Annotated in this window: 41 protein-coding genes, 1 tRNA gene and 1 riboswitch (1 of these 43 running past the window's edge); of the genes, 15 read left to right on the top strand and 27 right to left on the bottom strand. The window is 55.6% G+C overall.

Translation table 11 applies throughout. The annotated features are described in order from the left end of the window. The 9 genes from nrdA to hisB all read right to left on the bottom strand — a co-directional run. Positions 1–1279: the 5' portion of a class 1a ribonucleoside-diphosphate reductase subunit alpha gene (gene nrdA / locus G565_RS0108340; protein ID WP_028670516.1), read on the bottom strand. The gene continues 989 nt to the left of window position 1, outside the view; only the first 1279 of its 2268 coding nucleotides appear in the window; the start codon lies at positions 1277–1279; its stop codon lies off the left edge, out of view. Between the two features lie 438 nt (positions 1280–1717). Beyond that, on the bottom strand, positions 1718–2275 hold the full coding sequence (locus G565_RS0108335; protein WP_028670515.1) for a TMEM165/GDT1 family protein: 558 nt from the start codon (positions 2273–2275) through the stop codon (positions 1718–1720). A gap of 204 nt (positions 2276–2479) precedes the next feature. Next, entirely contained in the window at positions 2480–4498 is a 2019-nt protein-coding gene (locus G565_RS0108330; protein WP_037338351.1) for a TRAP transporter permease, read from the bottom strand. Continuing rightward, positions 4495–5040, bottom strand: a complete 546-nt coding sequence (locus tag G565_RS23485; RefSeq protein ID WP_084649290.1) for a DUF1850 domain-containing protein — start codon at positions 5038–5040, stop codon at positions 4495–4497. Before G565_RS23485 ends, G565_RS0108330 begins: the two co-directional genes overlap by 4 nt. Positions 5041–5046: 6 nt before the next feature. Continuing rightward, positions 5047–6003 (bottom strand): TAXI family TRAP transporter solute-binding subunit, encoded by a 957-nt coding sequence (locus G565_RS0108320; RefSeq protein ID WP_028670513.1) that lies wholly within the window; start codon positions 6001–6003, stop codon positions 5047–5049. A gap of 389 nt (positions 6004–6392) precedes the next feature. Then, positions 6393–7151, bottom strand: a complete 759-nt coding sequence (hisF, locus tag G565_RS0108315; RefSeq protein ID WP_028670512.1) for an imidazole glycerol phosphate synthase subunit HisF — start codon at positions 7149–7151, stop codon at positions 6393–6395. Between the two features lie 490 nt (positions 7152–7641). Continuing rightward, positions 7642–8376 (bottom strand): 1-(5-phosphoribosyl)-5-[(5-phosphoribosylamino)methylideneamino]imidazole-4-carboxamide isomerase, encoded by a 735-nt coding sequence (hisA, locus tag G565_RS0108310; protein WP_028670511.1) that lies wholly within the window; start codon positions 8374–8376, stop codon positions 7642–7644. 33 nt (positions 8377–8409) lie between these two features. Beyond that, on the bottom strand, positions 8410–9060 hold the full coding sequence (gene hisH, locus G565_RS0108305; protein ID WP_281168920.1) for an imidazole glycerol phosphate synthase subunit HisH: 651 nt from the start codon (positions 9058–9060) through the stop codon (positions 8410–8412). A 96-nt stretch (positions 9061–9156) separates the two neighbouring features. Continuing rightward, the gene (gene hisB, locus G565_RS0108300) at positions 9157–9747 is read right to left on the bottom strand and encodes an imidazoleglycerol-phosphate dehydratase HisB (protein ID WP_028670509.1); all 591 of its coding nucleotides are present in this window, start codon (positions 9745–9747) and stop codon (positions 9157–9159) included. Between the two features lie 140 nt (positions 9748–9887). Between hisB and G565_RS26340 the strand changes: the two genes are divergently transcribed. Then, positions 9888–10262, top strand: coding sequence for an acetyl-CoA sensor PanZ family protein (locus G565_RS26340; RefSeq protein ID WP_169579625.1), 375 nt, complete (start codon positions 9888–9890; stop codon positions 10260–10262). Here the strand turns inward: G565_RS26340 and G565_RS25935 are convergent. Next, a complete protein-coding gene (locus G565_RS25935; RefSeq protein WP_028670508.1) occupies positions 10225–13368 on the bottom strand; it encodes a tetratricopeptide repeat-containing diguanylate cyclase in 3144 nt (1047 codons plus the stop codon). The genes G565_RS26340 and G565_RS25935 overlap by 38 nt on opposite strands. A 348-nt stretch (positions 13369–13716) precedes the next feature. On the opposite strand from G565_RS25935, the gene glnL reads away from it, so the two are divergent. The 3 genes from glnL to G565_RS0108280 all read left to right on the top strand — a co-directional run bounded on the left by glnL (position 13717) and on the right by G565_RS0108280 (position 17925). Then, positions 13717–14796, top strand: a complete 1080-nt coding sequence (glnL, locus tag G565_RS0108290) for a nitrogen regulation protein NR(II) (RefSeq protein WP_028670507.1) — start codon at positions 13717–13719, stop codon at positions 14794–14796. Next, positions 14783–16210: a nitrogen regulation protein NR(I) gene (glnG, locus tag G565_RS0108285; protein WP_028670506.1), complete on the top strand. Its 1428-nt coding sequence runs from the start codon at positions 14783–14785 to the stop codon at positions 16208–16210. Before glnL ends, glnG begins: the two co-directional genes overlap by 14 nt. Positions 16211–16701: 491 nt before the next feature. Then, on the top strand, positions 16702–17925 hold the full coding sequence (locus G565_RS0108280) for an argininosuccinate synthase (RefSeq protein ID WP_028670505.1): 1224 nt from the start codon (positions 16702–16704) through the stop codon (positions 17923–17925). A gap of 66 nt (positions 17926–17991) precedes the next feature. Here G565_RS0108280 and G565_RS0108275 read toward each other — a convergent pair whose 3' ends face one another. After that, positions 17992–19152 carry a hypothetical protein gene (locus tag G565_RS0108275; protein ID WP_028670504.1) on the bottom strand — a complete coding sequence of 387 codons (1161 nt, stop codon included), beginning with the start codon at positions 19150–19152 and terminating at the stop codon, positions 17992–17994. 72 nt (positions 19153–19224) lie between these two features. Next, positions 19225–21870 (bottom strand): ATP-binding protein, encoded by a 2646-nt coding sequence (locus G565_RS25930; RefSeq protein WP_157600030.1) that lies wholly within the window; start codon positions 21868–21870, stop codon positions 19225–19227. Positions 21871–22118: 248 nt separating this feature from the next. On the opposite strand from G565_RS25930, the gene G565_RS0108265 reads away from it, so the two are divergent. Next, positions 22119–22826, top strand: coding sequence for a class I SAM-dependent methyltransferase (locus tag G565_RS0108265; protein WP_245584151.1), 708 nt, complete (start codon positions 22119–22121; stop codon positions 22824–22826). A 68-nt stretch (positions 22827–22894) separates the two neighbouring features. Here the strand turns inward: G565_RS0108265 and G565_RS23470 are convergent, their stop codons facing one another. After that, entirely contained in the window at positions 22895–23896 is a 1002-nt protein-coding gene (locus G565_RS23470; RefSeq protein ID WP_037338342.1) for a D-cysteine desulfhydrase family protein, read from the bottom strand. 279 nt (positions 23897–24175) lie between these two features. Here G565_RS23470 and leuS point away from each other — a divergent pair, with 279 nt between their 5' ends. The 3 genes from leuS to holA are packed head-to-tail and all read left to right on the top strand — an operon-like array spanning position 24176 to position 28264. Next, entirely contained in the window at positions 24176–26755 is a 2580-nt protein-coding gene (gene leuS / locus G565_RS0108255) for a leucine--tRNA ligase (protein WP_028670502.1), read from the top strand. Then, complete coding sequence (locus tag G565_RS0108250) at positions 26745–27251, top strand: LPS-assembly lipoprotein LptE (protein ID WP_028670501.1); 507 nt, start codon at positions 26745–26747, stop codon at positions 27249–27251. The genes leuS and G565_RS0108250 overlap by 11 nt, the downstream gene beginning before the upstream one ends. Then, positions 27248–28264, top strand: coding sequence for a DNA polymerase III subunit delta (gene holA, locus G565_RS0108245; RefSeq protein ID WP_028670500.1), 1017 nt, complete (start codon positions 27248–27250; stop codon positions 28262–28264). Before G565_RS0108250 ends, holA begins: the two co-directional genes overlap by 4 nt. A 226-nt stretch (positions 28265–28490) precedes the next feature. Here holA and G565_RS0108240 read toward each other — a convergent pair whose 3' ends face one another. The 7 genes from G565_RS0108240 to G565_RS0108210 all read right to left on the bottom strand — a co-directional run bounded on the left by G565_RS0108240 (position 28491) and on the right by G565_RS0108210 (position 38291). Further along, positions 28491–29291 carry a TonB family protein gene (locus G565_RS0108240; protein ID WP_028670499.1) on the bottom strand — a complete coding sequence of 267 codons (801 nt, stop codon included), beginning with the start codon at positions 29289–29291 and terminating at the stop codon, positions 28491–28493. A gap of 24 nt (positions 29292–29315) precedes the next feature. Continuing rightward, on the bottom strand, positions 29316–31139 hold the full coding sequence (locus G565_RS0108235) for a TonB-dependent receptor domain-containing protein (RefSeq protein ID WP_028670498.1): 1824 nt from the start codon (positions 31137–31139) through the stop codon (positions 29316–29318). Positions 31140–31273: 134 nt separating this feature from the next. Then, positions 31274–31456: riboswitch (cobalamin riboswitch) on the bottom strand. A 92-nt stretch (positions 31457–31548) separates the two neighbouring features. Beyond that, positions 31549–32676 (bottom strand): acyltransferase family protein, encoded by a 1128-nt coding sequence (locus G565_RS0108230; RefSeq protein ID WP_028670497.1) that lies wholly within the window; start codon positions 32674–32676, stop codon positions 31549–31551. A 285-nt stretch (positions 32677–32961) separates the two neighbouring features. Beyond that, complete coding sequence (locus G565_RS0108225; RefSeq protein ID WP_028670496.1) at positions 32962–33435, bottom strand: Dps family protein; 474 nt, start codon at positions 33433–33435, stop codon at positions 32962–32964. A gap of 158 nt (positions 33436–33593) precedes the next feature. Continuing rightward, positions 33594–33857: a hypothetical protein gene (locus G565_RS0108220; RefSeq protein ID WP_028670495.1), complete on the bottom strand. Its 264-nt coding sequence runs from the start codon at positions 33855–33857 to the stop codon at positions 33594–33596. Positions 33858–34146: 289 nt separating this feature from the next. Next, on the bottom strand, positions 34147–36882 hold the full coding sequence (gene acnA / locus G565_RS0108215) for an aconitate hydratase AcnA (protein ID WP_028670494.1): 2736 nt from the start codon (positions 36880–36882) through the stop codon (positions 34147–34149). Positions 36883–37013: 131 nt separating this feature from the next. After that, positions 37014–38291 (bottom strand): glycosyltransferase, encoded by a 1278-nt coding sequence (locus G565_RS0108210; RefSeq protein ID WP_028670493.1) that lies wholly within the window; start codon positions 38289–38291, stop codon positions 37014–37016. A 93-nt stretch (positions 38292–38384) separates the two neighbouring features. Between G565_RS0108210 and G565_RS0108205 the strand changes: the two genes are divergently transcribed. Then, on the top strand, positions 38385–38915 hold the full coding sequence (locus G565_RS0108205) for a hypothetical protein (protein ID WP_028670492.1): 531 nt from the start codon (positions 38385–38387) through the stop codon (positions 38913–38915). A gap of 35 nt (positions 38916–38950) precedes the next feature. Here the strand turns inward: G565_RS0108205 and G565_RS0108200 are convergent, their stop codons facing one another. From G565_RS0108200 to queA, 6 genes are all read right to left on the bottom strand, one after another. After that, positions 38951–39964: a tryptophan--tRNA ligase gene (locus G565_RS0108200; RefSeq protein WP_028670491.1), complete on the bottom strand. Its 1014-nt coding sequence runs from the start codon at positions 39962–39964 to the stop codon at positions 38951–38953. 143 nt (positions 39965–40107) lie between these two features. Next, positions 40108–41076: a protein translocase subunit SecF gene (gene secF / locus G565_RS0108195; protein WP_028670490.1), complete on the bottom strand. Its 969-nt coding sequence runs from the start codon at positions 41074–41076 to the stop codon at positions 40108–40110. A 10-nt stretch (positions 41077–41086) separates the two neighbouring features. Continuing rightward, positions 41087–42928, bottom strand: a complete 1842-nt coding sequence (gene secD, locus G565_RS0108190; protein WP_028670489.1) for a protein translocase subunit SecD — start codon at positions 42926–42928, stop codon at positions 41087–41089. Between the two features lie 101 nt (positions 42929–43029). Further along, entirely contained in the window at positions 43030–43380 is a 351-nt protein-coding gene (yajC, locus tag G565_RS0108185) for a preprotein translocase subunit YajC (protein ID WP_037338338.1), read from the bottom strand. Between the two features lie 154 nt (positions 43381–43534). Further along, entirely contained in the window at positions 43535–44653 is a 1119-nt protein-coding gene (tgt, locus tag G565_RS0108180) for a tRNA guanosine(34) transglycosylase Tgt (protein ID WP_028670487.1), read from the bottom strand. Between the two features lie 14 nt (positions 44654–44667). Beyond that, a complete protein-coding gene (queA, locus tag G565_RS0108175) occupies positions 44668–45729 on the bottom strand; it encodes a tRNA preQ1(34) S-adenosylmethionine ribosyltransferase-isomerase QueA (RefSeq protein ID WP_028670486.1) in 1062 nt (353 codons plus the stop codon). A 161-nt stretch (positions 45730–45890) separates the two neighbouring features. Between queA and pyrC the strand changes: the two genes are divergently transcribed. The 6 genes from pyrC to G565_RS0108145 all read left to right on the top strand — a co-directional run bounded on the left by pyrC (position 45891) and on the right by G565_RS0108145 (position 57272). Then, positions 45891–46928 (top strand): dihydroorotase, encoded by a 1038-nt coding sequence (gene pyrC, locus G565_RS0108170; protein WP_028670485.1) that lies wholly within the window; start codon positions 45891–45893, stop codon positions 46926–46928. Between the two features lie 99 nt (positions 46929–47027). Continuing rightward, positions 47028–47114 (top strand) — tRNA-Leu (locus tag G565_RS0108165). 291 nt (positions 47115–47405) lie between these two features. Next, positions 47406–49943: a contractile injection system protein, VgrG/Pvc8 family gene (locus G565_RS0108160; protein WP_169579624.1), complete on the top strand. Its 2538-nt coding sequence runs from the start codon at positions 47406–47408 to the stop codon at positions 49941–49943. A 124-nt stretch (positions 49944–50067) separates the two neighbouring features. After that, complete coding sequence (locus G565_RS0108155; RefSeq protein ID WP_157600028.1) at positions 50068–51396, top strand: leucine-rich repeat domain-containing protein; 1329 nt, start codon at positions 50068–50070, stop codon at positions 51394–51396. Positions 51397–51419: 23 nt separating this feature from the next. Beyond that, positions 51420–55772, top strand: a complete 4353-nt coding sequence (locus G565_RS0108150) for a hypothetical protein (protein ID WP_028670482.1) — start codon at positions 51420–51422, stop codon at positions 55770–55772. A 69-nt stretch (positions 55773–55841) separates the two neighbouring features. After that, on the top strand, positions 55842–57272 hold the full coding sequence (locus G565_RS0108145; RefSeq protein ID WP_028670481.1) for a leucine-rich repeat domain-containing protein: 1431 nt from the start codon (positions 55842–55844) through the stop codon (positions 57270–57272). Positions 57273–57486: 214 nt separating this feature from the next. Here G565_RS0108145 and G565_RS0108140 read toward each other — a convergent pair. Continuing rightward, positions 57487–57671 (bottom strand): transposase (locus G565_RS0108140; RefSeq protein WP_028670480.1); only part of this gene is annotated, 185 nt, incomplete at its 5' end.

Here is a 57671-nt window from a genome sequence, read left to right as displayed (position 1 = left end):
AGGCACCGTGGGTGTTGCAATGGTCCACGTTCTGAATGTAGATCCGACCGGTGGATGCCCGCTCCTGAAGCAAAGTTGAGAACAGCTCAACAGCGGGGATCTGCTGCTTGCGAATGTCGTCGCGTTGCTCGTACTCGGCGTACAGCTGCTCGAACTTTTCCTGATCTTCAAAGAAGGCGTCATACAGACCGGGAACGTCCGACGGGCTGAACAGGGTAATGGGCTGGTTTTTGATCAGACGGGTGTACATCAGCCGGTTGATTTGAACCCCGTAGTCCAACTGGCGTACCCGGTTTTCCTCGACACCGCGGTTGTTTTTCAACACCAGCAGGCTTTCTACTTCCAGGTGCCACAAAGGGTAGAACAAGGTCGCGGCACCGCCGCGTACGCCGCCCTGTGAACAGCATTTAACCGCAGTCTGAAAGTGCTTGTAGAACGGAATGCAACCCGTATGGAAGGCGGCGCCGCTGCGAATGGGGGAACCGATAGCCCGAATGCGGCCGGCGTTGATACCGATACCAGCGCGTTGGCTGACGTAACGGACGACGGCCGCAGAGGTGGCATTAATGGAGTCGAGGCTGTCATCGCTTTCGATCAGTACACAGGAGCTGAACTGACGGGTCGGTGTGCGCACGCCAGACATGACCGGCGTCGGCAGGGATAACTTGAACATCGATACCGCTTCATAGAATTTCTGAATGGTGTCGAGTCGGGTCGCGTTCGGGTAGCTGGCAAACAGGCTGGCCGCGATCAGGATGTAGAGAAACTGAGGCGATTCATAAATGTCACCCGTCACCCGGTTTTGCACCAGGTATTTGCCTTCCAACTGCTTGACTGCCGCATAAGAGAAGTTCAGATCGCGTTCGTGGCGCAGAAAGCCTTCCATTGCCTCGTAGTCGGCTTCGCTGTAGTCAGTAAAGAGGTGCGAATCGTACCGGCCATCTTCGACCATCTTTTCCACGTGCTGGCGCAGTGACGGGGGTTCAAACTGGCCGTAGGCACGTTTACGCAGGTGGAAAATGGCCAGGCGCGCGGCCAGGTACTGGTAGTCGGGGTACTCTTCGCTGATCAGGTCGGCGGCTGCCTTGATCAGGGTCTCGTGAATATCAGAGGTGGTGATGCCATCGTGCAACTGCAACTGGGCTTTCAGCTCAACCTGGGAAACGGATACCGAGTCCAGCCCCTCTGCGGCCCAATTCAGTACTTTGTGGATTTTGTCGAGATCGAGGGGTTCGCTTCGTCCACCGCGTTTTTTCACTGAAATGGTTGCTGTACTCACCTGCGCTTCCTCCGCTGTTGGGGCTGCATCGGCAAAAGGCTGGCAAAACCAACTGAGTGACGGCCCGAGTTGGTTTTGCCAGTGTCGTTTACTTCGCCTGACGCGTTATATGTTGGGGTGCACTGGGCGGGGGGTCTGTAACGGGCTGAATCGCTGTAGCGACCCTGCCGGGAAGGCTGAATGAAACACACAAAAACCGGTGTTTGACAGTCGCCGGATTGCGGCGCTGTTTGGCCTGAATTCCCTGTAAAGACCCGGTTGAGCGGGGTATCGAAGATCACCCGCTCAAATCACCGAATGCCTATATATGGTGTTGTTTTGGTGGCTCTCTGTCAATATGTAGATGTTTGGAAAAATAGAGTGCAAGTAATCACTTGCCCTCGAAGCCCCTGATAGAGGGCTTGGGTGCGGTAAAATTTTGTTCGTAAATGTGACCGGCTAACCCGCAGTGATTGTCCAGAGTCCAAAGCCGATAAACAGCAAGCAGGCAACGATGTGCGCGGCGCGAACCGGCAGGCGCTGCATTAACCAGTTACCCGCCAGAATGACTGGCACATTGGCAATCAGCATACCCAGAGTGGTGCCCAGTGTGACCCAGAGTGTCGATTGATACTGGGCAGCCAACAAGACCGTGGCGATCTGGGTTTTATCACCAATTTCCGCGATGAAAAACAGGATCAGGGTGGCAGCGAATGCTCCCATTGAATCGAAGCGGCTGGGACCGCTGTCGTCTTTGTCTGGTATCAGCATCCACAGGCCAACGGCGATAAAACTGCCGCCGATTGCCCAGCGGGCCCAACTGCCGGGGGTCCACTGACCAAGCAGGGTACCCAGCCAGGCTGACAGACCATGATTGACAAGCGTAGCTACCAAAATGCCAGCCACAATGGCCCAGCGGTTACGAAACCGGGTAACCAGAAACAGGGAAAGCAGTTGGGTTTTATCGCCAATTTCCGCCAGGGAAACTGCCAGGGTCGAGCTGAGAAATGCGTCCATTACTGTAATCCGGGGCGGGGAGCAATACCAAAGGCAAATGCCACAGCCCCACCCGGTTCTGTGTCATTTGCCTCAGGTCTCATCAGTCCAGCAGGCTGTGGTTCGTACAGCGCTGGATGCGACCACCATGAACCTTCGGTTCAATTATGTTGATGGCCGCGCCGGTGGGGACCGGCCGATTACTCCCCCAAGACGGCGCGAAGTTTACCCGGCTACGGGAGCCGGGGCAACCTTGGGTCGGTTCATGAAGTTGATGGTGAGCAGCACCAGCATCAACACCACACCGGTGACTTCTGCGATGAAACTTGGGTAGAAGATGGCAATAACCCCGAGTGACAGCAATAGTCGCATCCAGTTGCGCATCGGGCCAAACAAATAGCCTTCCAACGCCGCTGCAAATGCCGCCAGAGCCAGAATGGCGATCGCACCATTCCACATAACCAGGGGTACCGGGCCTCCCATGATGATGGATGGATTAAACACCATGAACAGGGGAATCAGGTAGAGACCCTTGGCAAACTTCCAGGCCTGGACGCTGGTTTCCATGGTTTTGCTGCCCGCAATTGCTGCCCCGGCGAATGCCGCCAGGGCAACAGGGGGCGTCACGTTGGAGTCCTGTGAATACCAGAAGACGACCAGGTGGGCGATCAGCAACGGAATACCGAACTCGTTGGTCAGTGCCGGACCGACCAGAACAATCAACACAATGTAACTGGCGGTCACGGGTAACCCGAGACCCAGTATCAGGCTGGCAACCAGAACCAGCAACAAGGCCAGCAGAATGTTGCCACCGGAAAAGGCGATCATCATCGATGAAAATTTAAGACCCAGACCGGTTAAGCCCACGACACCCACCACAATACCAGCGACAGCGCAGGCAATGCTCACCGATACGGCGTTTCGGGCACCCAGTTCCAGCCCCTGAAGCAATTTAACGCCGCCATTGCGCACGGTCCCCCGAACTTCTGTAACGAGTTGGCCGTTCTTCGACCCTCGAGCTATGGCCAGCCAGAGACCATTCAGTCCGGCCACTGCAAGAATGCTGATGATGGCGTAAAAGCCAACCCGCATCGGTGATATACCCAGCACAAGTAGCCAGACAAGGAGTAACAGCGGCACCAGGAAAAACCAGCCGCGGGCCAGAACGTCGCGAATCTTCGGCAGTTCACTTTTGGCCTGGGGTTGCAGGCCCTGTTTGACCGCTATGATGTGGACGAACAGATATACCGTTGAAAAATACAGCAGCGCCGGAAACACGCTGACTTTGACGATCTCCAGGTAGGGCAGGCGAGTGTATTCGGCCATCAGGAAGGCGCCGGCTCCCATCAGCGGCGGCATGATTTGCCCGCCGGTACTGGCAGCCGCTTCAATGCCACCGGCCTGGGCGGGCTTGTAGCCGAGTTTTTTCATCAGTGGAATTGTGAACGCACCGGTGGTTACCACGTTTGCAATGGCGCTGCCGGAAATGGAGCCCATGCTGGCTGACGCAAGAACCGCTGCCTTGGCAGGTCCGCCGCGTTGGGTGCCCGTTGCGGAATAGGCAAGGTCGATGAAGAACTTACCTGCGCCTGTGACTTCAAGCAATGCACCGAATAACACAAAGATAAAGACAAAGGTCGCTGCTACCCCGAGTGGCAGACCGAAAATGCCTTCCTGGCCGAGATACAGCTGAGCGGCTACCCGGTCGAGGGAGTAGCCCCGGTGGTTGAGAATGCCGGGCAAAAATTCACCCAACCAGGGCAAGTCACCGCGTGCTCCGGCCAGTGCATAGGCGATAGCCAGGGTGCCGATGATGGTCAGGCCGGTGCCCACGGCACGACGGCTGGCCTCAAGTACGGTTACGATGCAGATGATGGCGAAAAGGATGTCGGTATCCGACCAGAAGCCGGCCCGGTTGATGATGTCATCGAGAAACCAGACCAGATAGAAACCGGAGGCCGTCGAAGCGACAAAGAAAATACAGTCAACGCCCATCGCGATCGGGCCCCTGGGCTTGCCTGGTTTTGGGCCAAACAAGACAAAGGTCAGCATCAGAATCAGCATCAGGTGGATGCCACGCTGATAGAACAGGCCCAGCGGTTCAATACCGGCGCCATAGAGATGAAACAGCGATAGGCTGATGCCAAGAACGATGACCAGCCAGCGCCATACGGCGGGACCGGGCATCAAATCGGCCTGCCAGTCGCTCTCAACCTTAAAGGGTATCGGGGTATATTGTTTCATGGAGTCATACTTCCAGTGGGTTCGTCAGCGGCGAGGCGAATGATGACACGTTGGTCGAATGCCAGCTCACTGAGACTGATCAAATTGTGCTCAACTGCAATGCGGTGATTGACCCGCATTGATCCAACCCGCAGCACGAGCTGATTGCCCGGCAGCGGCTGGTTAAAATTGGTAATGCGATAACCATGCTGGTCATCTGATCCCAACGTCCCGCGTCCGGGAATGTGCCCCAGGCCCGCGGCAAAATCGGGGGTGTGCGTGCTGTCGAGAATCAGCGTCTGACCATCTACCCGAAAGCAGTCCTCCACCTGAAACCCCTGCACAGAGTGATTCCAGAGCAGGCACCATCGGCCTTCATCGTCAGGCAAGTCGGCCCGGGCCAGAATGTGACTATCACTATCGACAACTTCCAGTTGCCAGGCAATAACGGGTGTAGCAGCGGCCAATAGTCCGGCGAATAAACCCAATCTGGCCCTTCTGACAACTTTAAAAAAACCGCGGGTCTTGCGACCCACGGTTTCCAGGCTGGTTAGCCGCGTCATTGTGAATTACTGACGCAAGCGAGCCGGGATATCGGCACCGATTTCTTCATAGTAACGAATGGCGCCCGGGTGCAGCGGAATTGGCGTTGACGTCAGCGCGAACTCAACGGTGGTGTCGTTCGCAGCCGGGTGAATGTCCTGCAGGTATTCAACTTCTTCGAACAACAACTTGGTGATCTGGTAGGCCAGATCGTCAGACATGGCGGTGTTGACAGTCAGGACGTTGGGGATACCAACCGAAGAGACCGGCTCATCCATACCTTCGTACAGACCAGCGCGCAGTGTGTAGGGCGCGAAGACAGGCTCCAGTTCCAGGGCATTGGCGACTTCTTCATCAGACATGGACAGCAGCTTGATGTCCCGGGTCGTGGCCAGGCTCAGTATCGAGCTGGTCGGCGGACCAACACTCCAGAAGCCGGCATCGATGTCGCCATCGCGAATTGCATCAGCCGTTTCGTTGAAGTTCAGACGCAGGGCAGTAAAGTCGTCGTAGCTGATGCCGTTGCCTTCGAGAATGGCATTGGCGTTCACTTCAGTACCACTGCCCGGCGCACCGACAGACACGCGCTTGCCGCGCAGGTCAGCCAGGGAATTAATGTTGGAATCAGCCAGCGTTACGATCTGGACGGCGTTCGGGTAAAGAGAGGCGAGTGCGACAACGTCCAGTTTGTTGCCATTGAAACGGTCACCACCGTTGTATGCCTGGTACACGGTATCCGCCAGTGCGATAGCCAGGTCTGAATCCTGGCGATGCACCAGGCCCATGTTTTCAACAGAAGCGCCGGTTACTTCAGCGACGGCGTCGTAGCCATCAATGTTATTGGTGATCAGTTCAGCCAGACCACCACCCAGTGGGTAGTAGGTGCCGCCGGTGCCGCCGGTAGCAATGGACAGAGATTCAGCCTGGGCAGCAGAGAAGCCCAGGGCTGCGGTTGCACACAGTGCCAGTGAAAGCTTACGCATGAGATAGTTACCTCGATTGTTGTTGGTTTTGTACGTCTATTATCGTCGTTCAAAATCCCGTGGCTCAGGCGGTCAGTCTGCTGTAAGACATGACCGGTCAAGTTCCACAAGAATTCAGGCTCAGGGCCCGTTAATGACCTGATTGTAGTCGTGAAGATGCAGCAAGCGCGGGTTGGTTCGAGTTTTTTGTAGCCCGGCTGCCACAGGGTCAGTCAGGGTATTGCAACCCCTGTGCCAGGAGCGGCCCGCCCGCTAACCCTCATGGTTCGTGGGCTTTTGCTAGAAAACTGGCAAGTATAGGCAGGATTTTGCTTATTGGTGGGGGGTAGTAAGCAAAAAATGGCTGGGTCGCGTCTGATGAGACGCGACCCAGCCATCAGAGAGGATAATCAGCGGCGCATTTCAATACCGCGACCCGCCATCACGTCTTTCGCCTCGGCGATGCTGTATTCACCAAAATGAAAGATGCTTGCGGCCAATACGGCGTCGGCGTGGCCTTCAAGAACGCCGTCGGCCAGGTGGTCGAGGTTACCGACACCGCCACTGGCGATCACAGGAATACGAATGGCATCGGCAATGGCTTTGGTCAGTCCGAGATCAAACCCGGACTTAACCCCATCCCGGTCCATGCTGGTCAGCAAAATCTCGCCGGCTCCCAGGGCTTCCATTTTCTGTGCCCATTCGACAGCATCAATACCGGTCGGCTTGCGGCCACCGTGTGTGAAGATTTCCCAGTGGTCATCCACCCGTTTGGCATCAATGGCAACCACAATGCATTGGGCGCCAAACCGGTCGGAGGCTTGTTTGACAAACTCAGGGTTAAACACCGCGGCGCTGTTAATGGAGACTTTATCAGCACCGGCATTCAACATGGTGCGAATGTCTTCCAGGGTGCGAATACCACCACCAACCGTCAGCGGAATAAACACCTGACCGGCAATGGCACTGACCGTATCGACCATGGTGTCGCGGCCTTCATGGGTGGCGGTAATGTCGAGCATGGTAATCTCATCGGCACCCTGTTCGTTGTACCGGCGCGCCACTTCCACCGGATCCCCGGCGTCCCGAATATTGACGAAATTCACACCCTTAACCACGCGACCCTTGTCGACGTCGAGGCAGGGAATAATACGTTTTGCCAGTGCCATAGTTGTGTCTCTCGGTTGTGTTCTGTAGCTGTCGATTGGTTCTCAGGCTTGCCGGGTTGACTTTACTCCGCGCCAGGAAGTCGTGTCAGGCACCGGGTTGGCCTATCCGGGGCCGGGCGGGATGCCGCCCACTCAACCCGTCCATGGGGCCTAGGCTTCGGCATCCATGCCTCAGACTACCCCGGATAGGCCTACCCGGCACCTGACACTCAGTTCAGCGTCAATTCCGTAAAAAAAGGTGATGCCGAGTCATATCGTGTTCTGAGTTTGAGATTCGCATGCGAGGTAACCACTAGTCTGTCCCAAGGGCTATCGGGTGCCCTCATCGGAGGCCGTGAGATCGCATGGATGCAATCTTCGAGCCCCCATGGACGGGTTTACGGCGTGCCTCCGATGAGGGTACCCGATGGCCCGCCTTGGCTGATCAGTAGAAAGAACCTCTGTTTCGATTATACCTGGCGAATCTTGAACTCAGGACACAGCCACAGACTCAACCCCGCCCGTCGCAGTAAGCCTGTGCCTCTTTCAAGTCGATGGCGCCGTCGTAGATGGCGCGGCCGGTGATGGCGCCCAGAATGCCCTGGCTGGCGACATCGCACAGGCGTTCTATGTCGGTCATGTTGGTGACGCCGCCGCTGGCGATGACCGGAATGCCGCCGGCTTTGGCGACTTCGACGGTGGCGTCGACGTTGACGCCCTGCATCATGCCATCGCGGCTGATGTCGGTATAGACGATGGCGCTGACGCCGTCGTTGGCGAAATCTCGGGCCAGGTCGGTGGCCAGTACGTCGCTGACGTCGGCCCAGCCTTCAGTGGCTACGCGGCCGTCTTTGGCGTCGATGCCGACGATGATGTGGCCGGGAAAGGCCTGGCAGGCCTCGCGCACGAAGCCCGAGTTCTTGAGTGCTGCCGTGCCGATGATGCACCAGGTGACACCGGCTTTTATGTAGGCCTCAATGGTCTCCAGCGAGCGAATGCCGCCACCGATCTGGATCGGCAGATCCGGGTATTTTTTGGAAATGGCGGTGACCGCTTCAGCGTGAATCGGGGTGCCTTCAAAGGCACCGTTCAAATCGACCAGGTGCAAGCGGCGACAACCGGCTTCGACCCAGCGAGTGGACATTTCAACCGGATCGGAACCAAACACGGTGGCGTCTTCCATGCGGCCCTGTAGCAAGCGGACGCACTGGCCGTCTTTCAGGTCGATGGCGGGGATGATCAGCATTGAGAGTGTCTCCAGGTGCACTGGGGAAACCGCTTATCGGCGGCCGTCCCAGTCGACAAAGTTTTTCAGCAGGGTCAGTCCCGCCGGGAAGCTTTTCTCCGGGTGGAACTGGGTGGCAAAGAGGTTGTCCCGGTAAATCATGGCAGCAAAGGTGGCATCGTAGGTGCAGTTGGCTGCGGTGTATTCCGGGTGAGCTTCCACGTAGTAACTGTGTACGAAATAGAAGCGGTCGCCACTGTGAATGCCGTGCAGCAGCGGGTGATCGATTTGCAGGTCTACCGTATTCCAGCCCATGTGTGGCACCTTCAGGGCCAGGCCACGTTCGTCGGTGGCGGTGGTGCTGAACCGGCGAACCTCGCCATCGAAGTAACCCAGGCAGTCGACGCCATCGTTCTCATGGCTGTGTGCCATCAGCGCTTGCATGCCGACGCAAATGCCGAGGAAGGGCTTGCCGCTGTTGACCGCATCGGCGACCACGGTATCAACGCCCTGGCGACGAATTTCAGCCATGCAATCGCGGATCGCACCGACGCCCGGCAATAGAATGTGGTCGGCTTCGGCGATGCGGTCTTTGTCGGACGTGACTTCGATTTGGGTGTTCGGGGCCACGTGCTCCAGCGCCTTGGCGACGGAGTGCAGGTTGCCCATGCCGTAATCAATGATGGTCAGCAGTGTGCGACTCACGGAAGTATCCTGTTCTGGCGGAGGTTTGCCTCAGGCGCCCGTTGTGGGCACCGATGGAGCGACCTTTATGTCGGTATCAGAGCACGTATGTCGGTATCAGAGTACACCCTTGGTGGACGGGGTGATGCCGGCCATGCGCTCGTCGGGTGTCAACGCCATGCGCAGTGCGCGGCCAAAGGCTTTGAACACCGTCTCGATCTGATGGTGAGAATTATGCCCTTTCAGATTGTCGATGTGCAGGGTAACCCAGGCGTGATTGACGAAGCCCTGAAAGAATTCGTAAAACAGGTCAACATCAAAACCGCCGACGCTGCCGCGAGTAAACGGCAGGTTGTATTCGAGCCCCGGGCGACCGGAGAAGTCGATCACGACCCGTGACAGGGCTTCATCCAGCGGGACATAGCTGTGACCGTAGCGAGTGATGCCTTTCTTGTCGCCGACGGCTTTTGCGAACGCCTGGCCCAGGGTGATGCCAATGTCTTCAACGCTGTGGTGGTCGTCGATGTGGTTGTCGCCGCGACAGACGATGTCGAGATCGATCAGGCCATGCCGGGCGATCTGGTCCATCATGTGGTCCAGAAAAGGCATGCCCGTGTCGAATTGGGCCTTGCCGGTACCGTCCAGATTGATGCTGGCCTTGATCTGGGTTTCGGTGGTGTTGCGCTCAACCGTCGCTTGGCGACTCATAGTACGACTCTCTGTATTTGATGATTTTGGACAAGGCGTGCGTGATCCGGGCGCCTGGGCCGAAGTAAGCGGCCTGAAGTCCTGTTGCGAAGGCGCATTATATCGGTATGCTGCGCCTCAAACCACCCGGACAGACACCGATGCCTGTAACGCTGGATTTGCTGGCAAGCACGCCAACCCCCGATGGCACTGATATGCAGGACCTTACCCGGCTGACGCAGGACATGAATGCTTGCGCCTGCTTTCAAGCCGCCTGGGCAGCATGGCAGATAAATCGTTCAGAGGTGAGTTTGTATGCGGCCCGCTTTAACGGACGTATCGTCGGTGTTGCCTTAGTGCAGAGCGGTTGCTTACTCAGCTTGGGCGTCAGAGGGCTCACCCGCGGTCGGGGTGTCGGGCGACGTATGGTCTCGGTACTGGCACAACAGCAGGGTTTGACGCTCTCGGCGCATATGGATCCCGGGCTGGCTGCGTTTGTCAGTGCCTGTTTGGCGTCGACGGCAGGTCAGAGATAACCGCCTGGTTTTTGCCGCGGGATTTGGCTTCATACATGGCGTGGTCGGCCAGATTGAGCAGTTGATCGACCAGTCTTGGAGCCTGTTCTCCGGTTACTTCGATAATACCGACCGAACAACCCAGTTGCTGGCCTTCCGGCCAGGTGAACTCCTGCCCGGTAAAGCGCCGCAAGAACGCCTGGCAACGGGCTGGGGTGGCAAAGTCCTCCAGGATGCGCTGGGCCAGTTGCTGCACGGCCTGACCGCGCTCATTGGGAAACAGGATGACGAATTCATCCCCGCCCAGGCGAGCGGCCAGGTCTTCGGTGCGGGTGTGTTCTTTTAGCAACTGAGCAAACCCCCGCAAGACCTGGTCCCCCAGAATGTGGCCATAGTTGTCATTCAGGTATTTGAAGTTATCCAGATCCAAAAACGCCAGTGAAAACCGATAGTCGGCATTGCGACGTCCACGGGCAAGCTCTTCTTCGAGGCGCGGATAGAGTGCCTGACGGTTCATTAGGCCGGTGAGCATGTCGGTAGACGACAGGTGATGCAGTTCCTTTTCATGAATCAGCCGCTGAATGGCCGCTGCCAATTGACCGGCCAGCATGGAGGCCGTGCGCAGCACCGACTCCTCAAAGCCCGAGGGGTTTCGGGTCATCAGAATCATATCGCCAAAATCATGGTGGGGCAGGGCTATGCGGAAAATACAGACGTAACCGCTGTCGAGGCCCTCGATATCCAGGTTGCGCATTCGCACTAACAGTCGCCCGCGGGTCAGGCGCTGCAGGGACAACGCCTGATGCAGCCGCTCCACTACCAGGTCAGGTAAGCCCCGGGTGATCAGCGTGGCGTTCATGAAAGGTTGCTGGGTCAGCTCAATGGCGACGTAGTCGCAATCCAGGTGTGCTTTGAGTTGCTGACACAGGGTTTCGACCAGGGCCAGGGTGTCGGTGGCGGCATTGGTTTGAGCACTTAGGTGTGACAACAAACGGGTGTCGCGTACCCGTTGTTGAATGTGTTCCAGTTCACTTTCAAGATCGGCAGCTCGCAGCACCGACATCAGATCAACATTGCTGGCGGGCATTGGCTCGGTTTCTGGCGCCTGGGTGTGCATCCATTGAATCCGGTAAGCGGGCGTCAGATGGCTCGGTAAACTGTCGGAACCGGCTGCGTACCAGGCCAGGTTCAGCAAGGTATCCGGTAAGTCCTGATGCGTCTCCAACGACGTCCGCAACTCGCTCACCAGCGTGGTTATTCGTTTGTAATCCGCTTCTGCCCGGGCGAAGTGCAGCTTCAGGCAGGTGAGCAATATTTTGCCCCGAACCGACTGCTGCTCGGGCTGTTTGCTGAAATCCTGCAGCGTATGCTGGGCGAGCACGCTGTGCCCCAGGTAAAAACGGTACAACGCCTGTTGCAGCAGGAGGTCATCAAGCGTGTAAAACGGAATGGTGACAAAGCCGCGGATGCGGCATAGCCGGATAGCGGTACTGAGCAGCCGCAAACTCTCCTGAACGTTGCCACTGATCAGATATGCCCAGGACAGGTTGTGCAGCGTGACCGCGATTTCGTTGTAATGGGCCACGGTTTGCAGTTTGTGCAAGGTGTACAGAAAGGTGTCACGGGCTTCGCTGATTCGGCCCAGGCGCATCTGAATGATGCCCAGCCCGTTATAAATCGGCGCTTCATGGCGCGGGGAGGCCATTCGCTGGCAACGGTCCAGGGCCAGCTCAAGCAGTCTGTGCGCGCGCTGAAGCCGATGGGCTTTGGTTTGCAATAAGGCCATCGCTTCAGTCAGTTTGACGGTCGCGATGTCGTTTCTTTCTGCCCGGGCCTGGCTGAGGCCGGTCAGAATGGCTCGCCGCAGGAAATACCGCTCCCGGTCAGTCATGCTGCTTTCCCAGGCAATCTGGGCGGTGCGCAGAGCATAACCGTAGTCGTCCTGGTCAAGCATCGGCAGCAGAGCTTCCAGCCGGTGCAGCATATTCGCCGGTGGGCGCTCATGGAACATGCTGCTGATCATCACCTGCAACAGTAGCCATTCCCGCTCGCGCAATAGCCAGGGTGCATCCTTGATGGTGATTTGTTCCAGCGCTGTCTGGGCGTGGGTGGCCATTTGCCGGGCGGTGCTCAGCCGGTGTTTGGTCAGGGCACACCAGCCAAGGCGCACGTAAGCATCGAACATCTGATCGTAGAGGTGATCATGACGCGCTTCTTCCAGCAATTCGGTCAGCAGGGTGATGGCGCCGTTATGCTGGTCTTTGTAGTACAAGGCCTCGGCTTCGATCAGTCGCAACGTGCTGCGGTGCTCGGATAACAACAATATTTGCCGTTCATCGAGCATCAACCCAATTCTGTCGCACAGCAAATGGGTTTCTGTATGGCACTGCAGGGCGTGGTTTCTCAGCGCATCCTGGATCAGCTTGGGAATGCTCTGAGCGCTGAGCGACTCGGGCTCTGGCCAGGGCGATGCGTCGTCGATCAGATCGGGTGAAAGATCAATCAGCCAGTGGGGCGGATCGATGTCGTCGTCCGCGCCATGCTGGGTGCTTTGCCAGTCCAGCTCATGGGATGCCATCAGGTCGGTATCGGTTGACGTGAGCAGCAAAACCCGGCCACTCAGTTGCTGTTGAACGGTTCTGACCAGACGCTGAAGACTGATGCTGGCGAAATGAAAGTGTGAGAGTGCGACCACGATAGGTCGCGTCTGCGCCAAAGCGATCAGCAAGCAAATGATGTCGTCCTGGAAGGCGATGGCTTTCTGGATAACGTGATCTTTCAATTGCAGCGGTTGCCGCTGAATAAAATGGTCGTCCAGAATTTGCTGCCAGGTAGTCAGGTTGGGTCCATAGACACCCTGCTCCCTGAGCCAGCTGCAGCAATCGGTAATGCCCAGCCGGCCATAGCCATCCTGAATGATGTCAACCAGTGGGTAATAGCCATTCAGCTGACTGTCGGCCGTCAGTTGATAGCGAATGCATTCAGCGGGCAGGTCTGCCATAAACGCATCCACCAGGCTGCTGAATCGGCGGCCATCGGCATCGGCGAAAAGCAGGCACTGTCCCTGGCCTTTTAAGGTTTGCTGCCAGGCATTGTCTAGCAGCCTAAGCGGATAGGTCTGGTTCATAATCCTTCACGATATTGCTGCGTTCATTGAGTATAAACCAAAACTTCCCATCACCGTGCAGACGAATAAGCAAGTTTGCGTATTTAGAGGCAAAACGGGAGGACTTGAATCACAAACCCAGCAATGCACCATAATGGTGCTAGAATTGCTCTTTAGGGTTTATATTGGTGCATTACGATCAAAACAAGCCCCGTAATCGTGCATATTCAGCACCAAATGACTGGCCTGCTTCTTGCGTATGCCATTTAAAGAACCACACAGCAGGCCCCGGTATTACCGCCGCACAGTTTTTGGGGGCTGTTTGCTGGCCCTGACGTTCACAGCAACCCGGTGCACAGGAAACCTCATGTGACTGACACGCATTTTTTTCGCCAGTTGGTCGATCACCAATTTACGGCTGTCATACAGCTGGACGACACTCTGGTTGTCGAACACGTCAATCCGTCTGCCGAATTGTTACTGGTGCGCTCAGGCAAGCAAATTATCGGTCAGGCGTTTTACAGCTTGTTTGTTAACCCGGCAGAGATCAGGGAGATGATGATGTCGGCCATTTCCGGCGGTACAACTCTGTCTGTGCGTTCTGCACAGTGGCAGTTGGCCCATCGGGATACGCTGACGCTGGATTACATGGTTACCCCATACATGGACGATGGCGAACTGCACCTGATCGTTGAAATGCTGCCCGCTGACCGGGCGATGCGCATCAGCCGAGATGAAGGGCTGATTCAGCAAACAGAGACCACCCGGCATCTGGTGCGTGGTGTGGCGCATGAGATCAAAAATCCGTTGGGTGGTATTCGGGGTGCAGCACAACTGCTGGCCAGCGAATTGCCTAACGCCGATCTGAAAGAATACACCCAGGTGATCATTGAAGAGGCCGACCGCCTGCGTGATCTGGTAGACCGCATGTTGGGCAGCCATAAGGTGCCTACGCTGTCGGATGTCAATATTCATCAGATTGTTGAGCGAGTTTACGCCCTGTTGCGCGTCGAATGTGGAGACCGGATTCAGCTAAGCAGGGATTACGACCCCAGCCTTCCCGATTTTCAAGCCGATGAAGCACAGCTTATTCAGGCCGTATTGAACATTGCTCGCAACGCCGTGCAGGCACTGATTGAAAACGATGTGCAATCGCCGTCCATAGAATTCAAAACCCGGGCGGTGCGCCAGTTTACCATTCGTCAGAACCGGTATCGCCTGCTGGTCAAACTCGAGATCATTGATAACGGGCCGGGTATTGCCCCGGAAATGATGGAAAAGATTTTCTATCCCATGATATCAGGCCGGCCCTCTGGCACGGGCTTGGGTCTGTCGATCGCTCAGCAAATCATTAATTTTCACAACGGTGTCATCGAGTGTGACAGCAGTCCCGGTGCCACCGTTTTTAGTGTCTATTTACCGTTGGAGGGGCTCAATGGCCAATCATAATTGCGTCTGGATCGTCGACGATGACCGCTCCATACGCTGGGTACTGGAACGTGCCTTTGACAAGGAAGGCATCGAGTGCCGCAGCTTTGAATCCGGCGAGGCCCTGTTGCGCAAGCTGGATCAGGACCCGCCCGATGCCATCGTCAGTGACGTTCGCATGGAAGGCATCGACGGGCTGGAGTTGCTCAGTCGAATTCACGACAAGCATCCGCATTTGCCGGTCATCATCATGACCGCGCATTCGGACCTGGAAAGTGCCGTTGCCTCCTTTCAGGGCGGTGCTTTCGAGTATCTGCCCAAGCCATTTGATGTTGATGATGCGGTCTCGCTGGCTTTGCGTGCGATAGAGCATACCCGCCAAAAGCAAAAGACCACGGAACCTGCGGTTGCTCCGGCCAATACCGAAATCATTGGCGAGGCGCCGGCCATGCAGGAGGTGTTCCGGGCTATTGGCCGATTGTCTCAGTCGAACATCACGGTGCTGATCAATGGTGAGTCCGGTACCGGCAAGGAGCTGGTGGCACATGCCCTGCACCGCCACAGTCCGCGTCGGGAGAATCCGTTCATTGCACTGAACATGGCGGCTATCCCCCGTGACCTGATGGAGTCGGAACTCTTTGGTCACGAAAAGGGTTCGTTTACCGGGGCGCAGGGTCAGCGCCGGGGCCGATTTGAACAGGCCGATGGCGGAACGCTGTTTCTCGACGAAATTGGCGATATGCCGTCCGAGACTCAGACCCGGTTGTTGCGGGTACTGGCCGACGGCGAATTTTATCGCGTTGGCGGGCATACCTCGGTGCGGGTGGATGTGCGCATCATTGCCGCGACCCACCAGAATCTGGAAACCCTGGTGAAAGAGGGTCGCTTTCGTGAAGACCTGTTTCACCGGCTGAACGTCATTCGTATCCATTTGCCGCGCCTGGCTGACCGGCGTGAAGACATTCCCCGGCTGCTTGAGTTTTTTCTGCACAAGGCAGCCGACGAATTGGGCGTGGAAACCAAGACGTTGCGACCGGAAACCGAAACCTATTTGTCGCGCCTGGCCTGGCCTGGCAACGTGCGTCAACTGGAGAACATCTGTCGCTGGATCACGGTAATGGCATCGGGCCGGGAAGTGCTGGTGTCGGATCTGCCCCCAGAGCTGATGGACGAAGCCCAGACACCGGTGACCAGCGAAAACTGGGAGCAAGCGCTACGCAACTGGGCCGACCGGGAGCTGGCCCGGGGCGAGCACCGGTTACTGGACATTGCCGTTCCGAATTTCGAGCGCATCATGATCGAAACGGCGCTGAAGCATACCGCCGGCCGGCGCCGGGATGCGGCGGAATTGCTGGGCTGGGGCCGTAACACCCTGACCCGCAAGATCAAGGAACTGGGCATGGAGCTCGAGTCGGTGGCCGAGGACGAAGAGTAATTTAACTCAAGTTTCGGAGTTCAAATAGGCGACATAGCCTTGAGCCCGCGCCAGATGGCAGGGATGCTCCAGCGGGGTCGCCGGGGATACATCCATGTAGGCTTAACTTCGGCATCCATGCCTCAGATATCCCCGCAAAAGCAGCCCTGCCACCCGGCGCTAATCTATAGTGAACTTCGAAAGCTGAGATACACATATTGAAGTTCGCCCGAAAGATTAGCAGCGGGTGCCGGGTATGCCCCTGTGGGGAAGTCCGCAGTATGGATCGGTCCGACGCCTCGGCTGCAGTCTAGGCTCCATGGATGGATTAACGCCGACCCCACAGGGGCTCACCCGTTAGCCGCTGCGGGCCAGTGCCACCCAAGCGATCCGAACTCCGAAACTTGAAGAGTGAGCAAGGGATAACGCTAGCCCACTACCATGGCATCTCCCGGGTCAAAGGCGTAAAATTCCGGCCAGCCTAAAAACCCGCCAACTCGTTGGGAGTCAAGATGTCTGATATTAAGAAAGTGGTGCTGGCCTATTCCGGTGGCCTGGACACCTCGGTCATTGCCAAATGGATCACCGAAACCTACAACTGTGAAGTGGTGACCTTCACCGCCGATCTCGGCCAGGGTGAGGAAGTCGAGCCAGCCCGTGCCAAGGCCAAGGCCCTCGGTATCCAGGAAATCTACATCGAAGATCTGCGCGAAGAATTTGTGCGCGACTTTGTGTTCCCGATGTTCCGGGCCAATACGGTCTACGAGGGTGAATACTTGCTGGGTACGTCCATTGCGCGCCCACTGATCGCCAAGCGACTGATCGAAATCGCCAATGAAACCGGGGCCGACGCCATTGCCCACGGGGCGACCGGAAAAGGCAATGATCAGGTGCGGTTTGAACTCGGTGCCTATGCACTCAAGCCCGGCGTCAAAGTCATTGCGCCCTGGCGTGAATGGGATCTTACCTCGCGTGAAAAGCTGATGGCCTATTGCGAAGAGCACAATATCCCGGTCGATTTCAACAAGAAGGGCACGAAGTCGCCTTATTCCATGGACGCCAACTTGCTCCACATTTCCTACGAAGGCGGCATCCTGGAAGATCCCTGGGCCGAGGCCGAGGAAGAGATGTGGCGCTGGTCGGTCAGCCCTGAATCCGCACCAGACACCCCGACCTATATTGAACTGACCTATGACAAGGGCGACATTGTCGCCATTGATGGAAAACCGACCTCACCAGCCGATGTTCTGGCTTACCTGAACAAAGTAGGCGGCGACAATGGCATTGGCCGTCTGGATCTGGTCGAAAACCGGTACGTGGGCATGAAATCCCGCGGCTGTTACGAAACGCCGGGGGGCACCATCATGCTCAAGGCGCACCGCGCCATCGAGTCTATTACTCTGGATCGTGAAGTCGCGCACTTGAAAGACGAACTGATGCCGAAGTACGCCGAAGTGATCTACAACGGTTACTGGTGGAGCCCGGAGCGACTGATGATGCAGAAAATGATCGATGCGTCTCAGGAGCGGGTTAACGGCAAGGTTCGCCTGAAACTGTACAAGGGCAATGTCATTGTCGCAGGTCGTCAGTCAGACGACAGCTTGTTTGATGAGAGCATAGCGACGTTTGAAGATGATGCCGGTGCTTATGATCAGAAAGACGCCGAAGGCTTTATCAAGTTAAACGCCTTGCGCATGCGCATTGCGGCCAGCAAAGGTCGCAGCCCGTTGAAATAAATACGGGTCGCCATAAAAAAACCGGGCTGTCAGCCCGGTTTTTTTATGGGTTACACAAACACACTCTCAGTTCGGATTGCCATCCAGGTAAATATCCGTATCTCGCCCGAACAGGGCGCCGATCCAGATAAAGAACACCCACACCAATGCGCCAAAGGGCAGATAGCCGAAGTAGCCGAGCAATGGCATTTCCGAAAAGATATGAATGACATTGACGAAGGGAATGTCGTAGATCCAGTAGTTTGGGTTAGTCGGGTAACCGATGTCGGGGTGTTCACTGCCGAAATTCCACATCTCCCAGAGAAAGCCGTTAAACATGGACGCCAGAGCAATCAATACGCCAGGTGCCCAGTTACCCTGGGTTATCGCGGTAAAAGGTGACCACAGCGACTGGCGCAGCAGGACGCCAATAATAACGGCCAGGGGGCCAATCCAGATGCCCCAGAACATCAGTCGGGGAAAGAACACCAGTGCTCCGATTATCAGGCAGCCCAGAATGATCAGTAGATTCCCGGACAGCGGTAAGGCCGGGCCATTCTGATAGCGCGCCACCAGCTTGGGAAATGAATTCAGCAAATTAAACCATTCGAAGATGGCGGGCCAAACGGTGGTGTAAGCGATCAGAAACAGCAACACAATGACCGAGTGGGGCAGTGCGGTCATGTGACCATTGGGATAATACCAATTGCTGAGTACGAAATAGTCGTAGTATTCAAAGTACCCCCAGCCGACAACAGAAATCACGGCACTGAAGATAAGCAGCGCCGGCTTGGTGGCCATGAGCGATTTGCCATTGCTGCGGTGGTATACGATGCCGTCGAGCATGACGATAAAGCCCCACCAGAGCGGTGAGAAAGCGTAGAAAACCAGGTCGCCCAGCCACACCGGTCGCGCCCACATCACCCACCAGAAGCACACCATCACGGCAGCGCCAACCCAGAACCACCAGGGCAACGGTTTTTTTGGGGCCTGCGGAGCCGGGTTGGCACCTTGAATCCCGAACAGTTTCGGTACCAGCAGGAGCAGGCTAACCAGAACGGCCAGGGCGGCAACCACTAAAAAATAGGGCAGCGAGAACCCCGGTGCCGGTGAAGTTTGAATGGGAGGGAAAATACCGAAGCCGGGTGGCAGGTGGGTACCCGGGTATGCAAACCAGGCAGCCACCAGGGGAATCAGCAGCGTCAGTAGTATGGGCCAGAGAAGCCCCCATTTGTTGATTGGGTTCATCGCAGTGTCGGTTCCTTTTCGTTGTTATTGCTATTGTTCCTGGCCATTTTTCTGGCGTTAAAAATCGGTCGGTTAGCGACCTCCACGATCATTCAGCGAAGACTGCTCGGTCCATTTGAGAATCATGCTCTCCAGTTGTGTCAGTTTAATGGGCTTGAGCAGCACATCGTTCATGCCGGCTTCCAGGCAGTTGTCGATGTCGCGTTGTGATGTATTGGCGGTAAACGCAATAACGGGTTGCTTGAACTGACGCTGACGTAAAGCCCTTGTTGTTTCCAGGCCATCCATTACAGGCATTTGCATATCCATTAGCACCAGGTCGGGCTGGCGATACAACACATGGTTAAGGCCTTCTTCCGCTGATTCGAATCCGCTGGCGCTTACGCCCAGTCGAGTCAGCATTCCCAGCAACACCTTGAGGTTAACCGGGTTGTCATCGATCGCTACAATATAAAGGCGGCGCAGCATTAAGGGGTATTTTGCGGGTGCCGGGGCCGTCGCTGCCTGGCCGAGCAAGCGTCGAAAAGTTACTTGAGTACAAGGCAGAAGTTCGAGATTGACCGGAGGTGTCCAGAGGGGCAGATCGGTCGGTACCCGGTTCACCAGCCAATGCACCCTGGGGTGGCCGCTGAACCGGTTCGACAAGTCGGCATCCGGCTGGCTGGCGACCAGTATCCAGTGCTCTGCATCGTCTGGTAAGGGTTCGCTCAACGCGTCGAGTTGCGTTAGCGTGTACTCGATTTCGATACCCAGTCGACGGAGGCTGTTGGTGATCAGGTTGCTCAGGTCTGCATCGCTGCAGACGAGCCCCACCCGAACGGGCAGTGTGACGATATCCTCGCGCTCGCCCCGCATGGGCAGTGTGAACTGGAAGTCGCTGCCCAGATCCGGCTGGCTGAATACCGTCAGTTTGCCACCCATCAGAGCAACCAGCTTGGATGCGATTTGCAAGCCAAGGCCAGTCCCCCCGTATTTGCGTGAAATGGTGGCATCAGCCTGAGTAAAGGCCGAAAAAACCGATTCAATTTTATCCTGGGCAATGCCGATGCCGGTATCGGTGACATGAAACGTCAGGCAGTTCGAGTCGGGTTGTGACACCGACAGTTCGATTGACCCCTTTACGGTGAATTTAAAGGCATTACTGAGCAAATTGGCCAGGATCTGCTTCAGCCGGTTTGCATCGCCGATAACGCGACGCGGCACCTGGGTGTCTATATCGACCAGAAAACGAATCTGTTGCCGGTCGAATGCATCTTTGTAGATAGTGCACAGTTCATCCAGGGCTTCATCAAGGTCGAAGTACTCCTCAACCAGCTCCAATTGGTCAGCATTCATTTTCGCCAGATCGAGAATATCGTTGATTAAAAACACCAGAAAATTGGACGAGGCGTGAATGGCTTCCAGGTGTCGGCTGGTCTCAGCGGGCATCTGTTGTTGGCCCATCAACTCAACCGACCCCTGTATGGCGTTTAGCGGTGTGCGCAGTTCGTGACTGACATTGGCCAGAAAACGCTCTTTGGTGTTCAGGGCGTCGTTGGCTGCTTGCAATGCCTCCTGAGTGGCAAGCAGACCCGCTTCTTTTTCTTTGTAGACCAACCCCACCTGGTGACTGATGACCAGCGATAGCAGAATAACCTCCATCGAGACGGCAAACATGCCCAGGTGTTCAAGAAATAGGGTGTCGGCGACCGGCAGGCTGGAAGCGCCGATAGAAATAAGCGCGGGGATTGCGAAGGCGGCGTTCGCAATCAGATAGTATCGCGCCGTCTTGTTGCCTTGCAGCACCCGCGTAAGGCCTGCGGTAAATCCGTAAATTGCAAACAGGCCGACGCCGATGCGATCAATCTCCATCGACAGGCTGGGCCGAATCAACGCAAATACAAAGCCCAATACGAACAGTATGATCAGGCCGCTGCCGATGCGGTACAACCACTGCGACGTATGGGGTTTGATGTTCAGCAACACCATGACAAAAGCGATGTAGGCTGTATTTGAAATCAGAATGGGAAAACTGGTCAGGTAGAACTGATGAATGCTGAGCAAATCGCTGAATACCAGCAGAGAGGCTCCGGTAAAAAAGAAATTGCCGGTAATAAACAGGGCGTATAGTAAGTCGGCAGCCCGGCTGCGGCTGGTACCCAGGACAAAATAATAGATTCCCAATGCCAGGAAAATACCCTGACAGATCAGGGTTAGTGCATTACCCACCTTTATGCTCTGTTGATACACCTGCTGCTCAAATACGGCGGGCTGCGGTTGGGCTACATAGAAGGGGCTGTCCATTTTGGTGATGATCTGGTAATCACCGGGTTCGAAAAGCTGATCACGACCATGGCGCAAAAAATAGGGGTTATCCTGCTCGGACTCAATGCCTCCCTGAAAGCGGCTGATCAGGTCGCCGCTGGCGCGATCAAAAACCCAGTGTTCAAAGTTGGCGATGACCGAGGAGTTACGAAAATCGATGACCTGACGGGTCGTTTCAGTAAAAGAGACATCAATCACGTGCCAGTGATGACCGCCTTTCAACGAAACGCCGGTCTGAGATACCGCCTGAGATTGACTGTATTGGCGGGATAGAACGGCCGGTGACCAGTCGGGTGCCTGCTGAATCCAATAGCTGTCTGGCTCGACAGTGTCGGCATAAACCTGCATGGGCAGGGCCAGCAGTAAAACGGGCAAGCTGGCAAATAGCAATCCACAGGCTAGTCGATAAAGCACAGTGCTCGGTTCCTTTGTCAGTCGTGTCTTCGGCTCGGCGCTCTCGCCCTGGATGACAGAAGTTAGGGTCGATGAGCCTTGTTGTTATGCTTGCCATGCGCCAATGTGGTCAATGGTGGTAGCCATTAAATAGCCGCTCTGTGCCGTCAGGCCGACTCAGCCGCAGTAGCCCCTACCACTGCTCTAAGAATAACTGATAGCATGAATACCTGCGACCAACAAATTGGAACAAAGATGAAAGAGGTTGGATGAGGTCTGATTTGCCGGGTAGATCACCCATGGCAATGCCGGGTACCGACGACCCGGATACACCGATCTGTCCGCTGTGCAACGCTCTGAACAGTCAATGGTGGGTCCGCCGTAAGCAAAGGGACTATTGGCGCTGCCCAAACTGTCAGTTGGTATTCGTCGGGAGGAACCATTACCTCTCATTAACCGCAGAAAAAGCGGAATATGATAAACACCAAAACGACGTTGAAGATGTAGGCTACCAGCGGTTTCTGTCACGAGCCAGGCAAGCCGTCTTCGACCGGGTACCTGTTGGCTCAACCGGGCTTGATTTTGGTTGCGGACCGGGCCCTGCCCTGGCGGGAATGCTCGAAGAGGCAGGCTATTCTGTGAGTCTCTACGACGTTTTCTACTACCCGGATACCCTGGCTTTGACACGCTGCTACCGGTTTATCTGCATGACCGAGGTTATTGAACATCTGGCCAGCCCCGCCGAGGTACTGTCGGGCCTCTGGCAGCAACTGAAGGCAGGCGGCTGGCTGGTTGTTCAGACCCAGAGAGTGCGTGACCGCGAGGCGTTTGCGCGCTGGCGTTACCTGGATGATCCGACCCACATTGCCTTCTATTCAGAGGCGACGTTTGCCTGGTTAGCCGAGTACTTGGGGGCAGTGACCTGGGAAGTTGCAGATCGGGACGTTGTCGTGCTTAAGAAGGGCGGTTTCGGGTAACGTTATACGAGCCGTTATACGTGCAATATCCATTACCCCCGGCTCAGGTTACCTGGTCCAGCGGGTGCTCAGTCGCCGAACAGGGCGGTTTCGTAGCCAAATAACGCCGGTGCGCCGCCGGTATGGATGAATAACACCCGGTCATCGGGGCCAAAGAATCCACTGTGGTAACTATCGAACAGGCCGTGCATGGCCTTGCCTGTGTACACAGGGTCCAATAGCAGGCCTTCTGTTTCTGCGGTGACCCGCACCGCGTGTTTCATGCCTTCTGTTTCGATGCCATAGCCTGGGCCGACGTAGTCGCCATCGGTAACAATACGCGCGGGCAGAGCGTCGTCGCACAGACCCAGGCGGTCGAACAGCGGTCGGGTCAGGCTGAGAACCAGCTCTGACTGTGCTTCACCGGCCCGGCTGACGCAAAACCCTCTGATCGTTGCCGACAAGTCAAACAAGGCGGCACCGGCCAACAAGCCTGCCTGGGTGCCTGCACTGCCGGTGGCCAGAATGATGTGATCGAACTCGATGTCATTGCGGTATTGCCAATCCGCTATCTCCCGGGCACATTCCACGTACCCGAGTGCGCCCGTGGTGTTGGATCCGCCGACCGGTATGCAAAAAGGCTTATATCCTTCCTGGCTCAGAGCCGCTGAGCGCTGGTGCATCAACTCAATCCCATCCTGGCCTGGTTTGGCCAGCGTCAGGGTCGCGCCGAACAACCGGTTCAGCAAGACGTTACCGCTGTGATGGTAAAGTGCCTCAGGCGTTCCGGTTACTGGCTCCAGAATGAGTTCACAGTTCAGGCCCAGGCGCGCTGCGGCTGCGGCTGTCTGACGGGCATGATTGCTTTGCAGGCCACCGACGGTAAGAACAGTATCCGCTCCAGTATCGAGTGCTTCAGCCAGCAGGTATTCCAGCTTGCGTGTCTTGTTGCCGCCTAGCCCGAGGCCGGTGCAGTCGTCTCGCTTGACCCAAAGGTTCTGCGTGCCCAACTGCTCACCCAGGCGTGGCAGGTGTTCAATAGGAGTGGGGGCATGGGCCAGGCTGAGTTTTGGAATGTTGCTGAAAGCCATAATCTGTCCAGAGTGAATGTTGGTGCACTGCTGTCAGGCATCTGAAGACAGGCACGGTGCAGGACTACTGTTACCGATTTTTACACTCAGGGCAAACCAATGCGATAGCGGTTGGCCATTTTCAGCATCAATCACCGCGTTAGCGCAGGGAAATCCGGTCGAAAACCCGTCGCTGGTCGGGTATCCTAGCAGTTCGGGTCTAATGCCCGCCGCTGTAAGCGACTCTTTTGTATCATTCTTTTTGTTTACCCACTAACCACCGCAAACAACAGGATTCCGATGGACGCGACCTATACCCCGGCCAGCATTGAGCAACAGGTGCAGGACACCTGGAACGAGCAACAGGTTTTCAAAGCCCGGGTTGAGCCCGGCAAAGAGAAATTCTACTGCCTGTCAATGCTACCTTACCCCAGTGGTCGTCTGCACATGGGGCACGTTCGCAACTACACCATCGGTGATGTGATCAGCCGTTACCAGCGTATGCTGGGCAAAAATGTCATGCAACCGATGGGTTGGGATGCATTCGGCATGCCCGCAGAAAACGCGGCGATTCAGAACGGCGTTGCACCGGCAAAGTGGACCTTCGAAAACATCGATTACATGCGCAACCAGCTCAAAATGCTGGGGTTTGCCTACGATTGGGATCGCGAAGTTACCACTTGCACGCCCGAGTATTACCGCTGGGAGCAGTGGTTCTTTACCCGGCTGGTGGAGAAAGGCCTGGCGTACAAGAAAACCTCGCCGGTGAACTGGTGTCCCGTGGATCAGACGGTGCTCGCCAATGAGCAGGTTCACGATGGTTGCTGCTGGCGCTGCGACACACCGGTTGAGCGCAAGGAAATGGATCAGTGGTTCATCAGGACAACGGCCTATGCCGAGGAGCTGCTGAGTGAACTCGACAACCTGCCGGGCTGGCCCGATGAAGTAAAGGCCATGCAGCGTAACTGGATTGGCCGGTCTCAGGGTGTAACGCTCTCGTTCGGGTTGAAGGACAGTGACGAGACGCTTGAGGTTTACACAACGCGCCCGGATACCCTGATGGGCGTAACCTATATGGCGGTCGCTGCTCAGCACCCGCTCGCGTCAAAAGCGGCTGAAGGCAGTGATGCCCTGGCGAGTTTTATCCGCGAGTGCAAGAACATGACCACCAGCGAGGCTGATATGGCCACGATGGAGAAGAAGGGCTGTGATACCGGGTTAGTGGCGATTCATCCGCTGACCGGAGAAGAGATCCCGATCTGGTCTGCCAACTTTGTGTTGATGGACTACGGCAGCGGTGCCGTTATGTCTGTGCCCGGTCATGATCAGCGCGACTGGGAATTTGCGACCAAGTACGGTTTGCCCAAAAAACAGGTGGTTAAACCCGAGCCGGGCAGCGAAGCCGAGTGCGATTTAAGTCAGGAAGCGTTCACAGACAAAGGTGTGGTGGTTAATTCCGGCGATTATGATGGCCTGACCTCCGCCGAGGCTTTTGAACGTATTGCCGGTGACCTTGAAGCCCGGGGCAAAGGCGAAGTTACCATCAATTTCCGGCTGCGTGACTGGGGTGTGAGCCGTCAGCGATATTGGGGTACGCCCGTTCCTATGGTGTATGTCGATGGTGAGGCCAAGCCTTCGGAAACCTTCCCGGTCGAGTTACCCTACGACGTGGTCTTTGACGGCGCTAATTCGCCCATCAAGAACAACCCGGCGTTTGAAGACACAACCTGGCAGGGCCAGCCCGCCAAGCGAGATACCGACACCTTCGATACCTTCATGGAATCGAGCTGGTATTACGCGCGCTACTGCACACCGGAATACGACGACGGCATGCTTGAACCCGAAGAGGCCAACTATTGGCTGCCGGTTGATCAGTACATTGGTGGCATAGAACACGCCACCATGCACCTGATGTATTCGCGCTTCTTCCATAAAGCGATGCGCGACGAGGGTCTGGTTAAGTCCAGCGAACCCTTCACCAACCTGTTGTGTCAGGGCATGGTGCTGGCCGATACCTGGTACAAGGAAACCGAAAACGGGCGCGTTTGGGTGTCACCGACAGCCGTCGACGTTCAACGCGACGAAAAAGGCAAGGTACTGGGCGGTGTGGAAGCCTCGTCTGGCGATGCAGTGGTTTATGCTGGTATGGCGAAGATGTCCAAGTCGAAGAATAACGGCAAGGACCCGCAACAAGCCATCGAGCAATACGGTGCTGATACCGTGCGGTTGTTTTCCATGTTTGCCGCGCCACCGGATCAGACTCTGGAGTGGACCGAGTCGGGTGTACAAGGGGCCCAGAAGTTTCTGCAGCGGCTCTGGCGGGCAGTGCATGCCCTGATCGAAGCGGGAGACTGCGGGGACCTGAGCGGCCAGTCGTTGAACGAAGACCAGAAAGCCCTGCGTCGTAAAACTCACGAAACCATTGTAGGCGTGACCAGCGACTTTGGTGAGCGTAAAACCTTTAATACGGCTATTGCCAAAGTCATGGAGTTGCTGAACAGCATCAACCGGTTTGAAGCGCAAGACGCACTGGGTCGCGCGGTTGTTAAAGAAGCGTTGGATACGGCGGTGTTGGTGCTTGCCCCCATTGCTCCTCACGTTACCCAGGTATTGTGGCAGGCGTTGGGCCATCAGGGTCTGGTGATCGACGCAGCCTGGCCCACAGCAGACGAGTCAGCCCTGGTGAAAGATTCGCTGCTCTATGTGGTTCAGGTCAATGGTAAAGTGCGCAGCCGCATCGAGGTGCCAGCCAGTGCCGACAAGGCAGAGATTGAACGCACGGCCCTGGAGGATGACAACGTAGTGCGCTTTACCGAGGGCGTTACCGTGCGCAAGGTCATTGTCGTGCCCAACAAACTGGTGAACATCGTTGCCAATTAAGGCGCTGTTGAATCGAATCGGGCTGTTACGCAGCCTGACCATTGGCTTAATGCTGGGCCTTTTGGTCGGCTGTGGTTATCAGTTGAAGGGGCAGTTTCGCTTGGCGGAGGGTTTGAACCCTTTGGTCTGGCAGTCTCAGGTCGACGCTGACGAGCTGTACCAGACCCTGCGTGGCACCTTTGCCCTCTATGGTCTGGAGTTGCAAACCGCTCCGTCCGGGACTCTGTTGCGATTGCACCGCGAAACGTATTCTGAAGTCAGTCTGGATGAAACCATCATTCTCACGCTGGAAGTTGAATGGAGCCTGGTCAACGAATTTGACCGGGCGGTGATCAACCGGCGGGTCAGCCGGGTAGAGTCCCGTTTGACGGAAGACGATGATGACGTCCGCGAGCAGCGTCGTCAGATACTGCGTAACCGGATCGCGCTGTTGGTGTTGGATCAACTGGAAGCCGTGACCGGGGAAGATCTGTTAGCGCTGGAGTCCGGCGGATGAAAGTGTCTCCTCAGCAACTGACTCACCAACTGACGCAAACCCTGCCGGCCATTATCTGGCTCAGTGGCGACGAACCCTTGTTAGTGCTTGAGGCGGGCGACCAGGTGCGGGCAGCGGCCCGACAGGCGGGCATTTCCGAGCGTCAGGTATTTCATGCGGATGCTCAGTTCGACTGGAACCAGCTGTACGAAGCGAATCAGTCGATGTCGTTGTTCGGTGACCGGCAGTTACTCGAACTGAGACTGACCGGAAAACTCAATGACGCGGGCCGAAAAGCGTTGGTGGCCTACGCCGGGAATGCCAATCCGGATAACCTGTTGTTGATCGTGTCTGACAAAATAGAGGCAGCCCAAAGCAAGGCGAAGTGGTTTGCCAGTGTCACGGATACGGCCTGGTGGGTGCCCATCTGGCCGATAGAGCGCCATCAGTTACCGGCCTGGTTACGTGGGCGATTGCAGCAGCATGGTTTGCAGATCGACGATGATGCACTGGCGTTGCTGGCCGACCGGGTAGATGGCAATTTGCTGGCCGCGCGACAGGAAATCGACAAGCTGCTACTGGTCAGCGACAGTACTTCACTGACGCTGGAAACCGTGGTGCAGGCGGTATCTGACAGTGCGCGATTCACCATTTTCGACCTGGCCGACGCCGTACTCAACGGCAATCTTGCCCGCAGCCAGCGAGTGCTGTCTGGCTTGGCGGCCGAGGGCATTGAGGCCCCCATCGTGCTTTGGGTGCTGGCGCGAGAGTTGCGCCATCTGGTGCAATTGGCGGACGCCCAGGCCATGGGCCAGCCAATGCCCGCCGTGTTCAAACGGCTGCGCATCTTCGATAAACGGCAGGGGCCCTATCAGGTTGCTTTGCGTCGTGGTGACGCCCTGTTGTGGCAACGGTGTCTGATCCTGTGCGGTGATATCGATGCCACCATTAAAGGGCGTGCTGCCGGTGACCCCTGGCACAAGCTCAGTGCACTGGTGTGTGAGATTTCGCAACCGGGCGTTGTGCCGGTTTAGCAGGTTGTTGAAAAAGGCACTCTGCTTTTCCAAAACACGATATCCAAAAAATGTGATGATTGCGTATCTCCCGAAATTAATGACTTAGCCGTCATCGATTTCGTTGGAACTTTCGAATTGTCGGACCACATGTTCCAGTAGCAGGCGACTGAAGTTCTGCGAATTTCAGCGGCCTGTTAGAGGTTGGTGTCGGTTTCATCAAATTCTGGTCGCTCACGGCTGCAGCTCAGTTGAGTTGGAACTCAATTGTCATTGCCAAGCGAGTCGTTTTGTCCAGACAACAATAGTGAGAACTGACAATGATGCTTTCCAATGCCGCCAGGGCGGTTTCATTAAATATATCCCGGTGTGCCGGGGTCAGAATGTCAGCCGTAAAGTCACCATTTGGATACATTTCAATGCTCACCTCAACGGAACCCTCCCAGCCACGACGTTTAGCCAGCGCGGGGTAGGTCATCTGCCTGGATAAGGCTTCCTGTAGCCAGATTTTCACGTCTTCACGCTGGTCTTCTGTTTGAACAATCTCCGTCCCTGATGATTCTGGCAAAGGTGGCCCCGGTGATAGGGGTAATGTACCCGTTGTGAGCGAATCATTGTTGACCGCTGTCTTAACGGGCTCAGACTGTTCCTGTTCCTGTTCCTGTTCCTGTTCCTGTTCCTGTTCCTGTTCCTGTTCCTGTTCCTGTTCCTGTTCCTGTTCTTGCTCGTTTGGCAGAGTCAGCCGGGGCGTCTCTTCTGTGGCTGCCACCGCAGATCGAGTGTTTTTCTCAGTCTGAACTGTCGATTCTGTCTGGGGTTCCGGTCTCAGCGTTTGATTCACTGTTTGAGGGGTGGCTGATTCACGGCTCAACGGTTGTTGTTCGTTGACTGTGTTATTCACTGGCGCAGCTGCGAGCGGCATCAGATTGACAGAAATGTTGCCGCTTGATTCGGGTTCATACACGAATGCCTGGCCAGGCAACCACACAATCAGTGCAATATGGGCTGCAACTGAAAGGGTAACTGCGACAAGCCAGGCAGGTTTCATCGGAACCTCATTTTAAGAGCCATACTAGAAGTGATATTTGGCTGATAACTTGAAGCTTCGGCCGGGGGTGTTGTAGTAGGAGTCCGAGGAACTGTCGTAGTTGGTGACATAGTCTTCATCCAGTACATTGTCCACACGGGCACTCAACGTGCTGCTGTCATTCAGGCTGATCCGACTGCCCAGACCCAGAATGGCATAGTCGCCCAGTGCAACAGCACCATTTTTACGACCACTCTCTGTTTGCAGGTCCGTATTAAATCGCCATTGTCCATAATCGTAGCCGAGGGCGGCAAAGAGTGTCCATTCAGGGCGATTGTTGAGTCGCTCATCATCTGCGTCTCGCGCATCCGTCAGGGTGGAGTTCACAGCGAGATCGAAGGCGCCGAATTGTTGGGTGACATCCAGTTCAAGACCGTGAATGCGGGCTTCGTTGATGTTGGTTGCTGTGACGGTGTTCGGGTCAGAGCCGATCAGGTTGGTGGTGTCTATCCGATAGGCGCTGAGACGCCACTCGCCACCCACAGTAAACTGCCTCAGGGCCAACTCAACACTCCGGGATTCTTCAGGTTCTACGTTCTCATCGCCGTAGCCTGGAAAATACAGTTCGTTGAAGCTAGGGGCTCTGAAGGCAGTGCCAGCTGACCCGATCAATTCCAGTGAGTCATTAACCAGGTAGGATGCGCCGAGCGTTCCGGTAGTGTAGGTGTCATAGGCGCTGTTGTTGTCGAACCTCAGACTGCCCTGGAGCCCAAAATCGCCGACATAGGTGGCCAGGCTGGTAAAAATACCGGTATTCAGACGTTCGTTTTCGTCGTAATTGGTAGTCGATTCCAGTTCGACGCTATCGACATCGAGTCCGAGAATGGCAGTAACGTCGCCCAGGTTACGTTCGGCTAAAGCATTGGCTGTATAGCCAGTCGTTTTAAACTGGGTGTCATTGGCCGAATCATCCCCGTCGCTGTTGACGCTGTCGTCTACATACCGGCCGATACGAGTACTGAATCGTGTAGTGCCAGACAGATCGTAGTCCAGTGACAGGGAGGAGTTGACCAGTTCAGTCTGGGTTTGCCAGTCAATTTCAGTCGCTGTGAAGCCGGTGTAACAGACCGAGTCGTAATGGGCCTTGCTGCTTGATTGAATATGGTTTATCCCGAGTAGCAGGTCATCGGACAGGCGGGTATCCACCGAGAGGTTGCCCGCGTACTGACTGAAACCATCGGCGTCTTTGTTGGAGTCTGAGGTCAGTGTCGTACTGTCAAAGCCATCGGTACCGGTGTAGAAGATATCTGCAGCTGCCCGTGTTTTATCGGTTGAAAACTGAAAGCCTGCACCGACTCGACGGAAATTATTACTGCCGTAGCTGCCCGTCACATAGACATCGTCATTGGCTTTGGCCGGTGACTTGGTAAACACCTGAATAACCCCACCGATGCCATTGGCGCCATAGAGGCTTGATACCGGCCCGCGTACCACTTCTATGCGTTCAATATTCGATAAGGGGATGCTGGAGAAAGACGTTTGCCCGGTGGAGGCACTGACTGACGGTACGCCATCGATCAGCACCAGAACCTGACTGCTCGAGGTCCCTCTGAGCAACACATTACTGGTGGCACCCAGGCTGCCTGAATTGACCAGGCCGACGCCGGCGAGTCGGCTCAGCAGGGTGCCGAGGTCGTCGTCCTGATAGCGCTTCAGGTCTTCTTCGGTCAGTACCGTAACGGCCGACAGGGTTTGAGTTATCGGGGTTTCATATCGGGTGGCTGTCACGACGACATCTTCAGCGACTGCCGTTGTAGGCAGTGCAGATGTCAGCAGCAGTATTGGTGCTGTAAACGTAATACGATTCATTGAGGTTCCTTTCGTCATTCATATTGGATGAATAAACGAAGGGACAAGTCTAGCGGCTGACAAGCGGTCACGACAAAGCCAACGTGACCGTCGGACCGAATGACAGAAATCCACTTTGTTGCCCTCCGCAACAACAGGGTATTCAGTCACTGGCCGGTCTCCGGGCTTAAGAACGTAAGTAAATTCAGCAGAATCCACTTTGGCTTGGCGCCTTCCCGCTTGCGCAGTGGCTGGTTGCCGTGCCCGTCCTGTTACCGTTGCGGGGGCAGCATCAGGTTTTCACTGATTTCCCGTACACCAATAACCGTCTGTTTGTGGGCGGCATCATAGAATGCTTTTAGGAGGCGGGCAAGCCAGCCGGCCTCTTTTGCCGGTCGAGGCTCGCTTCGCCTATTAAAAAGGCCTTGCTTTAGCCTGGATTTAATAATGATTTTCGTTCGAGTGCCCAGCGCCGGAACCGGGCTCGCCATGGCTTCTCAATCAAGGTATAGGTCCCATAGGAAAAGGCGACTACCAGAGCCAGTGCCAGCAAGTTTATCAGGCCGGCATAGGGCGTTTTGAACACTTGCAGCGAGCCCATGCCCACCCGATATATTTCACTGGTTGGTAACCCAATGACATACTCGGTCAGGTTGTCTATGACGATGAAAATCAGCGCATGTGTCATATAGATGGAATACGACAGCGTGCCAATGAACATCAGTGGTGCCGTCGATAGCAGTGCACTGAGCCATCCTTCAGCCTGCAGTGTGAAGACACCTATCAATAAGCCGAAGCTGACAAAAGTGGCTAGCTGAATGACTTTTGCGTCGTGGGATTTCCAGACCAGAAACAGCATGGCCAGCATTACTGAGGATTCCAGTAGGTGACTGGCCATCGGCTTTAGTGTTAGACGCTTGCCTTGTGTTTGCGTAAATACAAAGGCACCCAAAAAGAAGCCAGCGACACAGCGCGGAAAACCGAAATGGTCTGCACTGAGCAGTGATGAACCGGTTTGCATATACAGCAATGCATAAGAAAACAGACTGACCAGCAAATAAAGTAAGGGTTTCCGGTCTTTCGGTGTAGTGGCAATGAATGCGAAAAATACCAGATAGGTAAAGAATTCAACACTGATGCTCCAGGCCGGGTAGTTCCAGCTGAGTGTTTCAGTGACCCCCATGCCGTTCACCAGAAACAGGTTCGCCAGGAAGTTGCTCAGACTGTTTTTGTCGAATGGGTTTCCCCCCAGGCCCATTTCAAAATGGGCGTACCCTTTCAGGAGAATGTAAGGTAGCCAAAGCAGCAGCATAAACAGGTGCAATGGGTACAGGCGTCCAAAGCGAAGGAGGGTAAAAGACTTGAAGCTAAGCCCCTGGTCTATTTTGTCTGCGTAAGCGAGGGCCATGACAAAGCCCGAGAGAATGAAGAAAAAATCAACAAAAATTGAGGCTTGTTCAACCAGGGGTGGGTAAGTAGCGACGACAAAACTCGAATGTATCAGGGCAACCATAATGGCGGCCAGCCCTCGTAAGGATTCCAGTGACGGGTATTGCATGGGCTCACTCCTTTGAACGCACAATGACATTAGCGACGCATCGGTGCCGCGCGACGGTTTATCGGGTTGTTGCACAACAGAACGACGGTTGGACTGGGTAGAATGACGAAGCAGTACAAAGGGCTTGAACGAGACAGCACCTGAGGGCCAGTTCCATGGCATCCAGCGGTTATAAATACCAGCTTGTTTCAGGCTGATCAAGGTAAAAGTAAAAAACCCGGGCATTGCTGCCCGGGTCAGTGAAAGCCCGATTATTGGGATCAGGCTGCTTTTGGGGCCAGTGCCTTACTCGCCCAGGTAAGACCGATACATCCACACATCTTTTTCTTGCTCGCGGATGTAGTCGCCCATCAGGGCTGCTGTGCCTTCATCGCTGGCGTCCTGGGCCAACGACAGCAAGGCGCGTTGCTTGCCTATCATAGCCTGATAGGATTCCAGAATGTGCCCTACGGCAGCACGCCCATCGCGTACCCGGGTCTGTTCCTTGATGCTGGCGCTTTCCAGATATTTGCTGTAGCTGTGCACGGGCTCGTGCCCCAGCGTCTGAATGCGCTCTGCGACTTCGTCAATCTTGGTCAGCAAATTGGTGTACAACTCTTCAAATTTGACGTGCAGCTCGAAGAAGTTTTCACCCTTGATGTTCCAGTGAAAGCCACGGGCATTCATGTAGAACACCTGATAATTTGCCAGCAGCTCGTTCAGGCCTGAGGCCAGCTTTTCTGCACTGGCCGTGTTCAATCCAATTGCGTTGGTACTCATGGGCACCTCCTTCTGTTAAGAATGTTCAGGACTAGTGTCTTACAGTACAGAGGTGAGGGCGAATGAAAGGAGTTAAACCCTTTGATAGCCTAATAGTATCATGTTAAAAAATATGATCGCTTTAAACTATTGCTTGATGGCAGAAGTGGCTTGTGCGCCTAGGCTAGATCCTGGCCAGCCTGGGTGCGGGGCTCGTCGTAGATAAGGGCACTGCCAATCCGGTGCTTGCCATGAAGCTCGGCTATGGCTTCATCGAGCAGGATCAGGTACTTAAGGTCAATCGGGTGGATATCTACACCGCGGCGCTGGCATTGGGCTGCAGCATAGGCGTGTTTGATCACCATAAAAGGCGTATGGTCGCGTTCGCGCAAGAACACCGCGAGTTGCTGTTTTTCCTGTTCTGTCAGTCCGTCTATAAACATGTAGGTTCTGTCGACACCATAATCGTAAATGCAGGGTATTATGGATGACGCATGATGACTAACTCTGTGATGCAGTCGAGGGTAAAAGTGTGATACACCTCTAAAAACAGGGGTGTAATCGTCAAAAATATGACCTGTGGCCAAGTCTTGTCGAAAAAAGCCGGTGAGCTGTCAATATTCAGTCTCTGATTGGCGCCAGAAAGCCACCAGACCAAGTTGGGCGCGGGGCAGAACCGGTCTGCCCCGCAGTGATGGGTTATCCCCGTCTGGGTCCGAATGCTCCCGGTGCTTAGTTGATCAGGTCTCGCAGGACAAAGTGCAGAATACCGCCATGCCGGTAGTAGTCCCACTCGACGGCAGTATCGATTCGCACTCGGGCCTCAAAGCTGCGTTGCGTGCCACTGGCATCCTTCACATGAACGGTGACCTGCTCCGGTTCGCCTTGCAAAGCCTCGACTGAGAAAGACTCTTCTCCGGTCAAACCAAGGCTCTCAACCGACTCACCCTCCATGAATTGCAAGGGCAAGACCCCAAAACCAACCAGATTGGACCGGTGAATGCGCTCGTAGCTTTGCGCAATAACCACTTTAACACCGAGCAGATTGGTGCCCTTGGCGGCCCAGTCCCGGGAGGAGCCGGTGCCGTATTCTTTACCGGCGAGTACGACCAGGGGGGTGTTGTCGTGCTGATAGCGCATGGCGGCATCATAGATGCTGATGATCTCGTCACTGGGTAGGTGTTTGGTCCAACTGCCTTCAGTGCCGGGTGCCATTTGGTTGCGCAGGCGCACGTTAGCGAAGGTGCCACGCAGCATCACTTCGTGGTTGCCCCGGCGCGAACCGTAGCTGTTGAAATCTTCCGTGCTGACACCTTGCTCTTGTAAGTAGCGCCCTGCGGGGCTGTCGGGCTTAATGGCACCGGCCGGGGAAATATGGTCTGTGGTGATCGAATCGCCGACTTTTACCAGGCACCGTGCATTGTCCACTGCCCCGGGCGCGCTGGGCGTTTTTGACATGCCCTCAAAATAGGGCGGCTGTTTGACATAGGTAGACTCTGGCCAGCTGTAGATCTCGTCTCTGGGGACGGGGAGTTCCCGCCAGGCCTGGGTGCCGGAGAATACATCCTTGTATTTTTCCTGATACAGGCCCGATCCCAATGCGGATTGCACCGTTTCAGCGATGTCATGCTGGCTGGGCCAGATGTCTTTCAGGTAAACCGGTTGGCCGTCTTTTCCGGTGCCCAGGGGCTCGCGAGTCAGATCGACCGTCATGGAGCCCGCCAGTGCATAAGCGACGACCAGAGGAGGCGAGGCGAGATAGTTGGTCGGCACATCCTGGTGGATACGACCCTCGAAATTGCGGTTGCCGGACAAAACAGATGAAACTTTAAGGCTGCCTGCGCGAATCGCGTTTTGAATGGCCGGGTGCAGTGGGCCTGAATTGCCAATGCAGGTGGTGCAGCCAAAGCCGACGATATTGAAGCCGAGGGCATCGAGCGGTTTCATGACGCCGGCTTTTTCGAGGTACGCCGGCACAACTTGAGACCCCGGGGCCAGCGATGTTTTTACCCAGGGCTTAACGGTGAGGCCACGTTCGTGAGCGTTTTTGGCCACCAGGCCCGCTGCGACCATGACCGCCGGGTTGGATGTATTGGTACAACTGGTGATGGCGGCAATGACGACGGCTCCGTGTTTGAGCAGGTGTTTTTCACCGTCTATTTCATATTCAACGGCACCGCGGTCACGCAGGTTTACGCTGTCTACAGCCGTCTGGCCGCCTTCGCCTTCAAAGCGACCCTGTTCAGGGGTTTTATCGGTAGAGATGGTATCGGCGTCGTGTTGAAGTAGCTGGTCAAAGGCGCTACTGGCATCACTCAGGCGTACGCGGTCCTGGGGCCGCTTGGGGCCTGCAATGCTGGGTACCACGGTACCCAGATCCAGGGTCAGGGTGTCGCTGTATTCAGCCTCCCTTGCGCCAGTATCCCGCCACAGGCCCTGGGTCTTGGCATAGGCTTCAACCCGATCCCGGACCGACTGCTCACGCCCGGACAGCTCAAGGTAGCGCAGTGTTTCCCGATCAATGGGAAAGATGCCACAGGTGGCGCCGTATTCGGGCGCCATGTTGGCGATGGTGGCACGGTCTGCAAGGGGCAGGTTGTCGAGTCCATCGCCATAGAATTCGACAAATTTACCGACCACGCCTTTTTCACGCAGCATTTGCGTCACGGTCAACACCAGGTCGGTGGCGGTGGTGCCTTCGGGCATCTGACCGGTGAATTTGAAGCCGATGACTTCCGGTATCAACATGGTAATGGCTTGTCCGAGCATGGCGGCTTCGGCTTCGATGCCGCCGACCCCCCAGCCCAATACTCCCAACCCGTTGATCATGGTGGTGTGGGAGTCGGTTCCCACCAGCGTGTCCGGTAGCGCCCAGGTTTCGCCATCTTTCTCTTCAGTCATGACGACATCGGCCAGGTATTCCAGGTTGACCTGATGCACAATGCCAGTGCCCGGCGGGACCACCCGGAAATTGGAAAACGCTTGCTGGCCCCAGCGCAAGAACTGATAACGCTCCGCGTTTCGTTCAAATTCACGTTCGGTGTTTTTGGCCAGGGAGTCAGGTTGGCCGTAAAAATCAACCATGACCGAATGGTCGATCACCAGGTCCACCTGACTGCGCGGATTAATCAGCGCCGGGTCGCCGCCGAGCTCGCGCATCGCCGCTCGCATCGCGGCCAGGTCTACAACGGCTGGAACGCCGGTAAAATCCTGCAACACCACGCGGGCGGGTGAAAAACCGACTTGATGGCTTGGCTCGGTTTTGGCATCCCACTGACACAGGGCAGTAATGTCGGCGGCCGTGACGTTCTTGCCGTCCTCTTTGCGCAACAGGTTCTCAAGCAAGATTTTCAGCGAGAAAGGCAGGCGGTCAATGTCGTAGTCTTTTGCCAGCGCATTGAGGTTGTAAAACTGGTAGTGCTGATCGCCAACAGTGAGCGTATCGCGGGCGTTGAATGAGTCGGTCATGGGCCCTCCCGATGAAAACGAATGAATAACAACGCCTAACATTGGCACAGTCAGTCGGGAAGTCCAGTCCCGAGGCGATTGAGTCTGCCTATCTGGTCAGTGTTCAGGCGTTCACCGGCGTTCCATACCGCTCAGTTGGGTGGCCGGTTCTTGGCTTCGATCCAGCGGCTCATGTATTCGGTTGCCCGGTGTTGCGACTGCCAGAGTATCCGCCCCCAGAGGTTTTGGTGGCGGATGTGCGTCAGGTTATCTTGCAAAGAATGCAGTGCTGCAATGAACCTGGGTGCGTGGTGCTCTCTCAAAAACCCCTGTTCCAATGCGTCGTGCCCGCAGGTCTGTACTCTTGTCCAGTCATTCTGGTTGCTGTACAGCTGGACCAGGGTGGCGGCCAGTTGCTCCGGTTCATCGCTGAGCGGATAGCCCAGGGCATCGCTGTCGACCATCGATTCGGCACCGATGGGCGTGGTGACCGTGGGGGTGCCGGATAACCAGCCCTCCAGTATTTTGCCTTTCTGTCCGGCGCCAAAGCGCAGAGGCGCGACGTTCAGTCGGTAGTGAGAGAGCGTCTCCAGAGCGTTGTCACACCGGCCTTTTATTGAGAAGCCTTGGCGGGGAGCGTGCCACTGTTGCACGGCATGGTCGGCGTAGGCGCCGTACACGTGGCACTCAACCCCGGCGAGTTGAGGTCGGATCAGTGGCCAGACGGTTTGCCTGAACCACGCAACCGCGTCTTTATTTGGCGCGTGTTTGAAGCCGCCGATCATCATCAGGTGCTGGCGGTCAGCATAAGATCGCCAGGCATTGGGGTCGGGCAGGTCGGGAATCAGAAAAGGCAGGTACAACAAACGTTCAGTCGGGACCTTGAAGACCGACTGCAACAGGTCGATCTCAACCCGTGAGATCATGACAACACAGTCACATCGAGCCATGGCCGCCAGTTCGCGTTCGGCGGTTGCGGTAAAGAGGTCGGGCGCGGGCCAGGGGGGCGGGGTGTTTTCGCGGTCGTGTTGACGTACGGCCTGGTGCCTGGCTTCGCGAAGCGTGTGAAAATCGCTGGTGTCGAGCAGGGTTGCGGCGTCGGGACACTGCTCCCGGACCCGCCATCCAAATTGTTCTTCCATGACAAACCGGTCGTAGATCACCAACTGGGGGGCCAGAGAGGCGATCCAGGCATCGAAAGCGCTGTCGTTGACCGCAATGGAATGCGACTGATAACCCAGGTCTGTCAGATCGTGTTGAAACGGTGAGGCGTCTGCCGGGCTGGCGATGTGGATCTGATAACCGGCTTCCCGGCACAGATCCAGAATGTCCAGTGTACGGCGTCCAGCCGCCGTTGATGCGGGCTCTGGCCAGTTTTTGGCGATGAACAAGGCGCACTTACTTGAGAAACTACTTGAGGTTCTGGTCATCTGCTGTGACAAATGCTCACCAACATAAACGGACGTCGGAGAGTAAACGCGGTACAACCTTACGTCCAGCTCCGACTAAGGATGGAGGCCATCATGAAACGTATCTATTACCTCACGGATGACATTGAGCACGCCGAGCACATTGCCACGGAATTGGCCCATTACCCACTGCACAACACCTACGTCCAGGTACTCAGCCAGGACGAAGTCGGGTTGTCGGTTCATCAGTTGAGGAGCGCGTCCTATCTGGCACGCCAGGACATTGTGCACCGGGGCAGTCAGGGGCTCATGCTGGGGCTAGGGCTGGGCAGTTTGCTGCTGATGCTTTCCGGCAGTTTGGGCCTGGCACCCACGGATGTCAGCGGTCAGCTCGCGCTGGTCCTGTTGTTCGGATTGTTGTTGGGTTGGGCAGGGTGTCTGATTGGTCTCAATCAGGAGAACCATCACCTCGCGTGTTTTCACGACGATATAGAGCGTGGCCGCACTCTGATGATGATCGATGTCGCGCCCGGGAAAGTCAGTGACGTGAAGGCCATCATCGGGCTTGTCAGCCAGCGTGACCCATCGGGCAAGATAGCGTTGCCGGTCTATGCGGGGGAATCCAGGGGCCTTAGCATCAGCTGATTCAACTGATGCCAGTGCCCCCCTTAAGCCAGAAGTTAGCCTGCGATGGGCCCAATTCCCACTTTTTTGCGCACGTCGGCCATCAGCGGCGCTGAATAGTCGCGCGCTTTTTCAGCACCCCGAGCCAGAATAGCGTCGAGCTGGGCCGGATCATCCATCAACTGATTATACGTCTCACGTTTTTCTCTGAGCTCTTCGTTCAGCATGTCGAACAGCACTTTCTTCATCTCGCCCCAGGCAATGCCGTTGGCGTACTGGGTGCGCATATCGGCGATCTGGTCAGCCGTGGCGAAGGCTGAGTAGATATCAAACAGCGCCGAATCATCCGGATCCTTGGGTTCACCCGGTTCCAGCAAGTTGGTTTTGATTTTGTTAATCAGTTTGCGGAATTTTTTCTCACCTTCGAACAACGGAATGGTGTTGTTGTAGCTTTTGGACATTTTGCGACCGTCGAGTCCGGGCAAAATCATGCCGGACTCTTCGATGACGGCCTCCGGCAGCGCAAAGGTGTCGCCATACAGGTAGTTGAACCGCTGCGCTATGTCCCGGGCCATTTCTATGTGTTGGGTCTGGTCTTTGCCGACCGGGATTTTTTCACCGTTGAACATCAGAATGTCGGCGGCCATCAGAATCGGGTAGCTGAACAGACCCATGGTGATGCCCCGGTCCGGATCGGCGTTGTCGTCATTCACGTTGTCCTGTACCGCTGCTTTGTAAGCGTGTGCCCGGTTCATCAGGCCTTTGGCGGTGACGGTGGTCAGCACCCAGGTCAGTTCGGTCACTTCCGGGACATCCGTCTGGCGGTAGAAGGTAACCCGTTCAGGGTCCAGGCCACAGGCCAGCCAGGTCGCGGCAATGGCGCGTACGGACTCTCTGACTCGTTCGGGTTCCTGGCACTTGATCAGGGCGTGATAGTCGGCCAGAAACAGAAAGGATTCGGTGTTGGCATCGCGGCTGGCATTAATGGCCGGGCGAATCGCGCCCGCGTAGTTGCCCAGGTGCGGAATGCCTGTGGTGGTAATACCGGTCAGTACGCGCGTTTTGGTCATGAGTATTATGGGTCGCTTTTGGGTGGTCGTTATGGGTGTTGAGGGTAGGGAACGATCAGACTGGAAACCTTACCGAAACCGCAGGGGAAAATCGAGTTGAAGCCCTGAAAGCGGCGCCCCCGTAGCCGGGGGCGCTGAAGTCATCAGGTTTTTTCTTTGCTGTCCTCGTCTTCATCGACATCGGTCAGCCAGGCGGGAATGTCTTCCTCTTCCGGGTCATCCGATTTTTCCGGGGGCATCAGGTCCTGCTTGGTCAGGTCCAGCGCCATCAATACGTTGGCCGATACGTAAACCGACGAGTAGGTCCCCACCAGTACACCGACAGACAATGCCATAGCGAAACCGAAGATCAGTTCGCCGCCAAAGATGCCCAGAGCCACCAACACCAGAAGTGTGGTCAACGAGGTGATCAGGGTTCTGCCAAGAGTCTGAGTCAATGACAGGTTGATCAGATAATCGGTTTCATCGCGCCGGACCATGCGAAAGTTTTCCCGGATTCGGTCGGCCACCACGATGGTATCGTTCAGCGAATAACCGATCACCGCAAGAACTGCGGCCAAGACCGTCAGGTCAAACGCCATCTGGGTAATCGAGAAGAACCCGAGCACAATAACGACGTCATGCACCAGGGCGGCGACAGCACCGACCGCGAACTTGAACTGGAAGCGAAGCGCAATGTAGACCATGACAACGCCGAGCGCGACCAGCATGCCGATACCGCCGTTTTCGCGCAGCTCCTCGCCGACCTGAGGGCCTACGAATTCATTGCGGCGCAGCTCAACGTCATCGCGTTTCTCTGACAGCAACGCCAGGACTTCGTCGCCAAGCCGCGGATTGTTGTCTTCCTGCATGCGGATCAGTACATCGGTATTGTTACCGAAATACTGAACGACTACGTCGCGGTAGCCGGCGCCGTTGAGCGTGCTGCGAATGTTTTCGACATCTGCAGGCTCTTCGTAACCCACTTCGATTTGGGCGCCACCGGTAAAGTCGAGGCCGAAATTCAGCCCGCGAACCGCCAGTGACCCCAGGGAAATGGCCAGCAATACCAGTGATGCAGCCGCCAGAATGCGGCGATGGCCCATGAAATTCAGCACTTTCAAATCAGACATAACGGGCTCCTTAAATGGGCAGCTTCTTCACCACCCGACCGCCGAAGGTCAGGTTGGCCAGGGCACGCGTCAGCATGATGGCAGTGAACATGGAGGTGACGATGCCGACCGAGAGCGTGATCGCAAAGCCCTTGACCGGGCCGGTGCCGATGGCAAACAGAATGACCGCTACAATCAGGGTGGTCAGGTTGGCATCGAAAATCGTCGAGAACGCGCGATTGTAGCCGCCGTCGATCGCGGCCTGTGGTGAGCGGCCGTCCGCAATTTCTTCGCGTATTCGGCTGAAAATCAGCACGTTGGCGTCCACAGCCATACCCACGGTCAGTACGATACCGGCAATGCCGGGCAGGGTCAGGGTGGCACTCATCATCGACATAACGGCGATAATCAGCACCAGGTTGGCACTCAGCGCGACCGCAGCGAAGATGCCGAACACCTTGTAGAAGCCCAGCATGAATAGAATGACCAGGGCAAAGCCAATGATAACCGATTGCGTACCCATGCGGATGTTCTCGGCACCTAGGCTTGGGCCGACGGTGCGCTCTTCAACAAACTGCATTGGCGCTGCCAGGGCGCCTGCGCGCAACAGCAGAGCCAGGTCTGAGGCTTCCTGAGCGTTATCCAGCCCGGTGATGACAAAACTGTTGGAGAAGGCGCCGCGAATGGTTGCCAGTGAAATGATTTCGCGTTCCTCGACCGAGTTATAAATGGGTACGGCCTCGCCATCGACTTCTTCATAGCCTTCCAGAATGGACTTCTGCTCAATAAATAGCACGCCCATGGGTACGCCTATGGAGCGCCGGGTGGTCTGGCCCATGCGTGAACCGCCGTCACCATCGAGGCTTACGGAAACCTGGGGTAGTCCATTTTCGTCATACGACACACGGCCATCGGTTACGCTGTCGCCGGTGACGATGACCTCAGTCTCCAGCATGGCGGTGCGATTGCTGTCCTTGAACGGGTAGACTTCACCCTGTCCATCGCGTGACTCTAAACGAAATTCCAGGTTAGCCGCCTTACCAAGAATGTTCTTGGCTTGAGCGGTGTCCTGAACGCCGGGCAATTCAACGACAATGCGGTTGCGCCCCTGGCGTTGGACCAGCGGTTCGGCAACACCCAGTTCATTCACCCGGTTGTTCAACGTCGTCTGGTTCTGGCTGACGGCATAGTCTTCCAGTTCGGCGATGCGCTCTGCTGTCAGGGTTAGGATTAGGCCCGGTAGCCCGCGCGACTCGATATCGGTGCGCTGGAATTCAGGTAGATTGCGGCGCAGCCAGGTGTCGGCTTCGCCTCTGAAGTCTTCATCGGCCAGCAAAACCTGAATGGATCCATCGTCGAGCACATCAACACCGCGGTAACGGATGTTTTCATCGCGGAAAGTGGTGCGGATATTGGCGGCGTAGCTGCTTAGCCGGCTTTCCAGAAAGCGCTCCATATCGACTTCCAACAGGAAGTGCACACCGCCGGAGAGGTCGAGCCCCAATGACATGGGTTGCGCACCTATAGCCAATAGCCAGTCGGGCGTCGTCGGGGCGAGGTTAAGCGCTACAATATAATTGCCGCCCAGCCCTCGTTGAATGGCCGCTTTGGCGGCCAACTGATCATCGTTACTGTTCAGACGAATCAGCAGTGACTGGCCGTTTATTTCGGCACCAAAATGATCGATGTTGGCGTCATCGAGCAGGCGTTCGGTGCGTTGCACGGTGGTGTCGTTCATTTGAACGCCAGCTTCAACGCCTTGAATCTGGACGGCCGGGTCGGCCGGGAACAGGTTGGGCAGGCTGTAGAGCACGCCTAGCACCAGCACCGACAGGATAATGGCGTATTTCCACAGGGGGTATTTGTTCAGCATGAGGCCTTCCTGAGCTGGGTAAACCCGGCAGCCTCCTCAGTGAGTCCGGGGCCGGGTTTACAAGTCGGTCACGTTCGGAACGAAACCTGACGGTGGGTCGATCAGATCGCTTTCAGCGTGCCCTTGGGCAGGGTGGCGGAAATAGCGGTTTTCTGGAAGGTGATTTCGACATTGTCAGACACTTCGACGTTGACGTAATCGTCTGTGACCTTGGTGACTTTGCCGGTCATGCCCGCGGCGGTTACCACTTCATCACCTTTGCTCAGTGCGGCGATCAGGGCTTTGTGTTCCTTGGCGCGCTTGCTTTGCGGGCGCCATACCATCAACCAGAAGATCAGGAAAAAGATGCCAAGCATGATCGGCAATTGCCAGGGGCTGGGCTGGCCAGCCGCCGGGGCCGCCAGTGAAAGTGCCGGAGTCATGGCCAGCAGAGCGGCGGACAGTTTTTTCATGGTAATACTCCAAATGGTTAAAGGTGTTGTGTGGCCTTCGAATCACCGGTGACGGTTTCGGGTAGCCAAATTCAGTTCAGACTGTTGTTATGGGGGCACCTGGCACGGCCACAAGGCCCGTGCGGCGCCCTTTCTTTAAAAAGCATGGTGGCGTTCAGTCAGTCAGTACCGGCGTATCAAGACCCCGGCGCTGATAGAAGTCGTCCACAAAGGCCGACAATTTACCCGCTTCAATGGCCGCACGCAAACCAGCCATCAGCCGCTGGTAATATCTAAGGTTGTGCAGCGTATTGAGCTGTGCGCCCAGCATCTCCCCGCACTTGTCGAGGTGGTGCAGGTAGCCCCGGCTGAAGTTCAGACAGGTGTAGCAGTCACAATCGGCATCCAGTGGGCCGGTATCGTGCCGGTGCCGCGCATTTCGAATCTTGATGACACCGTCGGTCGTGAACAGGTGTCCGTTTCGGCCATTGCGGGTTGGCATCACGCAATCGAACATATCGACACCGCGACGTACGCCTTCTACGAGGTCTTCCGGCGTGCCAACGCCCATCAGGTAGCGCGGCTTGTGGTCTGGCATTGATGGGGTGACATGCTCGAGAACGCGCATCATGTCAGCCTTTGATTCACCCACACTCAAGCCGCCAATGGCATAGCCATCAAAATCGATTTCAGTCAGGCCACGCAAGCTGACGTCGCGCAGATCTTCAAACATTCCGCCCTGTATGATACCAAACAGGGCAGAGGGGCTGTCGCCATGGGCCTGCTTGGAACGTTTGGCCCAGCGCAGACTGAGTTCCATCGATTTTTTGGCTTCTGCATGCGTAGCGGGGTGGGGCGTACATTCGTCAAAAATCATCACAACGTCTGAGCCCAGGGCGCGTTGCACTTCCATACTGCGTTCCGGTGTTAATTCAACTTTGGCGCCATCAACGGGCGAGCGAAAGGTGACCCCGGCTTCGGTGATTTTGCGCATTTTACCGAGTGAGAACACCTGAAAGCCGCCGGAATCGGTCAGCATTGGTTTCTTCCAGCCGGTGAAGTCGTGCAGGTCGCCGTGTTCTTCAATGACTTGGGTGCCCGGGCGTAGCATCAGGTGAAAGGTGTTGCCCAGAATGATGTGTGCTCCGGTTTCTTCAACCTGCTGGGGCGTCATGCCTTTAACTGTGCCGTAAGTCCCCACGGGCATAAAGGCTGGGGTTTCCACCTTGCCGCGAGGGAACGTCAGGGTACCGCGCCTTGCTTTGCCATCGGTTTTGGCCAGGTCGAATGTCATAAAACAGGTACGGCTCATGCGTCGGTCTCTTGGTTAATAGGGTCTGACAGGGGGTTACGGGTAATGAACATGGCGTCGCCGTAACTGAAAAAGCGGTAGCGTTCATCAATAGCAGCCTGATAGGCCGCAAGCACGGGGCCTTTGCCAGCAAACGCGCTGATCAGCATGATCAGGGTGGATTGCGGCAAATGAAAGTTGGTGACCATGGCATCGACAACCTGAAAATCATACCCGGGGTAGATAAAGATGCGGGTGTCCCCGGTAAAGGGTTTCAGGCTGCCAGTTCGGGCCGCTGTTTCCAGCGAGCGCACGCTAGTAGTGCCCACGGCGATCACCCGGTTACCACGAGCTTTCGCGGCAGCCACAGCCTCCACCACCTCGGGCGGTACTTCGATCCATTCGGCGTGCATCACGTGGTCTTCAATCCGGTCCGCTTTAACCGGCTGAAAGGTCCCCGCACCCACATGCAGGGTCACGAAAGCGGTGTGAACGCCTTTGGCCTCCAGGGTTTCAAGCAAAGCCCCATCAAAATGCAGGCCAGCTGTGGGTGCGGCCACCGCCCCTTTGCGTTGGGCGTAGACGGTTTGGTAGCGCTCGCGGTCACTGGCGGAATCTTCGCGCTCAAGGTAAGGCGGCAGCGGCATGTGACCGTGCAGTTCGAGTAAGTCGACCAGAGGCTCTGCGTTATGGCAGGTCAGCCGGAACAGATTCTCCTCACGGCCGGTCACTTCCAGTTGAATGCCGCCTTCCATGGTCAGCCGGGTACCGGGTTTGCAGCTCTTATTGGCTCGCACATGAGCCAGTGCAGTGCTGTCACCTGTCATGCGCTCGATGAGCACTTCAACCTTGCCGCCACTGTCTTTTTGTCCAAACAGCCGGGCCGGAATCACCCGGGTGTTGTTGAACACCAGCAGGTCGCCGGGTTCGATCAGCTCGAGGATGTCCGGAAACTGGCGGTGGGCTACCTGGCTGGTAGGGCCATCAAGATGCAGCAAACGGCTGCCCGTGCGCTGTTCGGCGGGATGGCGGGCAATTAACTCATCTGGCAGTGTGAAATTGAAATCGCTGACGTTCATGGCCTGTTGCAGGGCACCTGTCGATAAACGGGCGGCTATTCTAGCTGAAAGGGCCTCCGGGCTCTATGGTCGTTGTCACTGCCTTATTAAAGACGGGATGTTACCGGCACCGGCTAGCCTGTTAGAATACACACCCCGCATTCTCAGGTTCAGGATTCAGCATGAACGACTTACTACTGCGCACGCCCGATGACTGGCATCTACATTTTCGCGATGGCGACTTGCTGGTCGAGACCGTGCCGGCCACGGCGCGTTGCTTTCAACGGGCCATTGTAATGCCAAATCTGACGCCTCCGGTTACCAATGCCGAACAGGCGATGGCTTACCGCGAGCGTATTCTGGCAGCAAGACCTGCCGGCAGCCGGTTTGAGCCATTGATGACCCTGTACCTGACCGATACCACCAGTGCCGAGGATATCCGTGCTGCCAAAGCGGCCGGAGTGGTAGCAGCGAAACTTTATCCGGCCGGCGCCACCACCAATTCCAGCGCGGCTGTTAGCGCGCTCAGCCAACTGGACCCCGTGTTTGAAGCGCTTGCGGAGCAGGGCATGCTGCTGTTGGTGCACGGGGAAGTCACCCACCCGGATATTGACATCTTCGACCGGGAAAAAGCCTTTATTGACCAGCATCTGGCGGGCATTGTTGAGCATCACCCTGCGTTAAAAGTGGTGTTTGAGCACATCACCACCGCCGATGCGGCCCAATTCGTGAGCGAAGGCCCCGAAACCCTGGCCGCCACCGTAACCCCACAGCATCTGTTACTGAACCGTAATGATCTACTGGTGGGCGGTATTCGACCCCACAACTATTGCCTGCCCGTGCTGAAGCGGCGCAGCCACCAGGAAGCGCTGCGTGCCGCAGTGGCCAGTGGGTCACCCAAATTCTTTTTAGGGACCGATTCGGCGCCCCACGAACAACACAAGAAAGAGTCTTCCTGCGGTTGTGCCGGTTGCTACAGCGCCTGGTCCGCATTGGAGCTCTATGCACAGGTGTTCGAAGAGATGGGCGTGCTGGAGCGCCTGGAAGGCTTCGCCAGCGAGCATGGACCGGATTTCTACGGGTTGCCGCGCAATGAAGGAACCGTGCGTCTGGTGCGTGAAAGCTGGACAGTGCCGGAGCGCATTACCCTGGGTCACGGTGAGGCTATAGTGCCGTTCTATGCGGGTGAAACCATCCACTGGCGTCTGCGTTCGGCCTGAATAGAGGCCGCAAAAGGTAGGCGGGTGGGTAACAGACGCAGAAACATCGCCTCAAACCATTGACGCGAAAGGAATTTTCGCTAGAATGCCTTCCACTCAGCCAGAGTGGCGAAATTGGTAGACGCAGGGGATTCAAAATCCCCCGGTGGCAACACTGTGCCGGTTCGAGTCCGGCCTCTGGTACCAAATTAAAAAAAGCCCCGATCATTGAAAGATGGTCGGGGCTTTTTTGTGCCTATGATTTAACAGCCCACGGTAGCTCGGTAAATAGCCGGGAATTCATTTTTCCAACTCGATCACAACACGCATCTTTTCAGTCCCGTAGACTTATTGCACTTACTACTTCCTCTCCGGTGGTAGCACCTTTTCTATGTAATGTTTATTGAGCCTGCCAGGGATTCGTCTATCGACAATAGGCGTGGCAGGTTACACCCGATGGGCAAACCATTGCAGCATGTACTCAAGGATGTGCGATTTATGAAAACCCAAGCAAGCCCGTTGCGTACTGAAGTCAGCGTCAGTATGGCCGGGCAAGTGTTACCGGCCCGGAGCCTGAACGGCGTTGAACGGCTGAATCACCCAACCCGACTGTCTGTGTGCCTGAACGTAGTCGACCGTTACGACTTGCCCGATAGCCTGGGTAACCTGCTCGATCAGCCGGTGAGCGTCACAATCACCGGGCCTGGGCTGATCACACCGCGTCACTTTCACCTGAACCTGCACGGCGCCAATGAATCCTGGCAAGGCGATGCCTACCAGTTGGACCTGACGCTGAGCAGTAAACTCGACCGTGGTCGCCAGCAAAGCCAGGCTCGCTTGTTCATGGGCATGACCCGGGACCAGGTGCTGTGGCAACTGCTGTGGGAAATGGGCTACGAACGGATCGAAGTCGACCTTGCCCTGGACCCGGTGCCCGCGTTTGAGGGCCCTTATCTGCAAGTTCAGGACGAAACCACCCTGGGCTGCTTCCAGCGCCTGCTGGCCGAAGTGGGGGCCAACTACTGGTTTGAAGACCGCTCGGCGGACCAAAACCACGAGCTGCTGGTGATCCGCAACGACGCCCTGAGCAGCCCCTATTTACCGCACATAGAATGGGGGCAGACGGTATCGGGTCTGGCACCCGACCAGCAACTCAACCGCATTACCGCCGTCTATCAACGCTGGTCGGAACAGCCACACAGCACCAGCCGCTATGTCAGTGGCACCGTGCCAGGGTCGGTCAGCCGGGAGAACACCTCCTACCAAACCTTCACCTCACCGCGCCCGCGCCCCGAAGCCGAGCAACGCGCCCTGTTCGAACAGCAGTTCTTTGACCAGCAACGGTACTTCCTGACCCTGCACAGCCACCAACCCCTGTTAAGCGCCGGCCACACCGTCGCCCTGGATGCCCGGCAACTGCCCAACGACTGCCCGACCGGCGAGTATCGCATGGTGGAAGTGACCCACACGGCCGAATCGAACGCCACCGCCGGCGTTCAATACCGCAACACCGCCGCCGTCATCCCCCAGGCGACACCACCGCGTCCGCGATTGGCAGAGCCAGCGGCCTTACCGCACCTGTTCCCGGTTCGCATTGAAAGCCGCTACGACCACGCCGAGCTCGGGGTCGATGGCCACTACTACTTCCGGGCCGATTTCGATCGCAGCACCCGGGGCATTAGCCTGGCCAGCCCGCCGACCAGCCGACTGGTGCCCTATGCCAGCCCGCAGCAAGACGCCACTGACCCCACCGGCTGGCACTTCCCCTTGCTCGACCAAAGCCGGGCCCTGGTCACCTTTCTCGACGACGACCCCTCGCGCCCCATGATCGTCGGCTTCGTGCCGGGTCAGCAGCAACTCGGGCCAGTAACCGCCGATAACGCCGCCCAAAGCCGCATCGTCACCCCCGGCCAGAACGAACTCACCTTCGACGACACCCACAAAACCACCCGAATTGCCCTGCACACCTTCGACCGGCAAGTGCGCCTGGAACTGAACGCCCGGGAAGCCGAACCCTACATCCACCTGATGGCCATATACGGCAGCATTAACCTCTACGCGGCTTTGACGATCAACATCAAGGCCGAGGCACAACTTGAAGAACGCATCGGCGCCGATCGCACCCAATCGGTCAAAAACGACAGCCTCACCCAAACCGAAGAAGGCGCCATTCACCACCAGGCCGCGACCGATCACACCCACATCGCGCAAGCGCATTTTACCCAAAGCGCCGGTGCTGACTTCAGTATCTGGGTGCAGCAAAAGAACCTCACCATCAAAGCCATGAACGGCCAGAGCACCACCGTCACCAGCGGCGACCTGCAACTGCAAGTTCAATCCGGTGCCGCCATCCATCAAGTGAATGGCAACATCCACATTCAGGGTAACGGCAATGGCGATATTCTGCTGAAACAGGGTGACGGCGGCATCAAGATCGACCCCAGTGGCAACATCAAACTGTTCGGGAAGAAGGTGACGTTGAATGGGCAGAACGGCGTCACCTTCAACGGCGATGTGCAGTATGAGGTTGGGGCCGGGAATGAGCCTGAAGAGACCGAACCGCTGGATTTATTGGAGATCGTAGAACTGGAATGGTTGACCCTGGAGGCCGAGGAGACTGCGGAGACAGAGTCCGAACCCGGCGACTACCGCTTGCCGATTCGCATAGTGGATGGCAGTCTGCAACCTCTTCCCGGTATTGAGGTTAAGTGTGCCCATTTGCACAATTCAGAGCCCTTAACTGCCACTACCAACAGTGATGGCCTGGCCGTATTTACTGTGCCCAACAAGGTTAAGCGTGGGCTCATCTCCTACGAACACAATGGGCAGACGCGAGTACGGCCTTTCCATGCCGGGACCCTGGCCCCCAGTGACGTGGAAGTAGGTAAGAAACAACGGTTGACCAACCTTTCAGCCACGGCCCGCTTGCCCGGGAAGAAAGACGCCCGAGCCGCAGAACAAGTGTTTCAGGCACTCAGTGATGAACTCAACACTCAGGAAAGCAACGTGACCGATACCCTGGGTCGACAGGAATAAGCGAGAAAAACATGACAAAACGCTCCGACCAACGCCCTGTGTATTGGGTTGCGCTCTACTGATGGGTGCCGTATTGGCCATGTCTACCCTGGCCCGAGAGGCTCCGCCGGACTTTCCGTTAACCATGGAAGAACTGGAGGCCTTCGCCGACCCGGATGAATTGGCATTGGTGCGGTCTTATAGCTATTACGAAGAAGATTTAGACGATGAGCCATGGTTTCTTGGAAACCAAACGTTTGTCTTGGAAGATAAGCCGGTAGAACTCACTGTTGGGTTACTCGACTTTTACGTGCCGGGGTATGTGGTTAAAGCCTCTTATTCAGAAAGTGAACACAACAGACACGATGTTGGCCGCATAAAGTGGTCACCAGAAGGCAACGTGCTGAACTTGTTTTTAGGCAATGTTAAAGAACAGGATATCGCGCTGTTATCCCAGCACAAATCCCTTGAAAGTCTGTCTATATATGATGGAACGGCCAGAAACGCAGACCTGGATCTCGAAAGCCTCTTGGTTCATCCACAACTGGAAAGCCTGCATTTGGCTTATGGCCAACTTTTTAACTTTCAAAGTGTCTGTGGTCTGGAAAACCTCGAATGGTTGACAGCGCCTGTTAGTTATCCTCAAGGCCCAATTCGTTTTAGTCAGAACTGCCGTGCACCCCTAAAAATGCTGGGTTTCGGAACAGCTCGTCTGGACGATTTGGAAGTCGCGAACTTACCTCAGTTGAAAGAACTTTATCTGGCTAAGGCTACTATTCGCTGGCTTGCCATTGATGGGGCCTCTCTGCCAGAGCTGGAGTACATAAACCTACGGGAAGCCGAGTTGCCGGAAGATCTCTCCCAGGTTCATTTGCCCGATAACTTGGTGCAACTTTACTTGCAAGGTGTGACTAACGATTCGGTGAATCAGTTGGACCTGCCGGACAACCTGAAATACCTGGATTTAAGCAGTTCTCGCTTAAGCGATTATTCGTTTATAACCACGGCTGAGAATTTGGAGTCTCTGTCTTTGCAGGATTCAGACTTTACTCAATTTGAATTGTTGGCATCGCTACCGAAACTCAAGCACCTCAGGTTGCCTCTGACCTCATTCCAGCAGAATCACCTCAAATACCTCACCGGGTTAACGCAGTTAGAGGAATTGGATTTATCAGGGGCCAATATCACCGATATCCGCCCACTGACGGATTTATCCAACCTGGATGTGTTGATCCTGTCTAATACGAGTATTACCGACCTGAATAAAATACCCCAGCTTCCACAATTATCGTACATCGCTCTTCCCAACCAAGATGATAACTATGATCGACCGAGCCATCTACCCAATCATATCAAAGCGATCCTAAACAAAACGCCGGACCCGTACGATTATTCAAGACTCCTAGGAGAGCATTGTATCGACTCGGATAAGTGCACCATTGCACCCTGGTTGATAGAAGACAATACCTACTGACCCCCACTGGTTAAGGACGAACCATGACAACCACTGCACTGGACCAACGTCATCACGTTATCGAACGCCTGCTGGCGATCTACCCTCAATTGGAACGTGCAACACCGGAACAGCGGCTTCGGCTTACCGCCGAGCGGGACCGTTTGGAGCGGCTGCTGGATCGGTTCGACCAAGGTTTGGTCAAGGTAGGGCAGGGGCTTACTACCGATGTTAACGCTCGCAAGCTGGTCAACGAGCTGAACCGTCTGAACCGCGACCTTCATGCCTTGAAAGACGCCGATGAACCTGCTGTTGCGGCGGGTTTAGAGTCCTTGATTTCCTCGCTCGAAGATGCCCTGTTTGCCCTGGAGGACGGCTGGGAAAAGCAGCCTCGTCATAACAACCCGCCCCATTACCAACGACATAACCCATACCCGATGGGTAGACCGGCTACTGATGATTCTCTAAGGCTACCAGAGCCTGGAAGTTCGACGCTGAATGATCAGCAGATTGATCAATTGCTCGGCACGTTGCTCGGTGCAGAGCAAGCCCAGCGCGTCTATCAAAGTGTCGATTACTTTTCCCGGGCTGTCGCCCGGCTCGGTGAATTTATAGATCAATCCCGGTGGAGCACGATATTGCATCCCGCCAACCCTTTTCGCGTGCAATACGGAGCGATAGACGACCTGAGACGGCACTACGCCAACCGGGGGTATGATACTCCACTGGAATTCATCACAGCTCAAGAGGAAGCAGCGGCGCGCTATGCAGAAAACGGCGATGCATCAGGGCTGGTTCTTTCCCTGCCGCTTTACGAACACGAACGGGAGTTGGACGCGTGGATTAAAGTGGAACAGGGTCGTATAGGAGACGGCGGCTACCAAGGCTACGCAGACAGCCGACGCGACCCGTCGGACGGCTTTGTTACCAGCCGTTTCGCCGCCGAGGCCGCTGGCAGAGCATGGCGGGCATTAAAACAGTGGGCTGAGAGCCTGGCTCATACACACCAGATCGACGCCGACGTGGCTTACCTGAAGCGCAGCCTCGGTTCGCCGCTCAATGCCTCCAGAAGAGAGCAAGCCAACGATCTGGTCACCATTCAGGCCCCAGCGGCTGCCTGCGCGCCCCGGTTTGTAGATGCCGATGGCAAACCCTACGCCCACTCCCAAGTACTCTGCTGGCGCTATCGCCGGGAAGACACAGACAAACTGGGTCGCTTCCAGTTGGATTACCTGACCCCCAATTTGATGACAGTGGGCTTGCTGTATACCGACCATGATGGGCGACCCACCCTGAACAAGCCGGACTTCCTGAGTAATCGAGACCACCATATTCAGCTTCAGGTCGACCCGGAAAACGGTCACCTTTTATTGTTGGAACGCAGCAAGGCGTCTCGGCCCCAAAAACTGGTGCCGGGCGATCCGTTGACCGCCAACTGGTTCAGTTATGGCCTGTCCGAGCATTTTCGAAACATTAATGCCGCCATCGCCGCTTTTCCCAACGGTAAGCCGATACGGGCTCCCCAAAACCTGCAAAACCTGAATTTCAGTCAGGTCGGGTTGCCCATAGCCCCTCGTCTCACCGAGACGCTGACCGGCACAGACACCACAGGCTTGTTCGAGTTGACCGCCGGTTACCAGTACGGCTTTATGCTGTTGCCACTGGGGTTTGGTTCCGTCGCCATCAAGAACCTGGCAGAACTGCCCGAGCAGACACGCGGCGACCAGGCCATCGCCATAAAAACCGAAGCCCCGCTGTCAAGCGGCGAACAGCAGGTGACACTGCCACGCACCCTGCGTCAGTACAGCTTAGAGTGTTTTCAGGCCCGCGATGCCATGCACACCGCCCAACTAGAGATGCAACAGGTCAATCATTACAAACATCGGGATATTTATAACGTCGAGCAGCTGAAGAACTGGCTGCAGTGCAATATTGATTTCCCGGAAGGCGGTATAGACCCTGTTAATCAAAGTAAGCAGAAAGCGCTGCATGAGCAGTTGGGAAAAATGCAGCATGCTGTGCGCAAAACCCAGTTTATTGACCGTGTAGACGAAAGTCTGAATGATAAAGACAGCGCGGGTAAATACTTTACCTACCTGAAGCAGCGGGAAAGCTACGAAGCCTTCGCGAAGTACCGGGCAGCGGTGGAGCGGGGGTTTGCGTTGTTGGAAGACGAAACCTTGATGCAGCAGGTAAAAGCGTGGGCTGAAGCACAGGAAGATATACCGGATGCTCAGCAACAGCGCTGGGCAGAAACGTTAATGGGTGGCGTGAAAATTTTTGATCAAAGGCCCAACGCTCGATGGGGGCATAGTTGTACTCTGGACTGGTCCGTCGGTTCCAGTCTGACAGGGCAAATCACCTCGCCTTATACTGCACTGATATATGACGGATTGCTTAGTGTGATGACCATGCTGGCGCAATCGCATCGGGATGATGAGTTGTTCGGCCGAATCGTTTTGCCTGCGTTGCATCAATGGTTGACTGATCCAGCTCTACAAGAAGTTATTACAGCGCTTTCCACAGCGTTATACGACGAAGAGAATGACGATAACTTCTCTTCCTTTTCATTAAATATTAATGCAAATGAACTTGCAGCGTTAAAGCACACTAATTCACCACTGAGCCAACTGCTGGGAACCGCCTTCGATGTTGGTAAGTCAACCTTCCTACGCGGCCCCGGTGCACCTGCGCTACTGGAAGGCGTTCTGGAACTCTCCAGCATGATGCTGGAAGTCGGTTATCGAGCACCACTGACGGTCACCACCAATATCCTCATCCGTGCGCAAACCCTGAACCTCATCGCGATAACTGGCCTGCATGTGCGTCATCAGCAAACGCAATTGGTCGACATGATGGTGCGTTTTACTCGCAGCACCAACCGCTTGAACCCTAATCGTTTGTTAAACCAACGCACCCTTACCGAGCGGGCCTACGGCGGCGACATCTGGGGTACGAGCCAGGTGGTACAGCGCTTTGAAGGCTATGCCAAAACCGGCGTTTTCCTCTATACCAAGGCCAGCCAACTTATCGGCTTTATGCAGCACATGGGTGAAGAGGCCTGGGAGAACCCGACCGAGGCCGATTTCAAGAGCGCGACCCATCGCTACCTCGAAACCCTGGAGACCGGGTTAAACGAAGCTTCAACGCTGCTGACGGTACCGGGCATGGTTCAGTTCTGGCGTACCGTGCTCAACAAGCCGGCGGACGACGCCTTATTGAACCTGTTCAACCAACGATTGACGAGCCGGGCTATGGGCACCAGCCGCCTGTTAGCGGGCACCGATGATGCCATTGGCCTCAGCCAATGGGTCACGCAATCGTCCCGCAGGGCTGTGTCCGGCATGAGCGTGCTTAGCACCTGGGCTAACCGCCTCTCGTTCGCGGCATCGGCTGTGGCGACCGTGCAAAGTTTGATGGACGTCCAGCATAATCTGGAGCTCAGCCGGGAATACGAAGCCATGCGTTCCATGATGTTGGCCATAGGCAACGGCGCCATCGTGGCCGGCAGCCTGGTTGGGTCAGAGTTCATCATGGTCACCCTGTTGGGCATGAATACCATGCCCGTGGTAGGGCAGGTCTTGTTCGTCGCCGGCGTCGCCATAACCGTCGGTATGATTGCCTGGGACTATTACTGGGAAAACTGGGGCCGTTCACACTTCTACAGCGATACCTTTGTCTATTTCGACGATGTATGGCAGAGGATGTCGCAGCAACCCCACTTTAACGCCTATATCGACAAGGAATTCGGCGCCAACGAAGAGATAAAAGGCATTATCACCACCATTCAGGACCATTACCAAAGCACGCTGATTGATACCGTTCAGGATATGCACACCCACGACGTGAATACAGACCTTCGAATCATCAACGCTTTGTACAGCCTGTTTGGCATCGACGAAAAACTATCCCCTCTGCCACTCGACCAATCCGTCACGTGGAGCAATTACAATATTATGGCCATCCCCCGCTTGTTGGAAAACGGCGCGCTAAGCAATCAGGAAGGAGATATTGACGAACAAAAGCTGATTAACTATCTGAAGCTAAACGACATCGACATCCAAATTGGGCTGGCGTTGACCCCTACGGATGACAGTGAGAATGAAGGCGAGAGCGAGGAGCGTGCGGCGAGAAACCTGATTGACTGGTTCAAGAGTACCGGGCAGAAAGTCTCTACCTGCCGGTCAAGCCAAAACATGACCCCTGAAGAAGCCGCGCTGACAGAAATCGCCTGGCCTGCCCTTCTTGAAGGTCGCTTTCCCGAAGGCTTCACCATCGCCGAACTCGCTAAAGCCGCTTTCCCGCCGATCACCAACGACGCAAGCCAAAGCCGCTTAATGCTGGAAACGTTTATTAATCGCTGGAAACTCTTGGTTCAGGTTGAAGATGAAGGGTAACCTTAAACGTGTAGCATTATTCGAATTTGTCACCTGAGCCGAGTAAACGAATTGGAAGGAAACTGCTAGATGCGACATAAGAAACGTTTGGGGCTTGGTCTGTTGAGCCTGGCACTGTTGGGAAACCTCTTATCGATGGCTTCGGCAGACAAGGCGGTTCCAGAATTTCCGTTGACAATGGAAGCGCTGGAAGCTTTTGCCGACCCGGATGAACTGGCATTGGTGCGGTCTTATAGTTATTACGAAGACAGCGATGAGCACTGGTTCCTGCGTCAACATGGCTTTGTATTAGAGGAAGCCTCAGTTAACCGCTCCGACAGTCTGGTCAGTTTTTCTATACCGGGCTACCGTATCAGGGCTTCTTACTCTGATAATGTACATACTCGCCAAGATACCAACCAGGTGATATGGAGCTCAGAAGGTAGGCTGGCTCACTTGTTTTTAGGATATTTGTCAGAAAACGATTTGCCATTGGTCACGCGGAGTCGATCACTGGAAAGTTTCTCTTATGCTGCGGGTCCAGAAAAGAACACCGATTTTGATCTGGACATCCTGACTAATTTGCCTCAATTGAGAAGTCTGCATTTGGGTAAAAGTCAGCTCATTAATTTCTCAAGGGTGTGTGAGCTGGAAAAGCTAGAGTGGTTAACCGCCCCGGTCAGCTACCCCCAAGGTCAAATCCGTTTTAGTGAAGATTGTATTGCTCCCATTAGAATGCTTGGATTCGGAGCGGCCCGACTGGACGATCTAGAAGTCGCCAATCTATCGCGCCTGAAAGAACTCTATCTTGGCAATGCCACCATTCACAAGCTCGCGATCGACGGCCCATCCCTTCCCGAACTGGAATACATCAATCTCCGAGATACGGAACTCCCGGACGACCTGTCCGATATTGATTTACCCGAAGGCCTTGTACAACTCAACCTTGCCGAGGTGAATAGTGATTCCGTCAACCAACTGAACTTGCCGAATAACCTGAAATACCTGAATCTGGATGGCAGCCAGCTCAGCGACTATTCTTTTATAACCACGGCGGAAAACCTGGAATCCTTGTCCCTGCGTGAGTCGGCGTTTACCCAGTTTGAGCTGTTGGGACAATTGCCAGGGCTTAAGCACCTCAGAGTATCCAAGACCGCATTTACCCAGGATGACCTACATCACCTAGCCGGTTTGATTCAGTTGGAGGAGCTGGATCTGTCCGCTACCTCAATTACAGATGTGCGCCCCTTGGCGGAAATGCCCAATCTGAATGTCGTGAGCTTGATTGACACCGCCATTACTGACTTGAATAGAATTCCCGCGTTTCAGCAGTTATCTTATCTGGCCTTACCTAATTTCGACGACAATTACGATCGTCCCAGTCATTTACCGGACCACATAAAAGCCATACTCAACAAAACACCGGACCCCTACGATCTTTCAAAATTTATGGGTGAACACTGTATTGATTCGGAAGACTGCACCATAGCCCCCTGGTTGATAGATGATGGCTCGCCTTAATCGAGGGCTACTAGGACAAACAGGGCTGCTAGGACATGCAAAGTACTAGCCCGGATATTTCACCAAACAGCCTAAAGTAGCACTGCATAGAATTTGTTGAATGTTTTCGAGCAGCTCCACAGCTACAGGTCGATTTTGACCCGGATTCCCGATTTTCAGGCACACTTCCCCTTACCCCGTTGTTTAAAGTGTGCCGGGTCAGCACTGGTTATGGCTATGTCGAGTTCAGGTTGTTCAGTGCGGTTTCAAACAGTCCTTGATATGGGTAATGACTGGGCAGCAGGAAGCGAATTCGGCGCGTATTGTGTATGACGATGGCCGCCACCTTACACAGCTTTAGCCGGATCGTGTTCACTTGCGCGTTAGCCAGTTCCGTTCCCTGTAGAGCCAGTCGGCGCA

It is taken from the genome of Saccharospirillum impatiens DSM 12546, from assembly GCF_000423605.1.
Taxonomy (GTDB): Bacteria; Pseudomonadota; Gammaproteobacteria; order Pseudomonadales; family Natronospirillaceae; genus Saccharospirillum; species Saccharospirillum impatiens.
This window is presented reverse-complemented; position numbering and strand designations above follow the sequence as displayed.

Excerpts from the sequence above, each read along its gene's own strand:
- queA (WP_028670486.1), bottom strand. The coding sequence starts at position 45,729 with ATGAACGTCAGCGATTTCAATTTCACACTGCCAGATGAGTTAATTGCC.
- G565_RS0108145 (WP_028670481.1), top strand. The coding sequence starts at position 55,842 with ATGCGACATAAGAAACGTTTGGGGCTTGGTCTGTTGAGCCTGGCACTG.
- pyrC (WP_028670485.1), top strand. The coding sequence starts at position 45,891 with ATGAACGACTTACTACTGCGCACGCCCGATGACTGGCATCTACATTTT.
- G565_RS0108220 (WP_028670495.1), bottom strand. The coding sequence starts at position 33,857 with ATGTTTATAGACGGACTGACAGAACAGGAAAAACAGCAACTCGCGGTG.
- yajC (WP_037338338.1), bottom strand. The coding sequence starts at position 43,380 with ATGAAAAAACTGTCCGCCGCTCTGCTGGCCATGACTCCGGCACTTTCA.
- G565_RS0108275 (WP_028670504.1), bottom strand. The coding sequence starts at position 19,152 with ATGAACCCAATCAACAAATGGGGGCTTCTCTGGCCCATACTACTGACG.
- G565_RS0108240 (WP_028670499.1), bottom strand. The coding sequence starts at position 29,291 with ATGAAACCTGCCTGGCTTGTCGCAGTTACCCTTTCAGTTGCAGCCCAT.
- G565_RS0108200 (WP_028670491.1), bottom strand. The coding sequence starts at position 39,964 with ATGACCAAAACGCGCGTACTGACCGGTATTACCACCACAGGCATTCCG.
- tgt (WP_028670487.1), bottom strand. The coding sequence starts at position 44,653 with ATGACATTCGACCTGGCCAAAACCGATGGCAAAGCAAGGCGCGGTACC.
- glnG (WP_028670506.1), top strand. The coding sequence starts at position 14,783 with ATGGCCAATCATAATTGCGTCTGGATCGTCGACGATGACCGCTCCATA.
- acnA (WP_028670494.1), bottom strand. The coding sequence starts at position 36,882 with ATGACCGACTCATTCAACGCCCGCGATACGCTCACTGTTGGCGATCAG.
- holA (WP_028670500.1), top strand. The coding sequence starts at position 27,248 with ATGAAAGTGTCTCCTCAGCAACTGACTCACCAACTGACGCAAACCCTG.
- G565_RS0108235 (WP_028670498.1), bottom strand. The coding sequence starts at position 31,139 with ATGAATCGTATTACGTTTACAGCACCAATACTGCTGCTGACATCTGCA.
- leuS (WP_028670502.1), top strand. The coding sequence starts at position 24,176 with ATGGACGCGACCTATACCCCGGCCAGCATTGAGCAACAGGTGCAGGAC.
- G565_RS0108230 (WP_028670497.1), bottom strand. The coding sequence starts at position 32,676 with ATGCAATACCCGTCACTGGAATCCTTACGAGGGCTGGCCGCCATTATG.
- G565_RS25935 (WP_028670508.1), bottom strand. The coding sequence starts at position 13,368 with ATGAACCAGACCTATCCGCTTAGGCTGCTAGACAATGCCTGGCAGCAA.
- hisB (WP_028670509.1), bottom strand. The coding sequence starts at position 9,747 with ATGAGTCGCCAAGCGACGGTTGAGCGCAACACCACCGAAACCCAGATC.
- G565_RS0108320 (WP_028670513.1), bottom strand. The coding sequence starts at position 6,003 with ATGCGTAAGCTTTCACTGGCACTGTGTGCAACCGCAGCCCTGGGCTTC.
- hisA (WP_028670511.1), bottom strand. The coding sequence starts at position 8,376 with ATGCTGATCATCCCCGCCATCGACCTGAAAGACGGCCAGTGCGTCCGC.
- G565_RS23470 (WP_037338342.1), bottom strand. The coding sequence starts at position 23,896 with ATGGCTTTCAGCAACATTCCAAAACTCAGCCTGGCCCATGCCCCCACT.
- G565_RS0108225 (WP_028670496.1), bottom strand. The coding sequence starts at position 33,435 with ATGAGTACCAACGCAATTGGATTGAACACGGCCAGTGCAGAAAAGCTG.
- G565_RS0108160 (WP_169579624.1), top strand. The coding sequence starts at position 47,406 with ATGAAAACCCAAGCAAGCCCGTTGCGTACTGAAGTCAGCGTCAGTATG.
- secD (WP_028670489.1), bottom strand. The coding sequence starts at position 42,928 with ATGCTGAACAAATACCCCCTGTGGAAATACGCCATTATCCTGTCGGTG.
- G565_RS0108265 (WP_245584151.1), top strand. The coding sequence starts at position 22,119 with ATGAGGTCTGATTTGCCGGGTAGATCACCCATGGCAATGCCGGGTACC.
- hisF (WP_028670512.1), bottom strand. The coding sequence starts at position 7,151 with ATGGCACTGGCAAAACGTATTATTCCCTGCCTCGACGTCGACAAGGGT.
- G565_RS0108155 (WP_157600028.1), top strand. The coding sequence starts at position 50,068 with ATGGAAGAACTGGAGGCCTTCGCCGACCCGGATGAATTGGCATTGGTG.
- G565_RS26340 (WP_169579625.1), top strand. The coding sequence starts at position 9,888 with ATGCCTGTAACGCTGGATTTGCTGGCAAGCACGCCAACCCCCGATGGC.
- G565_RS0108150 (WP_028670482.1), top strand. The coding sequence starts at position 51,420 with ATGACAACCACTGCACTGGACCAACGTCATCACGTTATCGAACGCCTG.
- G565_RS0108205 (WP_028670492.1), top strand. The coding sequence starts at position 38,385 with ATGAAACGTATCTATTACCTCACGGATGACATTGAGCACGCCGAGCAC.
- G565_RS0108330 (WP_037338351.1), bottom strand. The coding sequence starts at position 4,498 with ATGAAACAATATACCCCGATACCCTTTAAGGTTGAGAGCGACTGGCAG.
- G565_RS0108280 (WP_028670505.1), top strand. The coding sequence starts at position 16,702 with ATGTCTGATATTAAGAAAGTGGTGCTGGCCTATTCCGGTGGCCTGGAC.
- G565_RS23485 (WP_084649290.1), bottom strand. The coding sequence starts at position 5,040 with ATGACGCGGCTAACCAGCCTGGAAACCGTGGGTCGCAAGACCCGCGGT.
- secF (WP_028670490.1), bottom strand. The coding sequence starts at position 41,076 with ATGTCTGATTTGAAAGTGCTGAATTTCATGGGCCATCGCCGCATTCTG.
- G565_RS0108335 (WP_028670515.1), bottom strand. The coding sequence starts at position 2,275 with ATGGACGCATTTCTCAGCTCGACCCTGGCAGTTTCCCTGGCGGAAATT.
- G565_RS0108210 (WP_028670493.1), bottom strand. The coding sequence starts at position 38,291 with ATGACCAGAACCTCAAGTAGTTTCTCAAGTAAGTGCGCCTTGTTCATC.